This is a genomic window from Pseudoalteromonas sp. A757 (assembly GCF_004103285.1).
In the GTDB taxonomy this organism is placed as follows: Bacteria; Pseudomonadota; Gammaproteobacteria; order Enterobacterales; family Alteromonadaceae; genus Pseudoalteromonas; species Pseudoalteromonas galatheae.
The window spans coordinates 230,686-288,054 of the sequence record NZ_QNQN01000071.1; the positions used below are offsets into that span (position 1 = coordinate 230,686).

Genomic DNA, 57,369 nt, shown 5'->3' on the forward strand with positions numbered 1-57,369 from the left:
GGCGATAATTTAAACACTGATCTTCAATAAATTGAAAAGTATTTTTAAATTCGTCTTCTAGCCTATCTTCAGCAACGCCATGTTGCCATACCGCAAGCTTTTTCAAGGCATCGAATTCAGCTTGGCCGCGATAGTGTTCAAGTAACTGCGCTGTGTTTATTTGTGGGTTATCACTACATAACATTTGTAAGCTCAGCAGTAGTTGAATACCTGGGATTGCCATTTCACCTAGCTCTGGCATGTACTCAACCGTTTGCGCAAGCTGTGGATGTTGGAGCAGTAAGCCAATCGCTCGACGCATCGGAGTCACTTTAAATTGGCGCTCAATTTTATTCTGCTGTTTGTTACTTGCTAATTTAGCACTAAGCTGCTCACGAGTACGACCAATTAACCTCGCTAAGGTAGTTAACAAACTCTCTTGGTAGTAGTCACTGGGTATTTTGCTGATCAGTGGAATGGCATCGGTAAGCAGCTTGGATTTGCCTGCATCATTTGTAAGGTCGCATTGCTCACGTAATTTGGTAAACAATACTTGCGTATAATCGCTTGCCGTTTCCAGTCGTGCTTCAAAGGCGTCTTTGCCTTCTTGCTGCACTAATGAGTCCGGGTCTTCACCATCAGGCAAAAATACAAACTGTAGTGACTTACCGTCTTTCAAGTTAGGTAGGGCATGGTCAAGCGCACGCCAAGCAGCATCGCGGCCAGCTCTGTCACCGTCGTAGCAGCAGATCACTCTGTCGGTATTACGAAACAAAGTTTGCATGTGTTCAGCGGTGGTTGCAGTGCCTAATGCGGCAACGGCGTAATCAATGCCTTTTTCTGCTAGGGCAACGACGTCCATATAGCCTTCCACAATCAACACCTTATCTAATTGCTTGTGTGCTTGCTTGGCTTCATAAAAACCATAAAGCTCGAAACTTTTATGGAAAATGCGTGTTTCAGGCGAGTTTAGATATTTAGGGCCTTGATCTGCACCCATTATCCTTCCGCCAAATGCGATGACACGACCACGTTTGTCACGAATAGGGAACATCAAGCGATCGCGGAAGAAGTCAAATTGGCGGCCAGCTGACTTTTCTGATGCTAATTTCAAATCAAGCAGCTGTTGCTTGTGTTCTGGCTTGCGGGCTAGTTGATTGCACAATGCTTCCCACTCAGGTGGTGCATAACCAATCATAAACTTTTGTACAGTTTCGCCACTCAAGCCGCGCCCTTTTACGTAGTCAATTACTTGAGTGGCATTGCTATGGTGCTTTAACTGATGCTGATAAAACTTAGCCGCTTGGAGCATTAAGTCATAGTCAGACTTTTTTTCTTCCATTGAACGCTGCGGCCCTTGCGGGGCATTTTCGCGTGGTACTTCTAAGTTTAATAGGGCAGCTAATTCTTCAATAGCATCAACAAACTCAAGCTTGTCGTATTCCATTAAGAAGGAAATTGCGTTGCCATTGGCACCACAGCCGAAGCAATGGTAAAACTGTTTATCACGTGACACGGTAAATGAAGGTGTTTTCTCATTGTGAAATGGACAGCAGGCTTGATAGTCTTTTCCTGCCTTTTTTAATCCCACACGACCGTCTATGAGCTCGACAATATCCGCTCTTGCGAGCAAGTCATCAATAAACTGTCTAGGAATTTTGCCTTTCATTTATGTTCCGAAGTTGTATTAGCAAGTGAGCGCATTATATCAAGTAGCGACGAGAAAAAATCAACTTAATTCAATTGAGGTATCTTATCAGCGCTGCATTGATACGCATGACGCCTAAAACGAAGAAACCGAGCGCGAGGCTCGGTTCACTTATCAATCATACAATTGTATGTGGGCTTAAGCGGTAAGTCTTTGCTTAATTAAACCAGAGACTTTACCCATATCAGCACGACCTTCAGCTTCAGCTTTAATCGCACCCATTACTTTACCCATGTCTTGCATGCCTGATGCACCAGTTTGTGCAATCACGGCATCAATTAGCTCGACAATTTCATCTTCACTAAGTGGCTTAGGAAGGAATGTCTCAAGTACGCTAATTTCGTTAGCTTCGATCTCAGCTAAGTCTTCACGCCCTGCATCTTTATACTGGGTATAAGAATCGCGACGTTGCTTAACCAACTTAACTAAAACCGCAGTAATGCCTGCGTCGTCTAGTGTAGTTTGGTTGTCGATTTCTCGCTGTTTAATTTCAGCAAGTACCGCACGAATCGCGCCAAGACGAAGTTTATCTTTGGCTTTCATCGCTTCTTTTTGTGCGTCTTTTAGCGTAACTAATAAGCTCATTGATACAAGACCAATACTGATTAGTATAATTTAACGCGACGTGCGTTTTCGCGAGAAAGCTTCTTCATGTGACGCTTAACCGCTGCAGCTTTTTTGCGCTTACGCTCAGCAGTTGGCTTCTCGTAGTGCTCGCGACGACGAACTTCAGAAAGGATACCTGCTTTTTCACATGAACGTTTGAAACGACGTAGTGCAACGTCAAACGGCTCGTTTTCTCTTACTTTAATTACTGGCATTAAAAATTCACCTACCTAATTAATGAGCTTAGCTCTATCTGGCTAAAAACTAGCCAATTGGTTCAAAAATGGTGCGGTATTGTAATCTGAAGCAAGACCGCATGTAAAGCTTAAATTATAGCTAAAAACACCAGCCCTGTCATGTCATACGCTAGCGGCTGTTTTTTCATTCTTTATGGGGGAATTTCAGCGCTGATAAAGGCGGCAGATCACTTGTCCTGCATGCTTTTCTTTAATCAAGTGCCAATTTTCTGGTGTTTCAGGTTGTGCCTCTTGTTCAAATTCAACATAGATGAGCGCGTCTTCGCTGAGCCAAGACTGCGATTCAAGTAAGGCGCAGCAAGGAGTGACAAGCCCTTTGCGAAAGGGGGGGTCAATAAAAACCAAGTTATATTGCTGTTGCTTAGGGTTATTTGCCAGCATGGTTAATGCGTTGGTATTAATGATTTCAACGTTATCCAGCTTAAGTAAGGTTGCATTATTGCTAAGCTGCGTCGCTGCGGTTTTATCCAGTTCGATAAAGGTTCCGCTTGCTGCAAAGCGTGAAATAGCCTCAAATCCTAGACTGCCAGCACCGGCAAAGCAATCGAGTACTTTTGCGTCTCTTACATCCTGCATGAGCCAATTAAAAACGGTTTCTTTCATTCTATCCGTTGTTGGTCTTAATCCCACAACATCATGAACTGGTAACTTGCGACCTTTATGCTTGCCACTGATCAGGCGAATGAATCCAGACTGCTTGGTATTTGACTTAGGCTTAGATTTTCTCATAGCGACGTAATTTGCTTCTTTATTAAAGGTTCTTGGTGTCAGGATTTTTCATCCTTACGGAACATGGTACACTTGCACGCAATTTTGTCTAAGCACTAAGGTTGCCATCCTCGGCTTGCCTTTCGAGCCCAAAATTAAGTGTGATATCAATCCAAGTAAAAGCGATAAGCTGATGCGGATTGGCGTTTTCGAGTATGGTAGCAAGATCATCAACATTTTGCTTTGGGTTTATGCAATTTATCTAACACGGTCATAAGTGAATATGGGAAAGAAAAACAAATTTTTATCTTGGTTGGGCTTTGGTAAATCCGATAAAGAGCAACAAGAAGCTGAGCGCCAAGAACAGTTAGCAAAAGAACAAGCAGAGCGTGAAGAGGCGGAACGTCAGGCGCAACTAGCGAAAGAGCAAGCAGAGCGTGAAGAGGCAGAGCGTCAGGCACAATTAGCAAAAGAACAAGCTGAGCGTGAAGAGGCTGAACGTCAGGCACAATTAGCGAAAGAACAAGCTGAGCGTGAAGAGGCAGAACGTCAGGCACAATTAGCGAAAGAACAAGCTGAGCGCGAGGAAGTTGAACGTCAGGCACAATTAGCGAAAGAACAAGCTGAGCGTGAAGAGGCAGAACGTCAGGCGCAACTAGCTAAAGAGCAAGCTGAACGTCAGGCACAATTAGCGAAAGAACAAGCCGAGCGTGAAGAGGTTGAGCGTCAGGCGCAACAAGCAAAAGAACAAGCTGAGCGTGAGGAAGCAGAACGTCAGGCGCAACTAGCTAAAGAGCAAGCCGAGCGTGAGGAAGCTGAACGTCAGGCACAACTTGCGAGAGAACAAGCAGAGCGTCAGGCGCAATTAGCGAAAGAGCAAGCCGAGCGTGAAGAGGCAGAACGTCAGGCACAATTAGCGAAAGAACAAGCTGAGCGTGAGGAAGCAGAGCGTCAAGCGCAAGAAGCGAAAGAACAAGCAGAGCGTGAAGAAGCAGAGCGTCAGGCGCAACTAGCTAAAGAACAAGCTGAGCGTGAAGAAGCAGAGCGTCAGGCGCAACTAGCGAAAGAACAAGCTGAGCGTGAGGAAGTAGAGCGTCAAGCGCAAGAAGCGAAAGAGCAAGCTGAGCGTGAAGAAGCAGAACGTCAGGCGCAATTAGCGAAAGAACAAGCCGAGCGCGAGGAAGCAGAACGTCAAGCGCAAGAAGCGAAAGAACAAGCTGAACGTGAAGAGGCAGAGCGTCAGGCACAATTAGCTAAAGAACAAGAGAAGCCGAAAAAAGAAGGTTTCTTTTCTCGCCTTAAAAAAGGCCTTTTGAAAACCAAAGCCAATATCGGCTCGGGCTTTGCTTCGGTATTCAAAGGCAAGAAAATCGATGATGAATTGTTCGAAGATCTAGAAACACAATTGCTAACGGCTGATATTGGTGTTGAAACCACGATGAAGCTGATAGATAACCTGACTGATGCTGCTGATAGAAAGCAGTTAAAAGACGGTGAAGCTTTATATGATCTAATGAAAAAAGAAATGTCAGAGATCTTAAAAACGGCAGAGCAGCCGCTTGAGATCCCTGCCGATAAAAAACCTTTTGTTATCTTAATGGTTGGCGTAAATGGTGTTGGTAAAACGACGACAATCGGTAAGCTTGCCAAACAGTTTCAAAGTGAAGGTAAATCCGTCATGTTGGCGGCTGGCGATACTTTCCGCGCGGCTGCGGTAGAGCAGTTGCAGGTATGGGGTGAAAGAAACAGTATCCCTGTTGTGGCCCAGCACACAGGTGCTGATTCTGCGTCGGTGGTATTTGATGCTTTCCAAGCCGCTAAAGCGAGAAATATTGATGTATTAATAGCGGATACAGCGGGTCGATTACAAAATAAAGATAACCTAATGCAAGAGCTTGAGAAGATAGCTCGAGTAATGAAAAAATTAGACCCAGACGCGCCACATGAAGTGATGTTGACGATTGATGCCGGAACTGGTCAGAATGCGATTAGTCAGGTAAAACTGTTTAATCAAGCGGTTGGCTTAACTGGTATCACGTTAACTAAGCTTGATGGTACAGCCAAAGGTGGGGTTATCTTTGCTGTGGCGGATCAGTTTAAGGTGCCAATTCGATATATAGGTGTAGGTGAAGGCATTGACGACTTACGCACCTTTAAGAGTGATGATTTTATCGAGGCTTTGTTCAGTCAAGAATAAATAGAGACATCAGTTGCAATAAAGCGGGCAAATTTGCCCGCTTTATTCGATTGCTGAATTGCTACAATGCCACGGGCTGAGCGTCATGGTTAAAAATAAGTATAAGAGGCCAACATGATTAAATTTGAGCAAGTGAGCAAAACTTATCCTGGTGGGCACAAAGCGCTGGAAAAAGTTAGCTTTGAACTTGCAAATGGAGAACTCGCATTTTTAACCGGCCACAGTGGCGCAGGTAAAAGTACATTATTAAAGTTGGTTAGCGTGATGGAAAGGCCATCAGCAGGCCGTGTCTACATTAATGGTGTTGACCTCAATACGGTATCCAACCGGCAAGTTCCTTTTGTTCGCCGAGATATTGGGATTATTTTTCAAAACCACCGCCTACTTGAACGTTACAGTGTATTTGATAACGTCGCACTACCTTTAGTTATTGAAGGTACTCACCATAAACAGATCACCAAAAGAGTACATGCTGCTTTGGACAAGGTGGGTTTGCTTGATAAAGCAAAGTGTCACCCGAGTGTGTTATCTGGAGGTGAACAGCAACGTGTTGGCATAGCAAGAGCGATTGTTAACTCGCCGCCTTTGCTGCTTGCAGACGAACCTACAGGAAACTTAGACCCTGAACTATCGATGGAAATTCTGAACCTATTTGAAGAATTTAATCGCCGTGGTACATCTGTTCTTATCGCTACCCATGATTTAGGGTTAATAGCACGTATGAAATACCGTAGCTTCACACTGAATCAAGGACGTATGCTACAAGATCCGCTAGCGGAGGACACGCTATGAGTTTGTTGTTTAAAGGAAGAGGAAATCAGGCTGAACAGAGTAAAAAGTCGATGTTTCATCATTTTTACTTTTTTTGTTTGATGATTATTCGTCAAGGTGTACAGAGCCTTGGGGAAATGTGGCGGACGCCAATGGCCTCTTTAATGACTATTCTAGTTTTGGGGCTCAGCCTGACATTGCCAGCGACGCTTTATGTGGTAGTGAAAAATGTCCAGCAGGTAAGTAGCGGGTTTAAAGAAGCATCTGAAATATCATTATTTGTTAAAGATGAAATGACAGAGTCACAGACACAAACTTTGGTGAAGCGACTTGCACTCTATCCAGAAATAGAAAAAGTAGTACTGATAAGTAAAAGTCAAGCTCTGGATGAATTTAAGTCAATGTCTGGCTTTGGTCAGGCGCTTAACTATTTAGAAGAAAACCCCTTGCCTAATGTTGTGTTGGTAACACCTGTTAGTCGTTTTAGAAAACCACAAGCCGCAACTGAGCTTCTTACTAAACTTGAAAAAGAGCGTGAGGTTGAGTTTGGTAAGCTGGATATTGAATGGCTAGAGCGCCTTAATGCACTACTGGGGTTACTAAAAGAAAGTGTGATCACCGTGGGGTTTCTATTGCTTAGCGCTGTTATCTTGATTATTGGAAATACCATACGCTTATCCATCATGGACAAGAAAGAAGAAATTCAAGTGCTAAAACTGGTGGGAGCGACCAATGCTTTTATTCAGGCTCCGTTTCTTTGGACTGGTGTATGGTATGGCATAGTTGGTGGTTTGGTTGCCTTTATCTGCGTTGCCCTTATGTTGTGGTGGTTGGAATCAGCTGTCTCTACGGTTGTTGGGGTATATCAAAGCAACTTTGTGCTTCAAGGGATGGCAGGGAATGAACTTTTAGTGCTACTTGGCACCGCGATTACTTTAGGGTTTGTAGGCTCTTTTCTTTCTGTACACCGTTATATAAAAGAGATTGAACCTGAAAAGGTGTGATTTAACGTTACAACTACCAATCGACTGCTAAAGTTTAGCAGTCGATTGCCAATTGCTATCAGATTTTAGCACTCAAGCAATCAGAACTAATTAAATTTAGCACTGTCATAAAAAAATAATATCGTAAAAAGAAGCCAAGTTAATTCAATATTTTTATTGTTATTCAATAGGTTATATTTTGTTTTTGAAGTTCTTCTAAAAAGGTTGATTTTAAAAATCAGATAAAGTAGATTGCATTTAGCACTCTAGATGTTAGAGTGCTAAATATACACGAAACGGTTTATCACTGAGGTGAAACATGACTAAAGATTTATACGCATTAGCACTAACTGGGCAGCAAAGCGCAAGTGTTGAAGGTTACCTTCAATCTGTAAGCACAATACCTATGCTTGGCGCTGAGGAAGAGAAAAAACTTGCGACACGTCTTCAGGAAGAAGGGGATCTTAACGCGGCTAAGCAACTCATTATGTCTCATTTGAGATTTGTTGCTCACATCGCAAAAAGTTATTCGGGCTATGGCCTACCTCAGGCTGATTTAATCCAAGAAGGTAACATTGGGTTGATGAAAGCAGTAAAGCGTTTTGACCCAAGTGTGGGTGTGCGTCTTGTTTCTTTTGCAGTACATTGGATTAAAGCGGAAATCCATGAATATGTGTTAAAGAACTGGCGTATTGTGAAAGTTGCGACGACAAAAGCGCAGCGTAAATTATTCTTCAATCTGCGCAAAAATAAAAAGCGCTTAGGTTGGTTTAACCAAGACGAAGTGACAACAGTTGCAAACGAGCTTGGTGTAAGTGAGAAAGAAGTTCGCGAGATGGAATCTCGTATGGCAGGCCAAGATATGGGCTTTGACCTATCTGCTGATGATGACGAAAGTCAAGCAGGTAACTTCTCTCCAGTACAGTATTTAACAGACACAAGTAGCGACCTTGCCGAAGAAGTTGAGCAAGAGCAGTGGCAAGAGCAGTCACATAATCGCCTATTTGCAGCACTGAAAACGCTTGATGAGCGCTCTCAAGATATCGTAAGTGCACGCTGGCTTGCTGACGAAAAGGCAACGCTACAAGATCTAGCTGAGAAATATAGCGTGTCGGCAGAGCGTGTACGCCAGCTAGAAAAGTCAGCAATGAAAAAGCTGCAAAACGCAATGAGCTAAATTTTGCAAAAATGATAAATCGTGTGTCAAATGCCGCTACTCAGCGGCATTTTTATTTTCTATAAACAGATCAGTATCTTAACTATCATACTCTGAGATTCCTCTGGCAGCCTCTAAACTATCATCATTTTGAGCTTACAAGTGTTCGCTTATTTTACTATAATGCGCAAGATTTTAATTCTGGAGTGGTTAAATTGATTGCCATTATACGAATTCTCTTATTAGCAGTGTTTATCATTGTTAGTGGTATTTGCGGATTGTTATTGTGCATTGTGCGCCCTTTTCACGCCAACAACGTGCACACGATAGCCAAATGGTATGGCTATATGTCAAAGTTGATAGGCGTTGAGTTGGTGATCACGCAGCATGAAAATGCCAAGCATGTTGTTCCTGCGATGTATGTTGCAAATCATCAAAATAATTACGATCTCTTTACGCTGCCGGCCGTGGTGCCAAAAAACACCGTCAGCATGGGGAAAAAAAGCTTAAAGTGGATCCCGTTCTTTGGGCAAATGTATTGGCTATCTGGCAACATTTTGATTGATAGAGCTAATCGTTCTAAAGCCTTAGGAACACTGACCAAATCAGCAAAAAAAATCACTGAGTCAAAACTATCGGTTTGGATGTTCCCTGAAGGAACCAGAAGCTATGGTCGCGGTCTGTTACCCTTTAAAACCGGGGCATTTCACACTGCAATGAGCGCCAATGTGCCTATCATCCCAGTGTGTATGAGTTCAACGCATGAGCAGATAAAGCTCAATCGTTGGAATAATGGAAAGGTCTATATCGATATACTAGAGCCAGAATATTTAGACCCAGAAGTGCCAGCAAGGGATCACGCTGCTCAGATCCATGCTAAAATGGCTCAAAGAATAGCTGAACTAGATGCAAAAGCGAGATTAAAATAATGGAAAACTGGCGTGAGATAAGTGAAGACATCGTTTCTTCATTGCTAGAAGACGGTTCAAACCCTGAAACGCTTTATGAAGTAGAACATCACTTTGTAAGTGAGGACTTTGACAAGCTGGAAGCAGCAGCATTAGCAGCATTTAAATTGGGCTATGATGTTGAAGAACCAGCAGAGCTTGAGCTCGAAGACGGCGGCAAAATTTGGGGCTTTGATGTTGTTGTAGAAGCCGAACTGGATACCGACGTCATCATGGAAGACGTAGACAAGTTAGAAAAGGTTGCATTAGACGCTGACGTTGAATACGACGGCTGGGGAACTTATTTCCAAGAATAGCAACTATATAAAACCCAGCATGTATACGGTGTTGGGTTTCCCTCCGGCAATGCTTCACAAATACCTCAAAATAGATCACTTAATTAAGCAAATTGATATCTCCTGAGGTTTTTGAAAGGTTGTAATTTCACCATACCTTTGTGTGAATTTAATCTGAATAGATGGTGTTTCACCTCATTCAATGGTATTAATATTCATTGGCTAATTACGTAGTGTAAGCGATTCATGCAGATTGTCCTTCCCATTGAAGATCTTAGACCTGGAATGTTTGTGGATAATGTTCACAAACATAAGTCTGACGCGGGTATTAAGATTAAATCTCGGGGAATGGTTAGAGATGAAGCTATCATTCAAAGGCTGATTGATAAAGGGGTGTTAGAGCTCACCATAGACTTTACGCAGAGTGATATTCCTGTACCACAGAAATATCAGCAACCAGCAGAGCCTGTCACTGAAGCGCCACAAGCCCCTGAAGAACCTGCCGCGAAAAATGGCATGGATGGTAGTCTCTCCACCGCTCGCAGCAAGCCAAAACCCAAAGCTAAAACGGTGAGTAAAGAACAAACTTTGCAGCAAGAATTCGCGGTTGCGATGCAAAAGTTTGAAAAAAATAATCGGCAGATCCAAAGCCTCTATGGAGATGTAACATCGGGTTTGAAGGTCGATATGAGCCTCATCAATGAGGTAAGTAAAGACATCGTCGATTCGGTATTGCGTAATTCAAATGCGATGGCGATTTTAACTCGGATCAAAGACAAAGATGCCTACAATTGGCGTCATATGACTAACTGCGCAATTCTGATCACTGTATTTGCTAAGCACCTCGGTTTGCAACAACACATTATTGAACAGTTAGCCACGGGGGCGATGTTGCATGACATTGGTCACGCTAAGCTACCGCAGGGGCTGATCAATAAGCCGGGTAATTTTACCGATCTTGAGTATCGTGCGGTCAAAAAACATGTGGCGCAGTCGTTGGGGTTGAGCAAAGGTGAGTCTGGGATCACGCCTATTATGCTGGACATGATCATCAACCATCATGAACGCTTAGATGGTACAGGCTATCCCAGAGGAATTAAAGACGACGCACTCAGCACCGCGGCAAGAATGATGGCGATTGTAGATGTATACGACGCCATAACTTCAGATCAGCACCACAAAGAGGCTGATGAACCAATCAATGCTTTACGTTTTTTATTGTCGAGTAAAAAGCAATTTGACCCTATTTTAGTGCAACGATTTATTAAGTGCATGGGGGTTCACCCCGTAGGAACTATTGTTAAACTGACCAACGAGCGATTAGGGTTGGTACTCGAAGGCAATAAACATGCACCCACCGCGCCTCTTGTACGTGTGTTTTACAATACCAAACATCTCCACCATGTTACGGCAAAAGATTTGGATTTAAGCGAGTCAGATATAAAAGTGATCGCAAGTGTCAGGCCGCTTGATTATCAAATTAACCTCTCACGACTGCTAAGAGATCAATTATTGATTTAAGGTTTGGATTGCGCGACAGGGAAGAAAGCGTTTTTACAGCGCCTTTTGAGGTTTTGCCACCTAGCAGAGAGCATCGCGCCAGTCATACAGCTTGCCATCATTAATATCCACAGCAATGTTCCCTTTTCCGAATGTAACGCCGCACAGCTTAACAGCAGTGATAGCAGCGCTGCGACAATAGCACCTAACCAGTATTGACTGACTGGGTTATCACACTCTCCTGCGTGGCGACAGGCACAGTAGTTTGCTTTACACAGGCAATATACGCTGAGACCGCAAAATACCAATGCGCAAACGATTAATGCTATCGACATGTTGTTCTCCTTGGCACGATTAGCACACAGAATGATTCATACTCAGATTGAAGAGTGTATATAAGGGGTGAAGGTACGTCAATGATATTGGTAATTATTATCATTTGATAATTTATCTCATCCGATGAGTTTATAAAGTGCGTAATTTGTTCGTTATATGTTCACTTAATCAACGAAAAGTCGCAAAAAAGGAGATTTCTACTCCACTTTTAGGTAGGGTGTCATGAATTTATTATTCTGCCAATTTGGTGGGTGTGTGGCATAGCTGGATATTGGCTAGGTGAGCAAGGTCAAAGTGAGGCTACGCAGTGTTACTCGAATTGGTTTTTTTAACCATTACTCAGGAAATGGTTAGTTCACAGGGGATTAGAGTATGAACAAAGTATTATTAGGTCTTATCGCATCAGGTGCGATTTTATCGTCATCACAAGCACTAGCTGCCGCCTTCCAACTTGCGGAACAAAACGTATCTGGCCTTGGTCGTGCTTATGCGGGTGAAGCATCTGCAGCCGACGATGCGTCAGTGGTTGCACGTAACCCAGCATTGATGGGTAAGCTATCAGGCACGCAATTATCAGTAGCAGCTATGTATGTTCAACCGGACGTAAGCCTGACGGGAACAGGTACTAGTAATGGGATCCCTGCAGCAGCGTTAAATGACAACAGCATCGCACCAAGTGCTATTATTCCTGCTATTTATGCGACACACAAATATAATGACCAATGGTCGATTGGTGCTGGTATCTATTCACAGTTTGGTCTAGCTACAGAGTTCGATGAGGATTATGTGGCAGGCCAAATCGCGGGTGAAACTGAAATCGTCACAGTCAATGCTGGTATCTCCGCATCATACCAAGTGGATGAGCAGTGGAGTGTTGCTCTAGGTATTAACCATGTTTATGCCGATGCAAAAATCATCCGTAACTTGGGTGCTAACAACTTAGGTCAGCTGGCTAGCCTTGAAGCTGTTCACCTTGAAGGTGATGATACTGGCTTTGGTTGGAATGTGGGTGTAGCTTATCAAATTGATGAAAACAATCGCCTTGGTTTCCATTATCGCAGCGAAACGGACATTACTTTTGATGGCCACTTCCGTAGTGCTTTGCCTCCGGAAATAGGTGGTACTGGCAACGAATCTGTTCCTGGATATGTAGATATAACACTACCCGCAATAGCTGAAATTTCCGGTTCACATAAGTTAAACTCAGCAACCTCTGTTCACTACAGCGTATTATGGACAGGCTGGAGCAGCTTTGATGAGCTTGAGGCGATTATCGGTACTTCGCAGTCGGCATTCACTAAAGAAGAAAACTTTTCAAACTCTTTGCGTTTCTCCGTAGGTGCTGACTATCAGTTAAATGAGTCTGTTAAGTTGCGTGCTGGCATGGCGTATGATGAATCGCCAGCGGATGAAAACCACCTGTCTATTTCAATCCCAGACACAGACCGTACATGGTACTCTTTTGGTGCTGAGTACACTTTACCAAATCAAGCAACACTTGATTTTGGTATCAGCTTGTTAAGAGGTAAGACTCAAAACTTTGTTGAGACTGACAAAGCGCAAAGCAAGTGGGGTTTCCGTTCTAAAGGCCATGCGATGATCTTTGGTCTTCAGTATAACCACAAGTTCTAATTGTGAGAGAACATTAAAAAAGCGGCTTTTAGCCGCTTTTTACTTTCCATAGCATAACTTTCTAAAGCATAGATTTAAGTTGATATAGCAAAGCATGAGCTTGCTTTGGTGTCATATCATCGGGATCCATATCTGCAAGTAGTGCTTCAACCTCAGAAGGCTCATTGGCAAGCATTAAGCTCTGTTGTAGAGGCGCAGCTACATGAGTAGGCTTATCGCCAATAACACTCTGATGTTGCTCTAACAAAGCGAGTTTCTGTTTCGCCAACTTAATCACGGCTTTTGGCACGCCAGCAAGACTTGCTACCTGTAAACCAAAACTCTTACTTGCAGCCCCTTCCATCACGGTATGTTTGAAGGCAATGGTATCGTTATGTTCAACGGCATCCAAATGCACATTAACAAGGCCTGCTTGTTGCTCAGCCAATTCGGTTAACTCAAAATAATGAGTAGCAAATAGTGTTTTTGCTGCAATTTTGCTGGCGAGATAATCCGCTGTTGCATAAGCAAGTGATAAACCGTCATAGGTGCTTGTACCACGGCCAATTTCGTCCATCAGCACCAATGATTGGGCGGTTGCATTGTTTAAAATGGTTGCAGTTTCGGTCATTTCAACCATAAAGGTTGAGCGCCCAGAGGCAAGGTCGTCACTGGCACCAATACGAGTAAAAATACGATCGACAATTCCGATGGTGGCTGCGCTTGCCGGCACATAGCTGCCAATATGCGCCATCAACACAATTAACGCGGTTTGGCGCATATAAGTCGATTTACCACCCATATTTGGCCCTGTAATAATGAGCATTTTCCGTTCATCGTTGAGTTTAACTGGGTTGGCAATGAATGGCTCTTTACTTACTTGTTCTACGACTGGATGGCGACCATCCACTAAATCAATTTCGGTGCCCTCGGTAAGCGTGGGCTTGCAATAGTCTAGTGTCTGAGCACGTTCGGCTAAGGTGTTTAATACGTCTAAATCCGCAAGCGCCGCTGCCATGACTTGCAATTGTTCAATATAAGGAGCGATGAGTTCAAAGAGCTCTTCATACAGGCGCTTTTCAAGTGCTAGCGCCTTCGATTGGCTACCAAGCACTTTATCCTCATGCTCTTTTAGCTCAGGAATAATATAGCGCTCGTTATTTTTCAGTGTTTGTCTGCGAATGTATTCTGCAGGCACTAAGTGCGAATTGGCGCGGCTGATCTCAATATAAAATCCGTGAACGCGATTATACCCAATTTTTAATGTTGAGATCCCTGTGCGCTCGCGCTCTCTTTCTTCAAGTTTTTCTAATACGTCTGTGGCACCTGCGCTTAATGCACGCAGCTCGTCAAGCTCTGCATTGTAGCCCTGTGCTATTACTCCACCATCACGAATGAGAACAGGGGGATTGTCGATAACCGCTCGTTCTAACAAATCTTGTAACTTAGGTAATGCCGGTGAGTGGCTAATGATAGACTGAAGTCTCGCATCCGTCGCGTCTTGTAAAATATCATGCAATGGCGGTAACGCTTGTAATGCACTTCTTAAACGCGTTAGATCACGCGGACGAGCGGTAAACAAGGCTAACCGTGCTACGACTCGTTCAATATCGCCAATGTGTTTTAGTGCATCGTAAATTTCCATGCATAGTTGTTGTTCGATAAGGCTTGCAATCGCATTGAGGCGAGCATTGAGCTCTTTGCGTTCGCGCACGGGCGTATGAATACGGCGTTTTAGTAAGCGCGAACCCATGGCCGTTGAAGACTTATCTAAAATCTGCGCTAAGGTGTTTTCAACACCACCAGAGAGATTCAGTGTTAGCTCTAAGTTTTTGCGCGTCGCGGCATCTAAGATCACCGCGTGCTCATTCTTTTCGAGCGTGATCGCACGAATATGAGGTAATGCCGTGCGCTGCGTGTCTTTTACGTATTGCATGACACAACCTGCAGCGATTAAACCCATATTGGCATTGTCGACACCAAAACCGACTAAATCGCGGGTTTCAAACTGTTGACAGAGTAAATGCTTTGCTGTGTCTAAATCGAACTCCCAATCCGGGCGGCGGCGACTGCCTTTAATACTTTCTAGCACTAAAAGGTTCTGAAATGACTCTGGATATAACAATTCAGCGGGCTGCAAGCGCTGTAGCGTAGAATTAAGTGCTTCGTCAGTCTGTAGCTCGACGATATTAAATCGGCCCGAGTTAATATCAAGATAGGCAACACCATAACCTAAGTTTTTTGGATGTTGGTAGACCGCCGCAAGTAAATTATCTTGGCGTTCTTGCAATAGTGCTTCGTCGGTGACGGTACCTGGAGTAACAATACGCACAACTTTACGTTCTACAGGCCCTTTACTGGTCGCAGGGTCGCCAACTTGCTCACAAATAGCAACAGATTCACCTAGTTGTACCAAGCGAGCTAAGTAGTTTTCAACTGCATGATAGGGAACACCCGCCATTGGAATTGGATTGCCACCGGCTTTGCCGCGATAGGTTTGAGAAATATCGAGAAGCTGCGCCGCTCTGATGGCATCGTCAAAGAAGAGTTCATAAAAGTCGCCCATGCGATAGAACAGCAAGATTTCTTGATGCTGCGCTTTAATTCGCAGGTATTGCTGCATCATTGGGGTTTGTTGGTTTATAGTGTGTTCTGAATATAGATCTGACGACATTATTGATACCTAAAAGGTTTTCCTATGGAGCACTACAAAGAGATAGCCGAATATGCGGCACAATTGGGCGCTATTCTAACGAATAACGGCGTAACAATCACTACCGCAGAGTCATGTACGGGCGGTGGGGTGAGTTATGCGTTAACAGATACGCCGGGGAGCTCTGCTTATATCGAACGTTGTTTTGTAACATATAGTAATCAAGCTAAGCACGAATTATTGGGGGTATCACAACAAACCCTAACACAATTTGGTGCAGTGAGTGAACAAACGGTTGTGGAGATGGCAAAAGGCGCTCAGCAGGCAGCCAAGGCTGAAGTTGCCATTGCTGTGTCCGGTATCGCAGGACCAACAGGGGGCAGTGTTGATAAGCCCGTAGGTACTGTATGGTTTGCTATTGCAAATAGTGAAAAAGTTCAGGCATTTCACCAAGTATTTTCTGGAAATAGGGCCGAAGTAAGAGTTCAAGCTATTGAATTTGCATTAAAAAATACTATAGCAATGGTAAAATCATAAAATTCCACTTGATACTGTGATTTCATACAGTATACTAGGTGTCATTACGCTGAATTGGAGAAGCAAATGAACGATAACAAGCAAAAGGCATTAGACGCAGCACTATCACAAATTGAGCGTCAGTTTGGTAAAGGCTCAATCATGAAACTGGGTGAGAACAAGGCGCTAGATATTGAAGCCATCTCAACGGGTTCATTAGGTCTGGATATTGCACTTGGTATCGGCGGCTTACCAACTGGTCGTATTGTTGAAATCTATGGCCCAGAATCATCAGGTAAAACAACGCTAACATTACAAGCGATTGCAGAAGCGCAAAAGATGGGAAAAACATGTGCGTTCGTTGATGCTGAGCACGCGCTCGACCCAATCTATGCTGAGAAGCTAGGGGTTAATGTTGATGAACTACTGGTGTCTCAGCCTGACACCGGTGAACAAGCGCTTGAAATTTGTGACATGTTAGTTCGTTCTGGTGCGGTTGATTTGGTTGTTATTGACTCGGTAGCTGCACTTACCCCTAAAGCTGAAATCGAAGGCGATATGGGTGATTCACACGTTGGCTTGCAGGCTCGACTCATGTCACAAGCATTGCGTAAGCTTACAGCTAATATCAAACGCTCGAACACATTATGTATTTTCATCAACCAAATTCGTATGAAGATTGGCGTGATGTTTGGCAACCCTGAAACCACAACTGGTGGTAACGCACTTAAATTCTATGCATCCGTACGTCTTGATATTCGTCGTATCGGCTCAGTGAAAGAAGGTGATGAGGTTGTTGGTAACGAAACTCGTGTTAAGGTTGTGAAAAACAAAGTTGCACCACCATTTAAACAAGCTGAGTTCATCATCATGTATGGCGAGGGTACGTCGAAACAAGGTGAGTTGATAGACTTAGGTGTGAAACACAAACTAGTTGATAAAGCGGGTGCTTGGTTTAGCTACAACGGCAGTAAGATTGGTCAAGGTAAAGCAAACTCAATTAAGTTCTTAAAAGAAAATGTTGAGATTGCCAACGAAATTGAAGGCAAGTTGAGAGAAATGCTCCTAGCGCAAGCGGTTATTATGCCTGAAGAGGGAGAAGATAAAGGCCTTGCTGAAGTTGAAAATGATTTAGAGCTATAGGCTAGCTACCCAAAGCTTAACTGCTAGCCAGCAAGCTAGAGCTATATTTTTAAAAACCCAAAGGTTAACCTTTGGGTTTTTTACGTTTTATAAAAGTTTACTTTTGATAACAAAGAGATAGTTATCGATTAATCCGAACAATCCAGCTATTTTGATATAAAAATAAAATACGTTGTTTGATTTTCAGCTATTAATCTACCTTTTCAACAAGTTATGTAACTTGCCTTGATGCTTTACATCATCAATCTTATTGAAAGCAGAAAAATTAGGCAAATTGGGGTGATTTCAGCTATGGTTTTCTGGTAAAATCTGCGCCTAATTTTTTCTAAGTGAATTTGCAATGGGTAAAAACGTCGTTGTATTAGGCACCCAATGGGGTGACGAAGGTAAAGGTAAAGTAGTTGACCTACTTACAGATAAGGCTTCTTTAGTTGTTCGCTACCAAGGCGGACATAATGCTGGCCATACACTAGTAATTAACGGTGAGAAAACGGTACTACACTTGATCCCATCAGGTGTACTACGCGAAGACGTTAAATGTGTAATTGGTAATGGTGTAGTACTTGCACCAGATGCACTAATGAAAGAAATCCACATGCTTGAAGCTCGTGGCGTTCCTGTACGTGAGCGTCTATTGATCAGCGAAGCATGTCCTTTGATCTTGCCTTACCACGTTGCACTAGACCAAGCGCGTGAATTAGCGCGTGGTGAAAAAGCCATTGGTACAACTGGCCGTGGTATTGGTCCTGCGTACGAAGATAAGGTTGCACGTCGTGGTTTACGTGTTGGTGATCTTTTCAACCCAGAGCAATTTGCTGCGAAGCTTAAAGAAGTACTAGAGTTCCACAACTTCGCTTTGGTTAACTACTACAAAGTAGACCCAGTAGACTTCCAGAAGACATACGATGATGCAATGGAAGTAGCAAAAGTACTTAAGTCAATGATTGTTGACGTTACTGAACTACTTGATCAAGCGCGTAATGCTGGCGACCATATTCTATTTGAAGGTGCGCAAGGTACATTACTTGATATTGACCACGGTACTTACCCGTACGTAACCTCATCAAACACGACGGCAGGTGGTGTTGCGACTGGTGCAGGTTTTGGTCCTCTACACTTAGATTACGTTTTAGGTATTGTTAAAGCTTACACAACTCGTGTTGGTTCAGGTCCTTTCCCTACAGAGCTTTACGACGGTCAAGACAAGCAAGACCCAGTTGGCAAGCATTTAGGTGAGAAAGGCAATGAGTTTGGTGCAACAACTGGTCGTTTACGTCGTACAGGTTGGTTTGATGCTGTGGCAATGCGCCGTGCAGTTCAAATCAACAGCATCAGTGGTTTCTGCTTAACTAAACTAGACGTACTTGATGGTCTAGAAAAAGTAAAAATCTGTACTGGTTACCAGTTAGAAGACGGCACAGTGACCAATGTGACTCCACTTGCTGCTGAAGGCTACGAGAAAGTAACTCCGGTATACGAAGAAATGCCTGGCTGGAGCGAAAACACCTTTGGTGCAACTTCAGTTGAGCAGCTTCCAGAAGCCGCTATCAACTATATCAAGCGCCTAGAAGAAATCACTGGCGTGCCAATTGATATCATCTCAACAGGCCCAGACCGCGTTGAGACAATGATTGTTCGCAACCCTTTTGCTGAATAATCCAGCTGTCGATTCATAAAGAAAGAAGCTGCTACGGCAGCTTTTTTTGTGTCTATTACCCTACAAGTTTTTGTCTTCCTGCCGATAAATAAGCGAATGTTTGCTCATATGATAAAATTAGACTGCGCTTTGGCGTAAATAATGCTTAATCATATTTGAGTGTCGATGTTGCTGCAGAGCAAGTAAGTTGCTTTTGTAGCCTGCTATAGTTAAATAATCAGCTTTACTTTGATGGGTCTTCGATGAATTACTTACTTCGTTATTTTGCAGCTACAGCATTGAGTGTTTCCTTAAGTCTCAGTATACAGAGCAAAGTATCTGCCGAAGAGGCAATCGAAGCTGTGCCTTTATACACGCAGCAAGAGCTATTAGCGCTGATTGAAAAAAATCAACACCTCGCTCGGGTTAAGGCGGATGAGTGTCAGTTAGTTAAAGATATTGAAGCGCGTGCTGAAATTATGGCGCTGCCTTCGTATCAATTTCTCTATGGTGACATGCTAGCTTATGCCGTGTGTGTAGACAGAAATGTTGAACTCGGTCTTTATTATATGAAAAGGGCGGCAGAGCAGGGCCTTGCGGCGGCGCTTGAGCAATTAGGTCGTTACTATGATGTTGGCCAGTTGGTGCAAGAAGATAAAGCAATGGCGGTAACCTATCTTAGAGAGGCCGCAGCACTTGGTAACTTAAATGCTCAATTAAGGCTTGTAGATGTGTTTAATCAAGGTCATGGCAGTCCTAGAGACTATGAAGATGCCTATCGATGGCTGTTCCATTCCGCAGTTGCTGATAAAAAGCTACATAAGCGAATTCAGGTAGCACTAGGGGAGTTGGCAAATAAAATGCCAGATAGCGTGGTGAAGCGCGCTAGGTTGCCTATATAGCCTGAGCTTAGGTTAACTCCGTCGGGTCAATAGATATTACTTTCAGCAGGTTGTGAGTGGAAAGTAAAAGCGGCGTGATTTACGCCGCTTAGCTTGCTTCTAAATAAGGCTCGTACGCTTGTTTATTGCTGATCCAAATCTCAGGTTAAGTGATTTGCTGGCTGCTAAGCTTTGCACCAATTTGGCCTTCTTTATTGGCGTTTGGATCTTTAAGCACCGTTAACTTAGGCGGTTGTAACGCTAATACGCGATCGCCTTCTTCTGGTAGCCTTTTCATGTCAGAGGTAAATGGGCGGATCAACAAAGGCTCTTCATCTTTGTTCTGCTCTGTGAGTACAAACAGTGGGATTGCTTCACTGTTAACCTCTTTATACTGTTCCCATTTAAACTCTTCTGAGATCCGAGTTACGCTTACTTTGCCGCCCTTTGCCATCATGCTGCTTAGCTTGGCGTAATTACCTTCGTCACCAAACAAGATTTGGCGAGAAAGAAAAGTAGCACTATCTTTGTTCGCCTTAGCATGGTTAGTGGATGATTTGAGCGAATAAACACACTGATCACCAAGTAAGTGAGAAAAGTATTGTACACCTAATGCGTTGTGGTGGCGGTTAGGTGAAAGCGCTAAGACCGATTTTAGGCTGGTCAACGGCAGGTAACGTTCTGCATGTTCCGACTGTGGATTACCATAGTAACAAGGCAGCCCGTCCATTCTTGCCATTTTGCAGTTTTCCCATGCGGGATCGGATAGGTAAACATCAACATTTTGATCTTTTAAGCCCTTAGCAACCGCTCTTGCTACATGATTTGCACCAATAATGAGTAAGGTATTGGGTTTTGGTTGACGAACTCCTAAAAGACGCGCGAAAGGCGTTGCCGTTAGGCTTTGTAATACTACCGTAATGATGATAACGGTGAAAATGAGTGGCACCATTTTATCCGCATCTGCGATTTGTGATTTTGTCATACTCAACGCAAAAACTGAGCCAACGGCTGCAGCAACAATGCCTCGAGGAGCTATCCAGCTTAACAGAATACGAGACTTTATCGGTAAGTCAGTGTTGAACGTCGATAAGAATATCGACAGTGGTCGAGCAATAAACAATACTATCGCGAGAAAGATAAAGACGTCGGTGTCTAGTAGCATTAAATCTTCTAGCTTGAGTCGTGCCGCGAGTAAGATAAATAAGCTCGAAATCAGGATCATTGAAAGATCTTCTTTAAACTCCAACACTGAATCGATTTCCAAGTCGTCTTGGTTCGCGAGCCAAATACCAAAGATGGTCACGGCTAGTAAACCCGACTCATGGCTCAGATGATTCGATAGCGTAAAGCTAAACAACACTAGCGCTAAAATGGCGAATTTGTGAAGCTCGAAAGGAAGCCACTCTTTTCTTATTAGGTATGTGGTTAGGTAACCTGATGCGACACCAATACTGATCCCAACACCAAGGGTTGATACTAGCGCCCACAAGGTGTGACTAAAGATACCTTCGCCACCGACTAAAGAGACTGCTTCAAATACAAGTACGGCAAAGAGTGCACCAATTGGGTCTATGACTATACCTTCCCAACGTAAAATACGATCTATGTCTTTGTCTGGGCGCATTGCGTTCAGCATTGGAGCAATAACCGTTGGACCGGTCACCACAAGTACGGCTCCCAAAACAGCGGCAACTTGCCAGTTAAGCTCCAGCACGAAAATAGCGGTCGTTGCTATCACCGCAAAGGTTGCCAGCATCCCGATAGAACAGAGATTACGTACGACCTTGCCAATCCCTTTGAGTTCTTTAAAGTGTAGGGTTAGCGAGCCTTCAAAGAGGATAACTGCGACAGAAAGCGAGACGACGGGAAAGAGTAAATCCCCGAGTAAGGCATCTGGGTCCAGCGTGCCGCTAAACGGTCCCAAAGCAAGGCCAATAAGAAGTAAAAACAAAATTGCTGGAACCTTAAAGGCCCAAGCAAGCCATTGTGCTATTACAGAACATACTGCAATACCTGCAATGTAGATTGCTGACATAGATTCTCCCCGGTTGGATTATCCCAACATTTTTATCAGTATAGCTAGCATCCTGTTATAACACAGCGCGAATGAGGGTAAAGTGAATAAATTACTGAAAATAAGCTATTATAAAATTGATTTATGGTGGTCATAAATAATTAACATGGGATAGGGTTGCAATCTTACCCGAGCTTAAGTTAAGGTAATAAGCGTTCAAGGCGTGGAGTAAGTCGCGCCGTCATTCACAATCTACTCATTACGCAATTATTCATTGCGGTACAGCCTTTCCGGCCGCACCAAACCATGGTGGCCCTGTTGGAAACGGCTCGACGTCAAGGGTTAAGTACTTGATGTCACAATCAATCTTCTATTAGTGAAATGTCAGCCAGTTAACGATCGTTACTGTGTCTGGGTTTAGCATGTGTGGCGACATGATGGGACTAAGGTCTTCGCCGTCGCACGTCTGTTTGTTTTATCTATTTGCCGACTTTTTGGTCGATGCATTGCGCTTTCTGTTGTCTTCTAATAGGAGATATTTGGAGTACCAACTCGTGAGTGGGTGGTTAATTTAATGCAGGAATTTATGTCGATGAAACAGTCAAAACGTATTGTAATCAAGATCGGGAGTGCGCTAATCGCGCCAGAGCAAGATGGGTGTCGATCCCGCTATTTACTCAGCATTGCGCAATTCATCGTGCGTTGTCGAGCCCGTGGTATCGAAGTGATCCTCGTCTCTTCTGGTTCAGTCGCAGCAGGGTCGCACTTATTTCCAAACGCAGAGCAGCCTAGCATTGCGGTGAAAAAAGCGATGGCGGCAGCTGGCCAAACCGAGATGATGGCTACGTGGGACCGTTTCTTCGACTTCCCGTCGGCGCAGATATTGCTGACTCACGGCGACCTACGTGATAGAGAGCGATACACCAGTATTCGTGAAACAATATTCACTTTACTCGATCATGGAATACTGCCTATTATCAATGAAAATGACACCGTGACCACAGACGACCTGAAGGTGGGTGATAACGATAATTTATCAGCCATGGTCGCTGGGGCAGCTGATGCTGATGGGCTAATTATTTGTTCTGATGTTAGCGGTTTATATAACAAAAATCCTAATTTACACGCTGACGCAGAGCTGATTTCAGAGGTAACTGAGATCACCGAAGAAATCTACGATATGGCAGGTTGTCCAACGAGTAAGGTTGGCACCGGTGGTATGAAGACCAAAATCGAAGCCGCTGAAAAGGCGACCTCTCACGGTATAGATACCTATATTGTTAACGGCTTCGAGGAAACGACCTTTGAATTGTTGTTGGCGGGGAAAAACCCTGGGACTGTATTTACTGCTTATGATAAACCGATGCAAGAAGCGGTGCATTGGATGACTCACACAGCCTCTGAGCAGGGAGAGCTAGTTGTAGACAGCGATTACGGTTCTAGTGAAAACCAAGTCGTGGGTCAGTTAAGTGGTGATGAAATCACTGAAGTAAAAGGTGAATTTTCTGTTGGTGATACCATACTCGTAAGAAGTAAAGATGGGAAGCGATTAGCAAAAGCGACCACCAATTACAGTAGCTGCCTGCTGAACTTTTTAACTGAACATGAAGAGAGTCCGATCAGCGAAAAAATTCAAGATAGTATCGGACCCGTTATTTCAGAACAAGATATAGCTTTATTGGAGAAGTCATAAGACATGAGTTTAATTACAGATATTTCATCACAGGCTGCAAAAGCGGCGAAACAGTTAGCACTATTAACTACAGAGCAAAAAAACGCTGTTCTAGCAGATATGGCGAAAGGGATCCGCGAAAGCAGCGAAGCGATTATTAGAGCCAATGAAGCTGATTTAGCTGCTGCTCGTGATAACCAGCTTAGCGACGCTATGATTGATAGGTTAACGCTTAACCAAGCGCGAATTGAAAGCATGGCAGAAGGTATTGAAACTATCATTCAACTGGACGACCCAGTAGGGGCACGCAGAGACATGGGCGTAAGACCAAATGGCATTAAAATCAGCAAAATGCGAGTGCCACTTGGTGTTGTTTGCATGATTTATGAGGCGCGCCCCAATGTCACCGCCGACGCCGGTGCGCTGTGTTTTAAATCTGGTAATGGCGTTATTTTACGTGGTGGTAAAGAAGCACTAGCGAGTTCTTTAGAAATCGCAAAAGCGATGCATAGAGCGCTTGAAAAACATAACTTACCTGCCGCGTTGGTTTCTGTTATTCCAGATCCAGATCGTGCATTGCTAATGGAGCTGATGCAGCAAAAAGAGTATATCGACCTTATCATCCCACGTGGCGGTGAGGGTCTAATCAATTTTGTTACTGAGAATAGTACGGTGCCAGTGATCCAGCATTTTAAAGGCGTGTGTCACTTATATATAGATAAAGCGGCCGATCTCGATAAAGCAATGGCGCTTCTATTAAATGGTAAAACGCAGCGCACTGGTGTATGTAATGCGCTTGAAGGGTTAATTGTTCATCAAGATATTGCTTCGACTTTTTTACCGAAAGTTGCTGCCGCGTTGGCTGAACGAGGTGTAAAAATCAATGCATGTAAGCAAACCGTGGCTTACTTCGATAATGCTGTTGAGTTAAGCGATGATGAGTTTGGCGAGGAATACTTGAGCCTTGAAATTGCGGTTCGTCAGGTTGCTGATTTTAATGCAGCGCTTGCACATATAGATCGCTTTGGTAGTCACCACACCGAAGTTATCTGTACAGAAGACGAGGCTGCTGCGGACTTGTTCCAACGCGGTGTAGATGCTTCTGTCGTGATGGTTAACGCCTCTTCACGCTTTAGTGATGGTTCAGCGTTAGGCCTAGGTGCCGAAATTGGTATTGCGACAACCAAATTACACGCTTACGGGCCAATGGGCTTGGAGTCGCTAACAACAGAAAAGTTTTTAGTGAATGGTGAAGGCCAAATAAGAGAGTAATGAAGTTATCCAGCTTGGGTATGTGGGGTCTTACTCAGTAGTAGACACAGAATGACATAAGTAACTGCAAAGCTCGGGTCGAAAGATTTGGGCTTTTTTCTTTTCTATTTAGGGGGCATTTTGTAAGAAGTAAGAAGAGCAGAAAGTGGTGGAGCTAAGCAGGATCGAACTGCTGACCTCCTGCGTGCAAGGCAGGCGCTCTCCCAGCTGAGCTATAGCCCCACATTCCGTCTCTAGACGATGCAAAATCTAATCACTTTTTATATTCTCGTCAACCCCTGACAAAAAATTTCGCTATTTTTTTATAGTCTTTGTTACACTGAACTGAAAATAAAACGACTTAAGAGAATTATGGTTCTGCGTTATCTTTTTGTTATTGCCATTGTTGGGCTACTTGCGAGCTGTGCATCACAGCCTGATGAGCCTGAACTCATTATCGAAAAACAATCTTTTCATAAGCGTCTTTCGCCAACTGGCGATAAAGAATTTGCTTTCATTGTAACGGTACAAGCAACACCTCGAATGGAGTTAGATTCAAGTAAGCCAATATCAAGAGGAGAGCTAAAACGTTTTGCGGAGTTTGAACGTATTGAGGACTCCCCCTCTCTAAAACTCAAGCTAGAAGAGCAAGCCGTCGCTTTATTAAAACCGGCGTTGCTTGAGGCGAACTACTGTAAGGCAGGTCATAAAATTACCGATGTATACTGGCGACAGCGTAGCGTTCAGTTACGAGGCAGGTGTTTGTGATCAGAAATAATCCGAGTGCACTTGCAGAGCTGCTCGCTCAGCTAGATATCAGTTATCTCAATTATGAGCATCCACCTTTACATACTTGTCTAGAAGCTGACAATTTAAAGTTAGAGAGAAAAGGGACGCGGCTGAAAAACCTCTTCCTCCGAGATAACTATGGAAAGCGACACTTTCTTTTTATTATTCCTGCAGATAAGCAAGTCGATCTAAAAGCGCTGTCTAAATCTCAAGGGGTGTCGCGTTTAGGTTTTGCATCGACGGACAGGTTAGCAAAGTATTTAGGAGTGGAACAAGGCTGTGTATCAGCACTCACACTGCATAACGACAGTGAGCAACGAGTCGAATTATGGCTTGATAGTGAACTGCAATCTGCGCACTTATGGCAGTGTCATCCCCTAGTGAATACTAAAACTTGGGTGTTAACGCTCGAAGATTTAAAGCGCTTTTGGCAAGTCACTGGACACTCACCTCACTGGGTTGACTGTATTTCTCAAACTCAGAACTAAGCCGACTGTACAAACGATAAAAAGTGACGCACAAAACCAAGCGATACCAGCTTGCTCATAAATCAAACCCGGAAGGTAAGAACCCAGCACGCCTCCAGAATAATAAAATGAAACATAAGCGCCATTGGTGACGGTTGCTGGAGCCTGACTAATACTGTTGGCTAATGGTGCTGCGGTTGAATGGATCACAAACATACAGGCGCAGAATAGCGTAAATAAGGCCACAAAAAAGAATACAGACGCCACGGGTAATAGCGCAATGGTTGTAGCATAGATGAAGAACATCACAGCTAAAAATCGCCAGGTAGAATGAAATTTACTTTGTAGCCAAGGTGTAACGATGGACCCTAAAGCACCAACTAAGTAGCCTGTATAGACCCAGCCCACTTTACTGGGATCAGTTAAATTAAAGTCGTACTTGAGTATAAAAGGTAAAAAGTTGAGTAGTCCCGCGAAGCAGAAAAACATACAAAATACAGAGCTGTATAATCTCACTAGGCGTGATTGCTTGAGTGGTGTTAGGTAGTCCCTGATCCTTGTCGCGTGAATTATTGGTGGTTTGTTCTTGCTGGCTCGAATGCTAAATGCCAGCATAATTAATAACAATGCGTTTAGGTAATAGAAACTTTGCCACTCAAACCAGACCGTAAAGTTGGCCGCAAGTGTACGGCCAAAATAACCTCCGGCTATGCTACTTCCGATGTACAAGCTCATGTTTCTTTTCAACTGCGAGCCACTGAATTGTTGGCCGATATAACCTGTCATTGCAGTGAGTGCTGCAGGTAATAATAGCCCTTGAATTAACCGGATAAACAATAGCCCTGAAAATGAAGTCATTGAAGCAAATGCTAAACTGCTGAGTGCCAAAAGCAGCATGGTCCACTTTAAAATGCGTAGTGGATTGGACCTTGCTAGCAATAATCCGTAGCAGATTGGTGCGATAGCCAGAGGTAGCATAGTTGCTGACATCAGCATGCCTGCATCTGACGCTGACACACTAAATTGCTCCGCAAACTCAGCCAGCAGCGGCTGCGGTGCGTAAAGCACAAAGAAAATGGTAACGGAGCAGAGCAATAGGTGTATGACAGGCATTAAGCAATAAGGCTTTTAATTTCGATGAGTTAGCTTAAATTAAAGCAAACTAGATGACAATTTTTTGCGCTAAATCACGATGCGCAGCAATAATTTTGGTAGTTTTATATTAGATTGGCTGATTCCTCTCTGGTCAATCGAAATTGCTGAGTTAAAATAGTGAAAAGTCTATTTTACGGAGTTGCATGATGGGTTCACTGCAAGATCAGTTACTAAAAGCAGGTCTAACAACTGAGCACAAAGCGAAAGTTGCAAAAACACAAAAGCGTAAACAGCAGAAGAAAAAGAAAAAGGGCGCAACGAGCGACCAAACGGACCTTCAAAAACATATTGAGCAAACAAAGCTCGAGCAGCAAAAGCGTGCCGAAGAGCTAAATAAGGCGAAGCAAGAAACGCTAAAAGACAAAGAGCAAATTGCTCGCGTGAAGCAGATCTTAGAGCATCATAACCAAGATGAGATCCGCGGCAATGTGACCTTTAACTTCACATACCAAAATAAGGTGAAGGAGTTAGAAGTTAATTCCGAAACACAAAAAGCGCTATCAAAGGGGCGTTTAGCGATTTGTGTGTTAGAAGAGCAGTTCTACGTACTACAAGATGAACCTGCTAGAAAGATTGCAGAGGTAGACGAAAAATATATCGTTTTCCATGTCGAGGACAATCAGCAAGGTGATGAGGATGACCCTTACGCTGACTTTGAAGTCCCAGATGATTTGATGTGGTAGTGATTAGGCTTTAGGTCACACTTTAGTCTACACTGACTTACAACGTTAACCGTCAATAAAAAGAGTAATGATATGAGCAAGATGAAAAAACTACTAGTAGGGACTACGGTGGCAATTTGCGCACTAGGTTCAGCAAGTTCAATAGCTGCAGATGGTAAAGCATTATATACAGCAAAGCTGTGTCAAACCTGCCATGGTGCAGAAGGTAAAGCACCAATCATGCCTCTGTATCCAAAGCTAAATGGTCAAAATAAAGAGTATTTAGCGGCGCAGATGAAAGACATCAAATCAGGTAAACGTAATAACGGTATGTCAGCAGCGATGAAAGCGATGGTCGCTAATGTCACTGACGCTGAAATCGATGCGATTGCAGAGTATTTATCTAAAGTTGAATAACGTCAAAATTAGATATCAAAGATAATAAAAACCACCGTTCGCGGTGGTTTTTAGTTGAAGATATAATCAAGCTATTTTAGACTTCTATACATCTAAATGTGGAGTCAATAAGGGATCCCCATGTTCGAATTACCTCAGTTAAATTTAAAAGACAAAGTAAGCGCAGAAGAATGGCAACTGCGTGTTGACCTTGCCGCTTGCTATCGATTGGTTGAGCACTTTCGTTGGGGAGATCTAATTTATACGCATATGTCAGCGCGTTTACCGGGTACGGATCATTATTTAGTCAACGCCTTTGGTCTGACCTTTGATGAAGTCACCGCTTCTAATTTAGTGAAGGTCGATCTTGAAGGGAATATTCTTGATGATACGCCATTTCAGATAAATCCGGCGGGCTTTACCATTCACAGTGCAATCCACGAGGTGCGAGAAGATGCGCATTGCGTTATTCACCTCCATACTAAAGAAACGATTGCAGTCGCGAGTGTAGAATGTGGTTTATTGCCTTTGAGTCAGCATAGCATGTTCTCTTTACCCTCACTTTCATATCACGGCTATGAAGGTTTAGCGGTGAATATGGATGAGAAAAAGCGGCTGCAGGATGATTTAGGTACAACTAATCACATGCTGCTGGTGAACCATGGTGGTTTAACTGTTGGACCAACGGTCGGCGATGCCTTTATGCGTTTTTATGACTTACAGCGTGCATGTGAAATTCAAGTTGCGATTCAAGCAACGGGGCAACAAGCCGTACCTGTACCACAACCTATCATTGATAACATTTATAACCAAGCGAATGTCGTGCATAGCGGTAGCACCGGTGGTCAATTAGCATGGCCTGCAATGCTTCGTAAAGCTTACCGCCTAGATCCAAGCTTTGCTCAATAGGAGTCAACATGAAAGTTAATCGCGTCGAAGTCTTCGATATTCATTGTCCAGATAGACCTGCTTGGACACCTGTTTTTGTGCGTATTCACACCGATGAAGGTATTTCAGGAGTAGGTGAAGCAGGGCTTGCATACGACCTCGCCACAGCGCTGCGGCCAGTATGATTAAAGAAATGGCTGAAGCCTTTTTGATTGGTCATGACCCTTTTCAAACTGAGTTGCTCTGGTCCCGTATGCTCAGAGAAAGCTTCTGGGGTTTAGGTGGCGGGCCTGTGGTATATGCGGCGATGTCGGCAATAGATACTGCGCTTTGGGATATTAAAGGTAAAGCCTTAAACCTACCTGTTTATCAATTGCTTGGTGGTAAAGTGAACCCTGAGCTTCGCACCTATGCCTCGCAATTACAGTTTGACTGGGACAGCGAGTTTAAAGCATTAGTTCAGCCACATGAATATGCTGAAGCGGCTCACAAAGCCATTGCAGAAGGGTATGATGCGGTTAAAGTTGACCCAATTCAGTACGATAAAGATGGCAACACCTATTACGACAGAACTAAGCTTATCTCGCGCGCGGAAATGAAATTATACCGTGCAAGAATGAAGGCTATTCGTGAAGCGGTAGGTGATGAAGTCGACATTATCTTTGAATGCCACAGCTTACCAGGCGCGACATCAGCCATTCAAATTGCAGACATCGCTGAAGAATTTGATTGTATGTATTATGAAGAGCCGGTGAATTATCTAAACCACTCTTTACATGCAAAGGTAGCCAACAAGACCTCAGTGCCAATCGCTGGTGGTGAACGTTTGTATAACCGCTGGGGTGTTCGCCCTTATTTTGAAGATCAAAGTATTGATGTGCTGCAGCCAGATATTGGCCTGTGTGGTGGCTTTACGGAAACCAAGAAGGTATGTGATTACGCCGATATCTTTGATATCCGTATTCAGGCACACGTTTGTGGTGGCCCGGTAGCAACCGCTGCTTCGTTGCACTTGGAAACCGCCATCCCAAACTTCCTGATCCATGAGCACCATACTTACGCAATCAAAAAGTGGAACAGAGAGCTATGCTTGCAAGATCCACAGCCTAAGAACGGTATCTTTAGAGTGTCAGAAGAGCCGGGACTTGGTATTGAGCTAAACGATGAAATCGTAATGCGCTCAGCCCGTGTGGAAATTAAGTAGGTATCCGTCGCTCAACTTAAATAGCTGAGTTTGGAATAACAGCTAGCTCTTACTATTGTTATTCCTAGATTGAATCAGACATAAAAAAACCCAAGCAGTGCTTGGGTTTTTTCATCTAAGCCAGCGCTATTATTTTAGCAATGACTCAGTTAATACCGGGCGAATTTCTTTTACAATCGCTTGGCAAAGCTTAGGTGCGCCACAGATGATGTTGCCGCTACGGTTAAAGTTAGCACCACCTGCAAAGTCTGTAACCATACCACCAGCTTCTTTTACTAGCAGCTCACCAGCTGCTGTATCCCAAGGCTTAAGGCCAATTTCAAAGAAACCATCCATACGACCTGCTGCAACATATGCCATGTCTAAAGCTGCAGAGCCCGCACGGCGGATATCAGCTGTATGAATGAATAATGCTTTGAATGCTTCTAGGTAGGCATCCATGTGGTGCTTTTGCTTGAAAGGGAAACCCGTGGCAAGCACAGTGCCTTGTAATTCAATAGACTTAGACACACGAATACGTTTGTTGTTTAGCTGTGCGCCTTGACCACGAGAAGCGGTAAATAATTCGTCGCGGATTGGATCGTATACAACTGCTTGCTCTACGCGGCCTTTAACTCTTAACGCGATAGAAACAGCATAGTGAGGAATACCTTTAACGAAGTTAGTGGTACCGTCTAGAGGATCGATAACCCAAAGGTAGTCTGCATCTTTGCCTTCGTGGTGACCAAATTCTTCACCAACAATAGCGTGATCAGGGTAAGATTTTAAAATAGTGTCACGAATGATTGATTCCGCATCTTTATCGATGTTTGTAACTAAATCATTAGTGCCTTTTTGAGTGGCTTCAACGCGCGATAAATCTTCACTTGCACGTAAGATAACCTTACCCGCGTTACGCGCAGCGCGTACCGCAATGTTCAACATTGGATGCATAGCATTACCTTTAGGTTGTAAAAGAACAGGATCATTTTGAGCCGGCGTATTCTAGCGGTTTTTTGTCTAAAGTAAATAACCAATTGTAAATTTGTTTGGTTGTTTTTTGTACTTCCTTGCTGCGCAAAGATTTTTAATTTCTGGTTGTGGAGCTTGGAAAAACGCAAATTAGATATGCTACACTGCGCCATTATTTTTGTTTGAGACTCGTGTAAATGGCTTTAGAAGATATTCGAATTGTATTAGTGAACACCTCACACTCTGGCAATATTGGCTCAGTTGCGAGAGCGATGAAGACGATGGGGTTATCTAAGCTTTATTTAGTTGACCCTGCATGTGAAGTGGACAGCCATGCAAGTGCATTGGCGGCTGGCGCAACCGACGTGTTGGGTGCAGCGACTAAAGTCGATACGCTTCAAGAGGCGATTGCTGATTGTGCTTTAACTATTGGCACGAGTGCGCGCTCACGCACTTTGTCGTGGCCAATGGTAGACCCGCGTGAGTGTGCGCAAAAATTGGTTGCTGAGTCGGTGAATGGTCCTGTCGCCCTTGTATTCGGTCGTGAGAATAGCGGCCTAACAAATGAAGAGTTGCAATTGTGCAACTATCACGTATGTATTCCGGCTAATCCTGAGTATAGCTCGCTTAATCTTGCAATGGCAGTGCAAACATTGGCTTACGAAACGCGTATGACTTACTTAGACACGCAACAAAAGCAGCCAGAAGAAGTGGATGAAGCCGTTTACCCTTCATCAAAGCAGATGGAGTTATTTTACGAGCATCTTGAAAATACCTTGAATGACACTGGCTTTATCATTAAGCAGCATCCAGGCATGGTAATGACTAAGCTAAAGCGTTTGTTCAACCGTGCTAGACCGGAAGATCAAGAACTTAATATTCTACGTGGGATCCTAAGTTCAATAGATAAATCTACTAACAAGTAAACCAAACACGATGACAGTATTGGCCAACTCAGTGTGCCAATACTGTTATATTTCTACTGTCTAAATATTAAACATTCCTTTTGTGAAATCTTGCATAAATCTTCATCACCAATACTTGACTAAAATACTCAGGTAATTACAATGTCCATAATACCTGATTAAATTACTCGGGTATTTTGGGTAGGCATACGAGGGTTGCAGATTTAAAGCCGTTATTATGCTTGGTTAATACTTGACTATCTTAGTCAAGTAATTAAAATTTGCGGCTTGGTAAATTAGCGGGGGTTATGCATGAAACTGACATCAAAAGGCAGATACGCCGTGACAGCAATGTTAGATGTTGCGTTACACGCAAGTATTGGCCCTGTTCCACTGGCAGATATCTCTGAACGACAAGAGATTTCGCTATCTTACCTTGAACAATTATTTGCCCGTCTACGTAAACATGGCTTAGTAAGCTCTGTACGTGGTCCGGGTGGCGGCTATTTATTGGGCCGTGATGCACACACAATTTCCGTTGGCGATGTGATTAGTGCTGTTGACGAGTCCGTTGACGCAACACGTTGTCACGGCGAAGGCGGCGGTTGCCAAAGCGGTATGCGCTGTCTGACTCATTCATTGTGGTCTGACTTAAGTGTGCGAATTGAAGAGTTTTTAAATAATATTTCCCTAGCCGAGTTAGTCGCCGACGCGGATGTTCAATCCGTAGCAACGCGGCAAGATAAGCACGTTAAACGTGTTATCGAGCAATTAGACAATATTCAAGTGAGCTGTCAACTCTAGGTTGACGTCAAGCGGAGAGATAAATGAAATTACCGATATATCTAGATTATGCAGCAACCGCTCCGGTTGATCAGCGTGTTGCAGACGAGATGATGCAGTGCCTGACAATGGATGGTAACTTTGGTAATCCAGCTTCTCGTTCACACCGTTTCGGTTGGCAAGCAGAAGAACTGGTTGATCAGGCGCGTAATGATATCGCTGATTTAATCAACGCTGATCCGCGTGAAATCGTTTTCACATCTGGTGCAACTGAGTCAAACAACCTTGCAATCAAAGGTGCTGCACAGTTCTATAAAAAGAAAGGCAAGCACATCATCACCGTTCGTACAGAGCACAAAGCGGTACTAGACACCTGCCGTGAGCTTGAGCGTCAGGGTTTTGAAGTGACTTATATGGATGTTGAAGATAACGGCTTACTTGACTTGAAAAAGCTTGAAGCAACCATGCGTGAAGACACTGTTCTAGTGAGCGTAATGCACGTTAATAACGAGCTAGGTGTTATTCAAGATATCGCGACTATTGGTGAGATGTGTCGTGAGCGCAAGATCATGTTCCATGTTGATGCAGCGCAAAGTGCTGGCAAGGTACTAATCGACCTACAAACATTAAAAGTAGACTTTATGTCATTTTCTGGCCACAAAGTTTATGGCCCTAAAGGTATCGGTGCCTTGTACGTACGCCGTAAGCCACGTGCGCGTTTAGAAGCACAAATGCACGGTGGTGGTCATGAGCGCGGTATGCGTTCAGGTACTCTTGCTACTCACCAAATCGTGGGTATGGGCACAGCATTTAGAATTGCTAAGCAAGACTTTGAAAAAGACCATGCACACATCAGTGCGCTTCGTCAGCGTCTATTGGATGGCCTAATGGATATGGACGAAGTCTATTTTAATGGTGCTATCGACCAATCAGTACCTGGCATTGTAAACATCAGCTTCAATTTTGTTGAAGGTGAAAGTCTACTAATGGCGGTTAAAGACATTGCGGTTTCTTCTGGTTCTGCATGTACATCGGCGAGCTTAGAGCCATCTTATGTACTGCGTGCTCTAGGTCGTAATGACGAATTAGCACACAGCTCAATCCGTTTCAGTATTGGTCGTTTTACGACAGAAGAAGAGATCGATTACACAGTCAACCTTCTTAAGAATTCTATTGGTCGCTTACGTGAGATGTCACCGCTTTGGGAAATGCACCAAGATGGCATCGACTTAGATAGCGTTGAATGGGCACACCATTAAGCAAGTTTTAGCCGCTGGCTGGATACCATCCAGCCGCAAGCAGGTAGTGAGGAAATAGTTATGGCTTACAGTGATAAAGTTATCGACCACGTTGAGAACCCACGTAACGTAGGTTCTTTAGACAAGAACGATCCAAGCGTAGCAACGGGCATGGTGGGGGCACCTGCATGTGGCGACGTAATGAAACTACAAATTAAAGTTTCTGAAACAGGCATCATCGAAGATGCGAAATTCAAGACATATGGTTGTGGTAGCGCGATTGCATCATCATCCCTTGTAACTGAGTGGGTGAAAGGTAAATCGTTAGAAGAAGCCGCGACTATCAAAAACACTGATATCAGTGCTGAGCTTGAGTTGCCACCAGTGAAAATCCACTGTTCAATTTTGGCCGAAGATGCGATTCAAGCTGCGATTGCAGATTATAAGAGTAAACAAGCGAAGTAAGAGACTATTATGGCAGTGACGTTAACAGATGCAGCCGCTAATCGCGTATTAGCCTTTTTGAGTAACCGTGGAAAAGGCATAGGGCTGCGCGTTGGTATTAAAACCACGGGCTGTTCAGGTCTTGCTTATGTTCTCGAATTTGTCGACGATTTAGATGAAGGCGATGAAGTATTTGAAGACAAAGATGTCAAAATCATCGTTGATGCAAAAAGTTTAGTTTATATCGACGGCACAGAGCTTGATTACACAAAAGAAGGTCTGAATGAAGGGTTTAAGTTCAATAACCCAAATCAGAAAGACGAATGTGGCTGTGGCGAAAGCTTCACCGTATAGTTTGCAATAGTGAATAGCTTAAAGCCCTGCCTTGGTGGGGCTTTGCTGTATTAGGTGCGTATGCGTTATTTTGAATTATTTGATTTACCTGTTGATTATCACGTTGATTTAAACAAACTAAATCAAGGTTATTTAGAGCTACAGCGTGCAGTTCATCCAGATAGATTTGCTGGTAAAAGTGAGCGTGAGAAATTGCTCGCGGTACAGAAAACCGCAGAGATCAATGACGCGCTAGCGGTGCTCAAACACCCAGTTAAGCGTGCCGAGTATATGCTGAGCGAGAAGGGTGTAGACATACGTGCAGAGCAACAAACGTTGCAAGATCCTATGTTTTTAATGCAACAGATGGAGCTGCGTGAAGCATTAGAAGAATTACCTGATGCGGCGGATCCTGATGGCGCGATTGCAGAGTTCGAAACACAGATTAAAGCGTTAGATACAGAGTTTAGCGCCTCTCTTGCCGAGCAGCTTCAAAGCGATGACATGAGCAAGTTGGAAGCCGCAGCAGACAATATTCGTAAGCTAAAGTTTGTCTATAAGTTACGCGACGAATTAGCACGTATCGAAGATGAATTATTCGATTGATGATGTATAGCATCAACAAACGTTAAAGTGAAAAGAGCATTATGGCATTATTGCAAATTGCTGAGCCGGGGCAGAGCGCGGCACCTCATGAGCATAAATTAGCGATTGGTATTGACTTAGGTACCACGAACTCTCTTGTGGCAACAGTACAAAGTGGCGAAACGAAGACCCTTAGCGATTTAATGGGTAAACCTATGCTGCCGTCGGTAGTGAGGTACACCGACTCAGAGGTTATCGTTGGTGAACAAGCCCAAGCTGCTTCTGCTGAAGACCCCACTAATACGCTTATTTCTGTAAAACGTTTTTTAGGTAAAACACAATCTGAAATAGAACAAAGCTATGGTCAGTTGCCTTATAACTTTGTCGATAATAACGGTTCGCTAGCTATTGAAACCGTAGCAGGCGCTGTAAGCCCAGTGCAAGCCTCCGCTGAAATTTTAAAAACATTACACCAACGTGCTATTGATAGTTTTGCTGGTGAAGATGTGATGGGCGCAGTGATCACTGTACCTGCATATTTTGATGATGCACAAAGGCAAAGTACAAAAGACGCAGCCGAGCTTGCTGGTCTAAAAGTATTAAGACTTCTCAACGAGCCGACTGCGGCTGCGGTAGCTTACGGCCTAGACTCTGGTCAAGAAGGTGTGATAGCGGTATATGATCTTGGTGGTGGTACGTTTGATATTTCAATCTTGCGCTTAAACCAAGGAGTGTTTGAGGTATTATCAACAGGTGGTGATTCTAGTCTTGGTGGTGATGACTTTGATTCATTGTTGGTCGATTTCTTTAAACAGCAAACGCAGCTATTTGATTTAAACCCAAAAGAGCTACGCTTGTTTATCAACAAGGCAAGAGCCTGTAAAGAAGCGCTTTCAAGCTATGAAACGGTAAATGTAGAGCTACCAGTTCGCGAGCAAAAGTTGGTTGTTACGATCACGCGTCAAGCATTTGCTGAAATGGCAATGCCACTGGTTAAAAAGACTTTGCGCTCTTGTCGCCGCGCGTTAAAAGACGCCGATGTCACATCAGAAGAAGTCTTGCAGGTTGTGATGGTGGGTGGTTCGACTCGTATGCCAGTGGTGCGTGAAGAAGTTGGGAGTTTCTTTGCCAAAGAGCCGCTAACATCAATCGATCCAGACCGTGTGGTGGCATTAGGTGCTGCTATCCAAGCTGATATTCTAGTGGGTAACAAACCTGACTCTGATATGTTACTGCTTGATGTATTGCCATTGTCTTTAGGGCTAGAAACTATGGGGGGGTTGGTTGAAAAAATCATTCCGCGTAATACCACTATTCCTGTTGCACGCGCACAAGAGTTTACCACCTTTAAAGATGGTCAAACCGCTATGTCATTACATGTGTTGCAAGGTGAGCGTGAGCTCGTTGATGATTGTCGTAGCTTAGCTAAATTTAGTCTAAAAGGCATCCCACCAATGGCGGCAGGCGCAGCGCACATTCGAGTCACTTTTAGAGTTGACGCTGATGGTCTATTGAGTGTTTCCGCTGAAGAAAAGTCGACAGGCGTGCAGGCTGAGATCCAAGTCAAACCGTCGTTTGGTTTGAGCGATGACCAAGTAGCACAAATGCTAAAAGATTCGATGAGCAATGCCAAAGAAGACATGAGCGCTCGTATGCTTAAAGAACAGCAGGTTGAAGCGCTGCGTGTATTAGAAGCGTTAGAGGCATCGCTTGCAACGGATGGTCATCTGTTGGCAGAAGATGAGCTCAATACACTGCGCGGTGCAATGACTGAACTTGCACAAATTCGCGAAAGTGCAGACAATCCAGAGCAGATTAAAAAGGCGATCGAAGAAGTCGATCAGGCGAGTAGCGATTTTGCTTCACGCCGTATGGATGAATCAATTAAAAAGGCACTGCAAGGGCAGTCGGTAGACGAGGTGTAATATGCCACAAATTATCTTTTTACCCCATGAAGAGTTATGTCCGGAAGGTGCTGCAATCGAAGCGAAAACGGGTGAAACTGTACTCGATGTGGCGTTGAAAAACGGTATTAGTATTCCACATGCCTGTGAAAAATCATGCGCATGTACCACATGCCATATCGTTGTTCGTGAAGGGTTTGACTCACTTGAAGAGAGTGATGAGTTAGAAGATGACATGCTAGATAAAGCATGGGGTCTTGAAGCTGAGTCTCGTTTAGGTTGCCAAGCGATAATTAGTGATGAAGACTTAGTAGTTGAAATTCCGAAGTACAATCTCAATATCGTTAATGAAGACCATTAAGTGCTGCTAACAACCTAGGTTGTTACTGACAAATTTAATAAAAGCCGTAGTCTTATACTACGGCTTTTTGCTTTTCTAGGAGGAACGCTATGTCACTCATCAGTAATCCCGAATTTTCGCTTATCAATGGCCAAGCACATCATAGTAAAACGCAAGTCGATGTGGTTAATCCTGCAACTGGAGAGCAGCTTGCACAGGTTTCTGAGGCGGATAATCAGGCAGCAGATAAAGCGCTGCAAGCAGCGGTTGAAACCTTTGAAAAACTTGCTAGCACGACGGCACACGCCCGTAGCCAAGTACTTAGAAAATGGCACGAGCTAGTAATAGAACATCGTCAGGCCTTGGCTGAAATCGTCACTAAGGAACAAGGCAAACCGCTTAAAGAGGCACTTGCCGAGGCGGATTATGCTGCAGGATTTATTGAATGGTATAGCGAAGAAGCTAAGCGCGCCTATGGGCAGGTTATTCCCAGCCATTCTCAGTCACATGAGCTAACTACAATCAGACAAGGGGTTGGTGTTGTACTTGGGATCACTCCATGGAATTTTCCACTGGCGATGATCACCAGAAAAGTAGCACCAGCCTATGCAGCAGGCTGTAGTTTTATTTTAAAGCCCTCTGAGAAAACTCCTCTTGCGGCCATTGCCCTTGCAAAGCTGGCTATTCAGGCAGGGATGGAAGTTGGCGCTTTTCAGGTGTTAGTGACTAACGATTCTAAAGGGTTAGTCGCATATCTTACTGAGTCACCACAAGTTCGAAAACTCACGTTTACGGGGTCAACACAAGTGGGGAGTGCGTTGTTGAAGCAATGTGCCGACACAGTGAAAAGAACGTCAATGGAGCTTGGTGGTAATGCACCATTTATTGTTTTCGACAGCGCTGATGTTGAGCAAGCGGTAAGTGGTTTGATGGCAGCGAAGTTTAGAAATGCAGGGCAAACTTGTGTGGCCGCAAATCGCGTGTTTGTCACAAAAGATATCGCGGCAGAACTACTCACTACGCTTACTCAGCAGGTTAGCACGCTCACCTTGGGAAATGGTTTAGAGCAAGGTGTTGATATTGGTCCACTCATTTCACTCGAAGCCAAACAAAAAGCACAGCAGCTGTTGGAAGATGCGTTAACTAAAGGCGCGAGCATCGCTTATCAAGGTGACAAACAAAACGGCCAATTTATGGCACCGGTAGTTATCACGGGTGTAAATAGCACCATGCGGATCTTCCACGAAGAAATTTTTGCACCGATTGTCAGCATTATTGATTTTGAGAGTGAAGATGAAGTGGTAAGAATGGCAAACTCTGTGCCAGAAGGGCTTGCTGCCTATTTTTACTCAAATGATAGCAATCAAATAAGGCGAGTAAGTCAAGCACTTGAGTATGGCATGATTGGGATTAATGAAGGGGCAATATCCAATCCTGTAGCGCCTTTTGGCGGAGTGAAGTTTTCAGGTCTTGGCCGAGAAGGGGCGCAGGAAGGACTGCTTGAATACCAAGAAATAAAGTACTTATGCCAAAAGTTTAGCTAGTTCACACTAATTGCGAGGGTGCCTTTTCTCGCAATTGCTTTTATTCTGCGCAAAAGCTCAGTACACTTATCCGCTTATTTGAGTTTTGATATATTTTCAATGATACGAATCGAACAACCCCCTAAGCTGATCATTTTGGCAGGTGGATTAGGAAGCCGCTTTGGTGGTAATAAGCAGGTTGCAGCGCTACCAAATATCGATAAAAGCATTATGGAATTGAGCATAATTGACGCGCATCATGCTGGTGTGCGCGATGTTATTTTGATCATTAATGACAAAGTGCGAAGCCTAATCGAAAATGTGATATTGCCACGATTGCCGGAGGCGCTGAACATCACTTTAGTGCAGCAGAGGCTTAGCGATATTCCGAATGAATTTATCGACTGTTTGGCAGGGCGAGAAAAACCATGGGGCACAGGGCATGCGTTGTTGTGTGCAAAACCATACGTTGATAAGCCAGCGATAGTTATTACGGCGGATGATTATTACGGGCCTGATGCATTTGAGCAGCTTGTTGAACATTTTCAACATCATAGAAATATGGCGATGGTCGCATATCCAATTATAAATACCTTATCAGATCAAGGTGGCGTAAACCGTGGTGTTTGTCAGGTACAGGCGCAACAACTACACTCGGTTGAAGAGGCATTAGATATTCGCTTTGAAAACGGCGAGTTGTCAGGCGATATTGCAGGTAAGCGGTGTGAAATCGCGAAGTCTGCGCTGGCTTCGATGACCTGCTGGGGGGTGATGCCGTCACTTTTTGATTCATTAGAAGCCGGGTTTAACGCGTTTTTAAGGAATTATGACAACGGTGTCAAAAAAGAGTATTATCTGCCGGATTGTATCCAACACAGTATCAATAAGGGCCTACAAACCGTGTCGGTCTACCAAGCTAAATCACATTGGTACGGTATAACTTATAAGAGCGAACTAGACATTGTCGCGAGAAAGATTTATGAAGCACGTCAGGGAAGATAATCATCTCCACACAACTATATCCGACTTAACTCCTTTTGAGGTGAATATGGAGTATCAAGCCGTTGCGCAACAACTCGCTGATGAATATGGTCTCATTAGTGAAGAAGCTAAAATGAAGCCGATTGGTAGTGGTCATATCAACACGACTATGCTGTTGCAGGACAACCACAAAACCATGGTAGTACAAAAGCTAAATACCACGGTATTTCCAAACCCTTTACACCTTGTTGAAAATGCGCGAGCGATTGAACAGCACTTAACAGCAAAAGCCTTAAATGGTGAATATAGTCTCGCTATCATCAAGCATCTAGCGACGAGTTCAGGCCAATATTTAGTCGATATTAATGACGAAGTTTGGCGTGCGCTTGCATTTATTGGCCGCAGTTATAGCGAAGACGTAGTGGCAAACGAACAACAAGCATTAACGGCTGCAAACGCCTTCGGGCAGTTTGCGCATGCGCTAAATGATTTTGATGCCGCGCAGTTACATCATGTCATTCCAAACTTTCATAACTTGGCGATGCGTATTGACGCATTTAACCAAGTACTAGCGAAAGATGAGCATGGTCGCGCGGAAAAGTGCAGTGATGTTATCGCCGCTTTTCAGCAGCAATTTGCACTTGCAGAAGAATTGCAGCAGGCACAAAAACAAGTGCCACTTAGAGCTTGCCACAACGATACCAAAATCAACAACATGCTGTTTTCAACACAGAGTGATGCAGCACGAGCCGTTATCGACTTAGATACGTGTATGCCGGGTAACTGGTTGTTTGATTTTGGCGATATGGTGCGCACCTTCTGTTCACCAGAAGCTGAAGACTCTACGAATTTGAGTAATGTGCAGGTAAGAGAAAATATCTTTGCTGCGCTGGCGCAAGGGTATATTGAACCGTTACAAGACAGTGTGACTGCAGCAGAAAAAGACAGTTTTATTCTTGGGGCAAAAGTGATGCCATTCATGATAGGTCTGAGATTTTTAACAGATCACCTAGATGGAGATAATTATTTTGCAACCCACAGAGCCAATCATAATCTTGACCGTGCGAAGAACCAGTTTGCGTTATATTCCAGTGTGCTAGAAAAAGAGGATTGTCTGAATAATATTATCAGGGCAATTTAACGGTTTAATATATTTTAAGAAAAAGCGCTTCAAGCGCTTTTTTTGCGGCTTTATCGCAATGTTTTGAACCTAAGATTGGGATAGGTTAGCTTGATAGCGAGCAGTATTAGTGCTGTTAAGAAGTATCGTTTAGGAGTAAGAATGAAAAATATAAACCGCCGCGACTTTTTAAAAGCCGCAGGAGCGGCTGCGGCTGCGAGTGTAGTAGCTGGGTGCGCAAGTTCTAATCAAAATAACAGCGTTGTACCTAAGCAACAAGGGCGCTCTGTCATTGGACTCGTAGCACCAAAAATGGACGTGGTTCGGGTTGGTTTTATTGGGGTTGGCCAACGTGGCTATGGTCATGTAAAGCGCATGAGTCACATCGATGGCGCACGCATTGTCGCGATTTGTGATACTCATGATGAAGTGCTTGAAAAATCGGCTGATTATCTTGTGCGCGAGCGAGGTTTGCCGAAGCCTGCGCTGTATCGTGGTGGTGACTTAGCGTACCAAGAAATGCTTAATCGGGATGATATTGACATCGTTATCATTTCAACACCTTGGAAATGGCACGCGCCGATGGCAATAGATACCATGAACAGTGGTAAGCACGCGTTTGTTGAAGTACCTTTAGCGCTGACCGTTGAAGAAATGTGGCAGATAGTCGACACCGCAGAGCGCACGCAAAAGAACTGTATGATGATGGAAAATGTCAACTACGGTCGTGATGAGTTAATGGTACTGAACATGGTTCGCCAAGGTGTATTCGGTGAGTTGTTGCATGGTGAAGCTGCATATATTCATGAGCTACGTTGGCAAATGAAAGAAATTGAGCACAAGACCGGCTCATGGCGTACGCACTGGCATACTAAGCGAGATGGTAACCTATATCCAACGCATGGTTTAGGACCTGTATCTCAGTACATGAATATTAACCGCGGTGACCGTTTTGATTACTTAACTTCTATGAGTTCTCCCGCCCTAGGTCGTGCAGCCTATGCAAAACGCGAATTTCCGGCAGATCATGAACGCAATCAACTACATTATATTGCGGGTGATATGAATACCACGATGATTAAGACCATCAAAGGACGCAGTATCATGGTACAACATGATACGACCACGCCTAGGCCTTATTCTCGTCACAATCTTATTCAAGGAACTAATGGGGTCTTTGCTGGTTTCCCTAATCGTATCGCGTTAGAGCAAGGTGGTACGAAGAGCTTCCATGAATGGGATTACGAAATGGATTCATGGTATAAACAATACGACCATCCGCTTTGGACTAAAATGGGTGAAGAAGCACAGCGCAACGGCGGTCATGGTGGTATGGACTTTTTAATGTTCTGGCGGATGATCTATTGCCTGCGCAATGGTGAGGCGCTAGATCAAGACGTATACGACGGTGCCGCTTGGTCGGTAATTTCTCCATTATCGGCTCAATCAGTCGCTAATCGCAGTGAATCATTGAGTATTCCAGACTTTACCCGTGGAGCGTGGAAAACCGCTAAACCATTGGGTATAGTAACAGTATAAAAATACACACTTTATCATCGTCGAATTAAGCGCTACAGGCGCTTTTTTTATACTCGATTAATACGGCTTTTGGAGTGACTATGATGCGCTATCGGTTCTTGTTATTTTTTATATTAATACTGAGTGGTTGTAGTAACTCCGTTAATATCAGTAAGAAGAATACATTCATCAGCCATGCCGATGCTTACTTTAATACCTATGCTCAGCGGAAGAACTTTAGGCAGTTTATCGAGTTCTATGCCGAAGATGCCGTGTTGGAAGATATGGTTTTTGGCCATAAAGCACAAGGTAAAGAGCAAATTACGGCTTTTTTTAATTGGTCTGCAGGGAATTTTGCTGTGCTGGATGAACAACCTGCCTTGGTGGTAGAAGATAAGATAGTCGATACCACGACTCGAACTGTGGTTGCTAGAGGCGTTTTTAATCGCTTTAATCATGCGTCACGCGAGTTAGGGCCTTGGCGATTTCTGATAGTGCTAAAGTTTGACGAAAAAGGTAAAATTATCTATCAGCAAGATTGGATTAACTATACCCCGAAATCGGATTTTACCGGTGGGGAAAATCTAAATCTGCAATATCAATAATCGGCTGCCATTTGTAAGGAGCGCCCATGCAAGTTTCTGTTGAAATAAGCAAGTACCCACTGCACCAAGACTATATCCCTTTTATTAAAGGTTTTATTGATAGGCTGAATGAGCATGAAGGGATCAAGGTGATCACAAACACGATGTCAACTCAGGTCTTTGGTGAATTTGATTTAGTGACCTCAGTATTGAATCAAGAAATGAAACACTCATTTGAAGCTTACGGAAAATCTATTTTTGTTTGTAAGTTTATCTCAGGCGACTTATCTCCAGCTGATAGTGCCTGCGATTAATGGACTGGCTTACTGAAACCTTTGCTGGATTCACAGCGATGTCGAGCTGGGAGTATATCGCTGTGGTGCTGGCAGTCGCCTATTTATTGCTAGCAATTCGAGAAAATATTTGGTGTTGGCCTGTGGCTTTTATAAACACCTTTATTTATACCGTACTGTATTGGAACGGAGCACTAGTGATGGAATCACTGCTGCACTTTTACTACATGGTCATGGCTGTTGTTGGTTGGTGGATGTGGCGTCAGGGTGACAAAAATAAGCCCAGTGATATCGTTTCTTGGTCGTTATCAAAACACCTTTCAATCATTGTTATTACTTCTGTGGCCTCTGTTGTGCTTGGTTATTTAACCAAGCATTATATGGCAGCGGATCTCGCTTATTTAGATAGCTTTACCACGTGTTTTGCAGTAGTGACAACCTATTTGGTGGCTAAGAAAATTCTTGAAAACTGGTTATATTGGGTCGTGATTGATGCAGCCTCCATCTACCTTTATTACCTTAAAGGTTTCTATCCTACGCTGGTACTATTTATTTTCTACACCTTGATGGCGTGTTGGGGCTACAAGCGTTGGTACGAAGAATATGAAGCTAAGCAAGGAAAGACGCTTGCAGCACTCTGAGCTTGAAGAATTAAAAGTAAAGGTGGATACCGTATTCAAGGTTTCACCTGAGCGATTAGAAAAGCTAACTAAAGGTGTGAGTAACAATAATTACCTGATGGTGAGTAAAGGTGAAAGCTATCTATTAAAGTGCTATAGCCATGGTATTCCTACTGAAGCCTTAAAGGCACAAAATAAATTAGCACAGCAAGGCATTACTTCTAAAGTACTGCAGTACGACCTACGCACTCGTATGGCATTGTTCACCTTTATGCCACAAGTGTGTGCTGAGCCAAGGCTCACCCCTGAATTGTTAGCACAAGTTATTCAGGTGCATAGCTTAGAGCTTGAAGTATATGAGGTACTGGATTTAGTTGGTTATGTTCAGGCTATTGATGAGGAACTACGTCACTTAGTTGATATCGAACGGCTTATAGAAAGCTTAGCTTCTTTACCCATGGATCTGGCATTTTGCCATAATGACCTAGTCATGAGCAATATTATTCAAAGTCCGGAAGGAGTTCGGTTAATCGACTTTGAGTATGCTTGCCATAGTGACATCTTTTTTGATTTAGCAGCGCTGGTGTGTAGTTTTAGCTGTGGCGTTGAAGAATCGCTTATAGTAGTTGAGTCTTACTTTTCTCTAAAGCACCAAGTTATGCCCTCATACGCTCAAGCTAAACTGACGGTATTTTGCCAAATTTATTTGATTGTTAGCATTCAATGGTACGAGCAGCGTAGCGTAATAACAGAAGCTGAAAAACTGAGACAGTTACTGAAGCAGTGGTTATCGTGACAACTAGCTAAGCCAGTAGCGTGTGATATTCCTTGATCACATTACTGGCTATCACTATTGGGTAGTTTAGATCCCACCCAGTCGCTGTGCGAGTTCTTTGTATTTTTCAACATCGGCTTTGTCAAAGATAGGTTCGCCATTGGCATCTGTGTCTTTGGCGACTAGCAAGTTTTCTCGTGCGAGGCGTCTTACGCGCTCAACCTTTACGTCAAGAAACTCTGCAACTTGCTCTGTTGTCATCGGTGTCATATTTGGGATCCTCAATGATGTATCGCGATATTTCTGAACTGGCAGCAATATCATTCTATTTTATTATTTTCAAAGCATAGTTGAATAACTGGTTTTTTGCCCAAAGTACAGCTTTTTTTAAAAAATAGGTTACTAATTAGTCATATAGCAAACATTGTCTGGCAATTGCTTGCACTAAGCATTATTATGTTGCCGACGCTCTCGTGGTGAAATGGATATCACGTAGCCCTCCGGAGGCTGAGTTCTAGGTTCGATCCCTAGCGAGAGCGCCAACTTTTATACCTACTTACAACCAGCCTTTACGTTTAAAGTACACGCCAATACCACCTGTTAGCACTATCAACATAATAACAAAAAAGGCAAATGCGCCGCCCCATTCTGTGCCAGGAATACCGCCAATATTCACTCCTAACAAGCCTGTTAAAAATCCAAGTGGTAAGAATAAGGCCGCAACGACGGACATCACGTACATTCTTTGGTTTAACTGCTCATTTTGATGGTTGGTGATAGCATTTTGGATCACTTGTGCACGCTCAATCGCGGCTTCTAACTCCTCGATATATCGACTTAAGGCATTGCTCGCTTCTTCGAGCATATGATGATGATCTTCGTCCAGCCAAGCAGGCTTTGCTAAGAGCAGTTCGTTAATAGCAAGCTTTTGAGGCTTAAGATAACGTTTTAAACCAATGGTTTGTCTTCTTAATGTTGACAGTTGCTGATAGTTGGGCAATTGCTCAGTGCCTTCCATTGCGTCTTCAAACTCGTCAAGCTGTTCTTCAATTTGCCAGATGATATCTTGCATTCGCACAGAAAGTCGCATCACCAATGTGGACAGTAGCTCACCGATACTTTTTGCGCCTTGACCTTTTTTGAGCAGTGCCAACATATCTTGGGCGGACATAATATGGCGCTTACGGCAGGTGATAAATAATTTATCATTTGCAAAACAGCGAATAGAAACCATGTCTTCGGGGCTCTGCTTAGGGTTAAGGTTCACACCTCGCAAGAATACCAGTAAACCTTCATCGCCATTAGCTATCCTCGGGCGAGTTTCGTCTGCGGTTAGTGCTTCTCTTTCCCAGTCATCCAAAAACGTTTGTTGCTTCAGCCATTCGGTCGTTTCGTCGAAGCTGTAGTCGAAATGGAGCCAAAGAGGCTCTTTGTGAATTACGGATTTTACTTCACTCAGATCGCAAAGTAGTCTACCGCCACCTTGACCGTCGAGCACAAACGCATGGAGTAATCCAGTCATAGCTAATTCCTATTAAAAAGTACGTTCCAAGACTGACATAGATAATTTAATTTTCAAATTTATTTAGGACCTGTTGTTCTTTGCTGTTTAATTTTTGTTCTCCTGAGTGTGTTTTGGTCGCGACGCTCGACTTGCCGCCTAGTAATCTAGGCAAAAGTTGAGCAACAATGAACAAAGCACACTCAGGTGAACCCAAAGGGCAGCGCTTGATTGGCATTTCTACTGTGTTATCGCCTGATTTACATAGAATAACTATGCTACGCAGGCTCTGCCTAGTATAAATGGCAATCAAACTGCTGCAAAAACAAACTTGAAAGGTCAACAGGTCCTAAAATCTTGGCGATGAAATAAATTGTTTGAATGCTCTATTTTACTTTAGCTCAGTATAGGGCTTTACCTTGAAAAATGTGTAAGTGGTGTTACTGTAAGTTAAGGTGCTTGGCTTAACAGAGCCTTTTTATCTTTAGGATAAATTTATTTTGTTTTTCAAGTGACTTGAATCAGCGTATAAGTCCAAACTCATTTTGTACGAGAGCATAATATGATCACAGTTGGTTGGAGAGAGTGGCTTTCCTTACCCGATTTAGGTATCGAAAAAATCAAAGCGAAAGTAGATACTGGAGCAAGAACATCATGTCTGCATGCCTTTAAGGTTGAGCCTTTCAAAACAGAACAAGATGAACTTTGGGTAAGGTTTTGGATCCATCCCAAACAAGACAATACCGACTATGAAGTCTGTAGTGAAGCAAAAGTAGTGGATGAGCGCGTTGTTACCGATTCGGGCGGTCATAAAGAACTACGTTATGTAATAGAAACAAATTTAACTATCGGCAATCAGGCTTGGCCAATTGAAATCACGCTAAGCGATAGAGAAACCATGAAATTTAGAATGTTACTGGGCCGTACAGCGATGCGAGGCCGCATCCTTGTTGATCCAGAGCAGTCATACTTAAGTAATAAAACGGATAAATCATGAAAATTGGCATTCTTTCAAGGAATCAATCTTTATATTCAACACGTCGTTTAATTGAGGCAGCTGAGCAACGTGGGCATGAAGTAGAGGTTATTGACGCACTACGTTGTTATATGAATATCAACAGTAGTGAGCCTGAAATTCACTTTAAGGGCCAGCAGTTGAGCGGCTTTGATGCGATTGTTCCGCGAATTGGTGCATCTGTGACGTTTTATGGGTGTGCGGTACTCAGACAATTTGAGATGATGGGTGTGTATCCATTGAATGAGTCTGTTGCAATCACTCGCTCAAGAGATAAGTTGCGTTCATTACAGTTACTGTCAAGAAAAGGCGTGGGCATGCCAATCACAGGTTTCGCCAGCAAGCCAGATGACGTCAAAGACTTACTAGAAATGGTTGGCGGCACACCAGTTGTGATCAAGCTGCTTGAGGGCACTCAAGGAATTGGTGTGGTGTTGGCTGAGACGCGCAAAGCTGCAGAAAGCGTTATTGAAGCATTTATGGGCTTAAAAGCCAACATTATGGTGCAAGAGTATATTAAAGAAGCTGGTGGTGCGGACATTCGCTGTTTCGTTATCGGCGACCGTGTTATTGCCGCGATGAAACGTCAAGCGCAAGAAGGTGAGTTCCGCTCAAATCTACATCGTGGTGGTTCTGCAACATTGGTAAAAATCACTCCAGAAGAGCGTCGCACTGCGATTGCTGCTGCAAAGGCCATGGGCCTAAATGTTGCTGGTGTTGACTTGTTACGTTCAGAGCGTGGGCCTTTGGTGATGGAAGTGAACTCTTCTCCAGGCCTTGAGGGTATCGAAAAGGCTACAGGTAAAGATATTGCAAGCCTGATTATCTCCTTTATCGAGAAGAATGCGGCGGCGAAAAGGACTGCTACACGTGGTAAAGGTTAAAATCAATCAACCCTTTACGTTATTAGATGCACGAGTAGGGGTTGCTGAAAGGCAGACTGTTCAGTTGGAAGTGGCAAAGCTTTATACACATACGCCAATGACTATTCCGATTGAAGTCGTTAATGGCGCGGAGGCTGGGCCAGTACTTTTGGTCTGTGCCGCAATTCATGGTGATGAACTGAATGGCGTTGAGGTCGTGCGTCAGCTATTGAGTAAAGTTGACGCGACGACGCTGCGAGGTACTTTGATAGCGGTGCCTATTGTGAATATCTTTGGCTTTATTCATAAGTCTCGATATTTACCTGATAGACGAGACCTAAACCGCTGCTTTCCTGGTTCTGAGCAAGGCTCTCTAGGGGCTCGAATGGCTTATATGTTTTTCGACTTAGTGGTAAAAAAATGCACCCATATTATCGATTTGCATACAGGGGCTATTCATCGCTCGAACTTACCGCAGATCCGAGGTGATTTGTCCTGTGAAATGACTAAAGAAATGGCCATGGCGTTTGGTACTCCGGTTGCAATAGATGCACGACTGCGTAATGGCTCTTTGCGAAGTGAAGCCGCGGGGTTAGACATTCCTGTTATCACTTATGAAGCAGGAGAAGCATTGCGGTTTGACTCATTGGCTATTGCAGCTGGGTTGCAAGGAGTCGAGAATGTCATGCGTAAACTAAGGATGCTGCGTGGACGTCGCAGGAAGCAACGTCATGACGCAGTTATTGCCGCAGCAACAAGTTGGGTACGTGCAGACGTTGATGGTATTGTTCGAGCTCAAGTTAACTTGGGAGAACGCGTATCAAAAGGTCAAATCTTGGCTTATATAGACAGCCCACTAGGTCAAAGTGAAGAAGCCGTTATCGCGCCTCGTAGTGGGATAGTGATTGGTCAACAAATGTTGCCTTTGGTGAATGAAGGTGATGCAGTTTTTCACTTAGCCTATTTTGCACATGCAAATAGCATTGTTGAACAACAGCTAGAAACCTTTATTGACGACATAGGCCCTATTTCTTAGGGCCTAAAGTTCTTCTTGGTGCTGGAACTTGTTTAGGTTTAGTTGGTTCCTGACTAAGCACCATAACGGGTCGAGTAACAAACAAGTTGTTAGGATATACGACTTTATGACCGTCAACATGACGCAGCACCACACTCATTAGCCCCATCTCTACAATACAGCCTTCAACAAAGTTTGCACCGTCAACAATTCTTACCCAATTTCCAACGCGGTAATCGTTTTGAATAAACATAAGTAAGAACGAAGTCAGATTGGAAAGTAATGACCAACCGGCAAACATAGCAACACCTAGCATCGCAAATAACGATGAGCCGAGCACCAGTAAACCACGAAGTTCTATACCCCAGAACACGAGCATGAAACAGACGAATACAAATGCAACGAGTACACGAATGAGTAGATCGGCACGTTGCTTACGATGAGAGTCTATTTTTCCGCGTGTTACTTTCTCTAATAGTTTGCAACATGCTTTCATCAATAGTGGGAAGGATAATAGTGCCACCAAAGTTACAATTAGCTTGTATTGACTGAGTGCGAAATCTAACAAATGCAAAATCGTATCCTAAGAAATTTTTTCTGCTTTATATCATGTTTATTGGAGCGCGACACCGTTAAAAGCGATTTTTCACCGTTAATAACCACTGCACGCTATCGACGTTATCCGGGCCATGAATTGGCGCGGCTAAATCAATATGAACCATGATATCTGAATTGGCTCGGCTAGGTGCTAACCGTAAGCCAATACCGACATTTTTTAGGACTGATTCATCTGCTTCAATCGGCAGGTGAGAGTGGTATGCGCGACCCACGTCAAAAAACGCGGCACCACCAACTTTAAATAAGCGTAGTAAGTCATACTCCCAATAATAGCGTTTTTCGATGTTGAGTAGCATACTGCGACTGCCTTGCTGATACTTTATTGGGTATCCGCGCAGCCCTGTTTCCCCGCCTAAGGTGATCTGATTATCAAAGGTCAGGTTATTTCCATAGGTATAGCTTGCATTGATAAACCAAGACTCATACAAGCTGGTATTTAAATAATATTGAAAGGTCGTTTTCGCTATCAGGTTCTCGGTTTTATCTGTGTCTTTGTTCCAGTTGCCACTAACATCAAAATAAAACCGCCATAAGCTATGATCTGAGGTATAGTGCGCTGTATTGGCTGAAAATGAATAGACAAGGCGTTCGCTATCGTCACTCCATGAGTCAGCTGAATAGCCAAATAAGGCGTTAATATTCCAGCCTAAGTTTAGGTCCTCTGTACGATAAATAGAGTCGAAATTGCGTACCTTTACATAAGAGTCTTCAAACCACTGAGCTTGGACATAAGGGTAGGTGAGTGTTCTGTCCTGTGCAATAGGTAAAGTGGTGTCAGCTATCTTACGGAAAGTATGCTGCTCGTGTCTAACACCCCCAATGAGGCGTCGGGTCCAACTGCCTGATAGCGCTTTTGAGTGTCCGAAGTAGACTTGCGTGACATCCGTGGACTGACTGAACTCTGAGATTGTTTCACCTTCAGAATATAAGGGCTCTTCGCGTTTGTCGGAATAACTCGTAAAACCGTAACTGTATGGTGTATCGGTTGCAAAAAATGGATAGCTCACATCGATATAGTGACGTTCACCATCGTCATTATCTGAGTATTCGATGCGACCACGATATCTTGAATTTAAAATATTAGGATCATCATATACAAATTGGTAGCCGGAGCGGTCAACCTCTTGTATATGCGTAAAGGAAAGGCGCTTTCCCCAACCAAATAGGTTGCTTTCTCTAAACCCAATTCTTGAAGTATTTTCCCCCCCGCTTCTACTAAAGCTCAAATCGGGCAATAGAGTCCAAAGGTCCCTTGTGACAACCGTAACTAAAATATCACCGTCACAGTTCTCAGTAGCATAGATACGAGCATCATATAGGTATGACTGATTGCGAAGGAGCCGCTCAGATTCACTGAGTTTTCTTGGGTTGTAAGTATCGCCCTCCTTGAATAAGAGCACACTTTTTAATACTTCGGGTTTGGTTTGAATATGGTAACGGTTGGCAAATCGGAATAGAGCATTGTCTTCTTCAGGCTTGTCAGTGTCGAAAACATTAAGTTGTTTGAGTGTGATAGCGACGACTTTTTTGCCTTCAGTTGGCTCTGGATAGACTTGATTACTGTCTAACTGGCGAGAAAGATTTTGGTCGTTTTGTGCCTCAACTCGGTTATTACCGCAGCTATTAGTATAGTCAACAGCAGGCACATTTTCAGCTTGTGCAGCTGCATTTAGACTACACATTAGTACAATACTATTGCACGAAATCCTCTTTAAATTCATCACAGAGCCTTTAAGTCTAATATTCCTTTAGTATGGATGATATTGTTGCAGCTTGCTTTAGTTCTGCAACAAAAGTAATAATATTTATAGACTTAAAGAGCTTTATGTGGACTTAACGAGAAAGTTGTTGGCGCAGGAAAGGTAGGAGTTCTAAGGCATCAACGCCATCTGGAGCTATCCAAATACTCTCGCTGTAATGTTCAAAATTTAAATTGAAATTGCAATTCTCACATGAAAAACGCCACTGATGTCTGTCTGCACCAGCAGAGAACTCAATTAATTGAATCGCGTTATGGTGTAAGAATATTTTGCCCCAAAGTTCAAACTCGTCGTCTTGAGGTGTAACTTCACAGTTGATGATAATCACCTCGTGTGGATTATCTAAAGTGAGTGTGGTCATTATTCTCTTTCCAAATAATTGCGAATGAGTTGCATGAAAGGGGAACCGTACTTGCTGAGCTTAGTAAAACCGACACCAGATACTTGTAAAAACTCGCTGTCTGTTGTTGGTGTTCTTTGCGCCATTTCAGCTAACGTTCGATCGTTAAAGACAACATACGGCGGTACATCATCTTCATCTGCGAGCTGCTTTCTGAGTGCACGAAGCTTAGCAAATAGTTTCTTGTCATAATTAAACTGAGCCAGTTTATCTTGATAGACGTGCTTAGCTACGAGTCTTGGTTCTGCCAGTTGTAGCACATATTCACCGCGCAGCACGGCCCGGGCGGCTTCTGTTAATTTAAGTGTTGCACCTTGTGTAATATCTTGACTCAATAAACCATGATGGATCAGTTGACGTAATATACTCAACCAAAATTCATTACTGTGCTCTTTCCCAATACCATAGGTTGAAAGTGTATGGTGATTTTGCTCTCTGATCCTTGCGGTATTAGCTCCACGTAAGATATCGACAATATAACCAATACCAAAACGCTGCTCAGCTCGGTATACACACGATAAGGCTTGTTGAGCAACTAATGTGCCGTCAAATTGTTTTGGTGGGTTAAGGCAGATATCACAGTTACCGCATGCTTCTCGTTGATATTCGCTGAAGTAATTGAGCAAAATTTGACGACGACAGGTTTGTGCTTCAGCAAAGCTCGACATCGCCTGAAAGCGCTGTTCTTCGACTTTACGACGTTGCTCGTCTGGAATATCTTCAAAAAAGCGTCTAACGCGGGGAATATCCGCAGGATCAAAATACATAACGGCTTCAGCTGCCAAGCTATCTCGCCCTGCACGGCCAGTTTCTTGATAATATGCTTCTACACTTTTTGGAATATCATAGTGAACCACAAATCGCACGTTGGGTTTATTGATCCCCATACCAAAAGCAACTGTGGCAACTACGATTTGAATGTCATCTCGGGCGAAGCGGTTTTGTACAAACTGACGCTGATCATTATCTAGACCTGCGTGATAGCCTGCTGCATTGAACCCAGCATCAATCAGTTTTTCAGCAATATCATCAACACGTTTTCGGCTACCACAGTAGATTATGCCACTTTGCCCCTTTTGCTCTTTTAAATAGCGGATCAACTGCGACAGGGGTTTGAACTTTTCTTCGATGGTGTAACGAATATTGGGTCTGTCAAAGCTACCGGTATAGATAAAGGGGGTTTGCATACCTAATTGCTGGACAATATCTTTCCGTGTCGCTAAATCAGCCGTTGCGGTTAATGCCATCATCGGAACAGACGGAAAATGTTGACGTAACTCTTTTAAACGAAAGTAATGTGGTCTAAAGTCATGCCCCCAATGGGATACGCAGTGGGCTTCGTCGATGGCAAATAAACTGATGTTACAGTTAGATATGCGTTCGATAAAATCTCTTTGTAAGGCCTTTTCCGGCGCTACATACAATAGCTTTAAACGACCCTGGAAAAGCGCGTCATAAGTATCTCTTTGCTGCTCCCAAGCGACACTGTTGTTAATATATTCAGCGGCAATGCCTTGTGCTTTTAACTGCGCGACCTGATCTTGCATTAATGAGATAAGAGGGGATATTACAATTGTCACGCCTGCAAATAATACTGCTGGAACTTGGTAACAGAGTGATTTACCACCGCCGGTAGGCAGTAGTACAAGCGTATCCTGACCAGCTAAGCTAGACTGAATAATGTCAAGCTGACCATCTCTAAACGTACTGTAGCCAAACACATCTTTCAGTACAGAGTGAGGGTCGTTAATTGGGGGGCTTACGAGGGTATCCATCGGCGTCATTTTAGAGCTTTTTTTGAACCTTGTCTTTGCTTTTTATCTAATCTTAAGAGACTTGACTAAGTTTTAAGCACTTGTGGCTTTAGATTTTGCGATTGTGAATTCATCTAACTTTCATCGCCGTGATTAATAAAAATGAGTATAATGATTGACCTCTTAGTTGATCCCTCCAAAGGTTAAAAGCCCGTGATTGAAGAGTAAACGAAAGGACACTTACTCGCTGTACTCGCCGTTTTTATGTAGGGAATTGCGTTTATCTATTTTAAGTAACGTGTCCATATTGATGCGATTGAATTTTAATTGGGGACTGTTAATAACATACTTTATGTTAGATGCGAGCTCAGGCTATTACATCAACCCGTCACTTAACGTATTATTAGAGGTGTTATTCTTATCGGAAAGATTAAGAACAGCGCAAAAGTTTGCTGTGTTATTGGCGATAGTGGGTGTAGTGTTGCAGTTAATCAGTTTGATTCATTCCTGTCATTGCGTTTTTACTGGCGTATGTTTAGTTTTGATTCTTATAGAGATATGAGAAAGCGCTCAGTAAACTAAGCGGTTTCTTCCAGTATCTTTCGCCTGATATAAACGCTCATCAGCTTGTTTTATCAGGCTTTCTATATTTGTGGTCACCTGAGCAGCAAGCCCCATTGAAACAGTAAACGGGATCTGCTGAGCGGTCAGTTCGTTACTGCTTTGCTCTAGATATTCCCGAAAGCGCTCCAGCCTTTCTTTACAATGATCAGTCACCGTATCTTTAAAATATATCGCAAACTCTTCGCCGCCTAATCGAGCGACTAAATCATTGGGAAAATATTGAGCAAACGCTTGGCCAATAGACTCAAGCACTGCATCGCCTCCCTCATGGCCATAATTGTCATTTACTTGCTTAAAATGGTCAATATCTATCATCGCTATCAGTCCATGGAGCTCTTTTTTATGTCTCGCTTTTAGACTTTTCTTTACGGTATCGAAAAAGTAGCGTCGATTTGGTAAGTTGGTTAGATAGTCTGTATTCGCTTGTCGGCGTATCGTTTGAATATGCTCTAACATATCGACGTTTTGGCTAAGACGACAGTAAAACTCTTCTGCGTTAAAAGGTTTTCTGAGGTAGTCATTAGCACCATTTTTTAAGAAGCGTGTGGATAGATTAGCAGTTTCAACACCTGAGATACCGATTATAGCTTTATCATCGTCAGTGTAGAGTCGCCTGATTTCGATGCATAACTCTTCGCCTCGCATATTTGGCATTTCATTGTCGGTAATGATCACGGAGATATCGGGATTGTCTTTTAATACCGCGAGCGCTTCTAAGCCATCGCAGGCCTCTAGTACCTGGTATTTATGGCGAGCGAGGAGCGCTGACACATAATGCCTCGACGAAATAGAATCGTCCACAACTAGTACTCTGACATTTTCATTTCTTGGTAGACGCTCTAATTGGCGCCGTAAATAATGATAGGCTTGCTTATTTTCCTTAGTTATATAGTCAATAATAGGGTACTGCTCTACGATTGAGCGAGTTTGACTCTCGAGGTTACCTGTCATAACAATAGTAGGAACGTCAGCCTTAACCGTATAGGGAATGGCTTCGCCAAGCGGCGCATCAGGTAACACAAAGTCTACCACGGCACAAAAATAATCATGCTGTGATAATAAAACTTTGGCTTCAGCCAAAGACTCTGCAATATCTACATGGTATCCCACCGTGGTAGCAATGTGCTTTTGCACCTTTGCAATTGTGGGGGTGTCTTCAATGATTAAGATTTTCCGTAACACAACTTTTGCCAATCATTTCCTGTTTTACTAATTCTTAACCCAACTGCGCTTAATTGCAATGCTTGTGAGAATAAACAGGTGATGACTAAGAACAAAATGTTAGAAAGATAGCGCGCGATGTGTGATTTGAGATTGAGATGTTTTTATATGAGGAAACAATGTAGACGCCAATAAGAGAAAATAATACAACTCTTTTGACGCCTAAGCTTGATAGTTTATGGGCTATTTTGCTTATAGCTCGTCGTCAATATCTGCTGGGATAACCACGCTCCCATCATTTTGAACTTTAGAGCGTCCAAATAGCGTGTGAAACTTTGTTTTACACGTAGTATGCTTCAAATATTTAGCCCAAGCTTTTTCGACAGCGTTAGTTGGGGGGATTAACCCTTCCATTACCTGAACAAATTGGGATTGGAAACTGTTTTGAGGTTCTGCTGCTTTGCTGTATAAGCTTCTTAACGTGGCACCACAGCGTTCAAGAATTTCGGCTTCTTGTAGTGTGAAGTGACCACTGCGTCCGAATCCTCTAGGGAAGTTGGCGTCATCATAAAAGGCTCTGGGGCTTGCAAATGCATTTTTCAAAGTCGCTAAATTATGATCCATAACTGAGTCCTCTAAGTTTATCTGGCTGGAGTATGGACCAAGTTTTATAATTTTTTAAACGAGTAATTTTTATCGTCAGGAAGAAAAATGGACATAGATCTATTAAAAACTTTTGTCGAAGTTGTCAAAACCCGTCATTTTGGCCGGGCGGCAGAAAATTTATACATCACTCAGTCAGCTGTAAGCTTTAGGATCCGCCAACTTGAACAAAGCTTAGGAGTGAACCTTTTTATCCGCCAGCGTAACAATATTCAGTTAACGGCGCCTGGTGAAAGGTTGTTACCACACGCCAAAATGATTTTAACTGGGATGCAGCGGGCCAAGGTCGATGTTGCACTCGCAAATAATATGCATAAGCAATTGTCACTGAGTGGCACTGCTAATATTTGGGACGCATTTTTACAATTCGGGATTAACCATATTGTATCCGCTATGCCTGGGGTATCGCTTGTTGCTGAAGTGAAAGCTCAGCAAGAAAGCACGCGATTATTATTAGAGCGAACACTAGATCTTGCTGTACTGTTCGATCCGCCCAAAGTCGATGAACTGGTTGTTAAGCCGATCAGCGATCTTGCTATTATTCCTGTAAGCACTTTTGACAATGCAACAAAAGAAGACTTTTTTGACAACCAATACGTTTATGTTGACTGGGGAACCGCTTTTTCTCTTTGGCATGCAAAACAATTTACTGGCGCAACCCCTCCTTATTTTAGAACCAGCACTGGTCGAATAGCACTCGACCTTATTCTCCA

The 57,369-nt window shown here is 43.5% G+C and carries 56 protein-coding genes, 2 tRNA genes and 2 pseudogenes (2 of these 60 cut by a window edge); 42 read left to right on the top strand and 18 right to left on the bottom strand.

Annotated features, from left to right (window positions below):
- The 4 genes from dnaG to rsmD form a co-directional block, all read right to left on the bottom strand.
- Nucleotides 1–1,648: the 5' portion of a DNA primase gene (gene dnaG / locus DRB05_RS15300; RefSeq protein WP_128727705.1), read on the bottom strand. 92 nt of this gene lie to the left of the window's left edge; the window shows 1,648 of its 1,740 coding nt (coding positions 1–1,648); the start codon lies at nt 1,646–1,648; the stop codon falls past the left edge of the window.
- Between the two features lie 177 nt (nt 1,649–1,825).
- Nucleotides 1,826–2,272: a GatB/YqeY domain-containing protein gene (locus DRB05_RS15305; RefSeq protein ID WP_128727706.1), complete on the bottom strand. Its 447-nt coding sequence runs from the start codon at nt 2,270–2,272 to the stop codon at nt 1,826–1,828.
- A gap of 20 nt (nt 2,273–2,292) precedes the next feature.
- Complete coding sequence (gene rpsU / locus DRB05_RS15310; protein WP_010362466.1) at nt 2,293–2,508, bottom strand: 30S ribosomal protein S21; 216 nt, start codon at nt 2,506–2,508, stop codon at nt 2,293–2,295.
- A 186-nt stretch (nt 2,509–2,694) separates the two neighbouring features.
- Nucleotides 2,695–3,279: a 16S rRNA (guanine(966)-N(2))-methyltransferase RsmD gene (gene rsmD, locus DRB05_RS15315; protein ID WP_128727707.1), complete on the bottom strand. Its 585-nt coding sequence runs from the start codon at nt 3,277–3,279 to the stop codon at nt 2,695–2,697.
- A 262-nt stretch (nt 3,280–3,541) separates the two neighbouring features.
- On the opposite strand from rsmD, the gene ftsY reads away from it, so the two are divergent.
- The 7 genes from ftsY (at nt 3,542) to DRB05_RS15350 (ending at nt 11,129) form a co-directional block, all read left to right on the top strand.
- Complete coding sequence (ftsY, locus tag DRB05_RS15320; protein ID WP_128727708.1) at nt 3,542–5,455, top strand: signal recognition particle-docking protein FtsY; 1,914 nt, start codon at nt 3,542–3,544, stop codon at nt 5,453–5,455.
- A 114-nt stretch (nt 5,456–5,569) separates the two neighbouring features.
- A complete protein-coding gene (ftsE, locus tag DRB05_RS15325) occupies nt 5,570–6,247 on the top strand; it encodes a cell division ATP-binding protein FtsE (RefSeq protein WP_017218471.1) in 678 nt (225 codons plus the stop codon).
- On the top strand, nt 6,244–7,230 hold the full coding sequence (gene ftsX / locus DRB05_RS15330) for a permease-like cell division protein FtsX (RefSeq protein ID WP_128727709.1): 987 nt from the start codon (nt 6,244–6,246) through the stop codon (nt 7,228–7,230). Before ftsE ends, ftsX begins: the two co-directional genes overlap by 4 nt.
- Nucleotides 7,231–7,528: 298 nt before the next feature.
- Nucleotides 7,529–8,386 (top strand): RNA polymerase sigma factor RpoH, encoded by an 858-nt coding sequence (gene rpoH / locus DRB05_RS15335; protein WP_010374102.1) that lies wholly within the window; start codon nt 7,529–7,531, stop codon nt 8,384–8,386.
- Between the two features lie 194 nt (nt 8,387–8,580).
- Complete coding sequence (locus DRB05_RS15340; protein ID WP_010374100.1) at nt 8,581–9,294, top strand: 1-acylglycerol-3-phosphate O-acyltransferase; 714 nt, start codon at nt 8,581–8,583, stop codon at nt 9,292–9,294.
- Nucleotides 9,294–9,629, top strand: a complete 336-nt coding sequence (gene rraB, locus DRB05_RS15345; RefSeq protein WP_128727710.1) for a ribonuclease E inhibitor RraB — start codon at nt 9,294–9,296, stop codon at nt 9,627–9,629. The genes DRB05_RS15340 and rraB overlap by 1 nt, the downstream gene beginning before the upstream one ends.
- A 225-nt stretch (nt 9,630–9,854) precedes the next feature.
- Nucleotides 9,855–11,129, top strand: a complete 1,275-nt coding sequence (locus DRB05_RS15350; RefSeq protein WP_128727711.1) for an HD domain-containing phosphohydrolase — start codon at nt 9,855–9,857, stop codon at nt 11,127–11,129.
- Here the strand turns inward: DRB05_RS15350 and DRB05_RS15355 are convergent.
- On the bottom strand, nt 11,126–11,443 hold the full coding sequence (locus tag DRB05_RS15355; RefSeq protein ID WP_010374094.1) for a hypothetical protein: 318 nt from the start codon (nt 11,441–11,443) through the stop codon (nt 11,126–11,128). The two genes, DRB05_RS15350 and DRB05_RS15355, sit on opposite strands and share 4 nt — an antisense overlap.
- A 373-nt stretch (nt 11,444–11,816) precedes the next feature.
- Between DRB05_RS15355 and DRB05_RS15360 the strand changes: the two genes are divergently transcribed.
- Entirely contained in the window at nt 11,817–13,076 is a 1,260-nt protein-coding gene (locus tag DRB05_RS15360; RefSeq protein WP_128727712.1) for an outer membrane protein transport protein, read from the top strand.
- Between the two features lie 61 nt (nt 13,077–13,137).
- Here DRB05_RS15360 and mutS read toward each other — a convergent pair whose 3' ends face one another.
- On the bottom strand, nt 13,138–15,729 hold the full coding sequence (mutS, locus tag DRB05_RS15365; RefSeq protein WP_128727713.1) for a DNA mismatch repair protein MutS: 2,592 nt from the start codon (nt 15,727–15,729) through the stop codon (nt 13,138–13,140).
- A 24-nt stretch (nt 15,730–15,753) separates the two neighbouring features.
- On the opposite strand from mutS, the gene DRB05_RS15370 reads away from it, so the two are divergent.
- From DRB05_RS15370 to DRB05_RS15385, 4 genes are all read left to right on the top strand, one after another.
- Entirely contained in the window at nt 15,754–16,245 is a 492-nt protein-coding gene (locus tag DRB05_RS15370; RefSeq protein ID WP_128727714.1) for a nicotinamide-nucleotide amidohydrolase family protein, read from the top strand.
- A 66-nt stretch (nt 16,246–16,311) separates the two neighbouring features.
- Nucleotides 16,312–17,367, top strand: a complete 1,056-nt coding sequence (recA, locus tag DRB05_RS15375) for a recombinase RecA (protein ID WP_128727715.1) — start codon at nt 16,312–16,314, stop codon at nt 17,365–17,367.
- 340 nt (nt 17,368–17,707) lie between these two features.
- Nucleotides 17,708–19,024, top strand: coding sequence for an adenylosuccinate synthase (locus DRB05_RS15380; RefSeq protein WP_095729680.1), 1,317 nt, complete (start codon nt 17,708–17,710; stop codon nt 19,022–19,024).
- 242 nt (nt 19,025–19,266) lie between these two features.
- Entirely contained in the window at nt 19,267–19,905 is a 639-nt protein-coding gene (locus DRB05_RS15385) for an SEL1-like repeat protein (RefSeq protein ID WP_128727716.1), read from the top strand.
- Nucleotides 19,906–20,050: 145 nt separating this feature from the next.
- Here the strand turns inward: DRB05_RS15385 and DRB05_RS15390 are convergent, their stop codons facing one another.
- Complete coding sequence (locus DRB05_RS15390; protein WP_128727717.1) at nt 20,051–21,922, bottom strand: sodium:proton antiporter; 1,872 nt, start codon at nt 21,920–21,922, stop codon at nt 20,051–20,053.
- Nucleotides 21,923–22,493: 571 nt separating this feature from the next.
- Between DRB05_RS15390 and proB the strand changes: the two genes are divergently transcribed.
- Both proB and DRB05_RS15400 read left to right on the top strand, forming a co-directional pair.
- Complete coding sequence (gene proB, locus DRB05_RS15395; protein ID WP_128727718.1) at nt 22,494–23,594, top strand: glutamate 5-kinase; 1,101 nt, start codon at nt 22,494–22,496, stop codon at nt 23,592–23,594.
- A gap of 3 nt (nt 23,595–23,597) precedes the next feature.
- Entirely contained in the window at nt 23,598–24,845 is a 1,248-nt protein-coding gene (locus tag DRB05_RS15400) for a glutamate-5-semialdehyde dehydrogenase (protein WP_128727719.1), read from the top strand.
- Between the two features lie 146 nt (nt 24,846–24,991).
- Here the strand turns inward: DRB05_RS15400 and DRB05_RS15405 are convergent.
- Nucleotides 24,992–25,067: transfer RNA gene (locus DRB05_RS15405), tRNA-Ala, on the bottom strand.
- Nucleotides 25,068–25,196: 129 nt separating this feature from the next.
- Here DRB05_RS15405 and DRB05_RS15410 point away from each other — a divergent pair.
- Together DRB05_RS15410 and DRB05_RS15415 are read left to right on the top strand one after the other, a co-directional pair.
- Nucleotides 25,197–25,592: a hypothetical protein gene (locus tag DRB05_RS15410; RefSeq protein ID WP_128727720.1), complete on the top strand. Its 396-nt coding sequence runs from the start codon at nt 25,197–25,199 to the stop codon at nt 25,590–25,592.
- A complete protein-coding gene (locus DRB05_RS15415; protein WP_128727721.1) occupies nt 25,589–26,101 on the top strand; it encodes a prolyl-tRNA synthetase associated domain-containing protein in 513 nt (170 codons plus the stop codon). Before DRB05_RS15410 ends, DRB05_RS15415 begins: the two co-directional genes overlap by 4 nt.
- On the opposite strand, the gene DRB05_RS15420 is transcribed toward DRB05_RS15415, so the two are convergent.
- Nucleotides 26,060–27,193 carry an MFS transporter gene (locus tag DRB05_RS15420; protein WP_128727722.1) on the bottom strand — a complete coding sequence of 378 codons (1,134 nt, stop codon included), beginning with the start codon at nt 27,191–27,193 and terminating at the stop codon, nt 26,060–26,062. The genes DRB05_RS15415 and DRB05_RS15420 overlap by 42 nt on opposite strands.
- 188 nt (nt 27,194–27,381) lie before the next feature.
- On the opposite strand from DRB05_RS15420, the gene DRB05_RS15425 reads away from it, so the two are divergent.
- From DRB05_RS15425 to DRB05_RS15440, 4 genes and pseudogenes are all read left to right on the top strand, one after another.
- A complete protein-coding gene (locus DRB05_RS15425) occupies nt 27,382–27,918 on the top strand; it encodes a DUF2058 domain-containing protein (protein ID WP_010378951.1) in 537 nt (178 codons plus the stop codon).
- A 72-nt stretch (nt 27,919–27,990) separates the two neighbouring features.
- On the top strand, nt 27,991–28,314 hold the full coding sequence (locus DRB05_RS15430) for a c-type cytochrome (protein ID WP_128727723.1): 324 nt from the start codon (nt 27,991–27,993) through the stop codon (nt 28,312–28,314).
- Between the two features lie 120 nt (nt 28,315–28,434).
- The gene (locus tag DRB05_RS15435) at nt 28,435–29,202 is read left to right on the top strand and encodes a class II aldolase/adducin family protein (protein ID WP_128727724.1); all 768 of its coding nucleotides are present in this window, start codon (nt 28,435–28,437) and stop codon (nt 29,200–29,202) included.
- An 8-nt stretch (nt 29,203–29,210) separates the two neighbouring features.
- Nucleotides 29,211–30,385 (top strand): annotated as a pseudogene (locus DRB05_RS15440) (mandelate racemase/muconate lactonizing enzyme family protein).
- A gap of 129 nt (nt 30,386–30,514) precedes the next feature.
- Here the strand turns inward: DRB05_RS15440 and suhB are convergent.
- On the bottom strand, nt 30,515–31,318 hold the full coding sequence (suhB, locus tag DRB05_RS15445; RefSeq protein ID WP_099643970.1) for an inositol-1-monophosphatase: 804 nt from the start codon (nt 31,316–31,318) through the stop codon (nt 30,515–30,517).
- 215 nt (nt 31,319–31,533) lie between these two features.
- Here suhB and trmJ point away from each other — a divergent pair, with 215 nt between their 5' ends.
- The 16 genes from trmJ to DRB05_RS15525 all read left to right on the top strand — a co-directional run bounded on the left by trmJ (nt 31,534) and on the right by DRB05_RS15525 (nt 45,303).
- The gene (trmJ, locus tag DRB05_RS15450; RefSeq protein ID WP_128727725.1) at nt 31,534–32,262 is read left to right on the top strand and encodes a tRNA (cytosine(32)/uridine(32)-2'-O)-methyltransferase TrmJ; all 729 of its coding nucleotides are present in this window, start codon (nt 31,534–31,536) and stop codon (nt 32,260–32,262) included.
- A gap of 291 nt (nt 32,263–32,553) precedes the next feature.
- Complete coding sequence (iscR, locus tag DRB05_RS15455) at nt 32,554–33,045, top strand: Fe-S cluster assembly transcriptional regulator IscR (protein ID WP_128727726.1); 492 nt, start codon at nt 32,554–32,556, stop codon at nt 33,043–33,045.
- A gap of 23 nt (nt 33,046–33,068) precedes the next feature.
- The gene (locus tag DRB05_RS15460) at nt 33,069–34,283 is read left to right on the top strand and encodes an IscS subfamily cysteine desulfurase (RefSeq protein ID WP_010378962.1); all 1,215 of its coding nucleotides are present in this window, start codon (nt 33,069–33,071) and stop codon (nt 34,281–34,283) included.
- Nucleotides 34,284–34,343: 60 nt separating this feature from the next.
- Entirely contained in the window at nt 34,344–34,727 is a 384-nt protein-coding gene (iscU, locus tag DRB05_RS15465) for a Fe-S cluster assembly scaffold IscU (RefSeq protein WP_095729783.1), read from the top strand.
- A gap of 9 nt (nt 34,728–34,736) precedes the next feature.
- On the top strand, nt 34,737–35,060 hold the full coding sequence (gene iscA / locus DRB05_RS15470) for an iron-sulfur cluster assembly protein IscA (RefSeq protein ID WP_010378967.1): 324 nt from the start codon (nt 34,737–34,739) through the stop codon (nt 35,058–35,060).
- Nucleotides 35,061–35,120: 60 nt separating this feature from the next.
- Nucleotides 35,121–35,645 carry a co-chaperone HscB gene (gene hscB / locus DRB05_RS15475; RefSeq protein WP_128727727.1) on the top strand — a complete coding sequence of 175 codons (525 nt, stop codon included), beginning with the start codon at nt 35,121–35,123 and terminating at the stop codon, nt 35,643–35,645.
- 41 nt (nt 35,646–35,686) lie between these two features.
- Nucleotides 35,687–37,549 (top strand): Fe-S protein assembly chaperone HscA, encoded by a 1,863-nt coding sequence (hscA, locus tag DRB05_RS15480; protein WP_128727728.1) that lies wholly within the window; start codon nt 35,687–35,689, stop codon nt 37,547–37,549.
- A gap of 1 nt (nt 37,550) precedes the next feature.
- On the top strand, nt 37,551–37,889 hold the full coding sequence (gene fdx, locus DRB05_RS15485; protein WP_010607222.1) for an ISC system 2Fe-2S type ferredoxin: 339 nt from the start codon (nt 37,551–37,553) through the stop codon (nt 37,887–37,889).
- 89 nt (nt 37,890–37,978) lie between these two features.
- Nucleotides 37,979–39,412 carry an NAD-dependent succinate-semialdehyde dehydrogenase gene (locus tag DRB05_RS15490; RefSeq protein ID WP_128727729.1) on the top strand — a complete coding sequence of 478 codons (1,434 nt, stop codon included), beginning with the start codon at nt 37,979–37,981 and terminating at the stop codon, nt 39,410–39,412.
- A gap of 99 nt (nt 39,413–39,511) precedes the next feature.
- On the top strand, nt 39,512–40,393 hold the full coding sequence (locus tag DRB05_RS15495; protein ID WP_162847795.1) for an NTP transferase domain-containing protein: 882 nt from the start codon (nt 39,512–39,514) through the stop codon (nt 40,391–40,393).
- A gap of 46 nt (nt 40,394–40,439) precedes the next feature.
- Nucleotides 40,440–41,513 (top strand): aminoglycoside phosphotransferase family protein, encoded by a 1,074-nt coding sequence (locus DRB05_RS15500; protein WP_128727752.1) that lies wholly within the window; start codon nt 40,440–40,442, stop codon nt 41,511–41,513.
- Nucleotides 41,514–41,654: 141 nt separating this feature from the next.
- Nucleotides 41,655–43,031 carry a Gfo/Idh/MocA family oxidoreductase gene (locus DRB05_RS15505; RefSeq protein WP_102057530.1) on the top strand — a complete coding sequence of 459 codons (1,377 nt, stop codon included), beginning with the start codon at nt 41,655–41,657 and terminating at the stop codon, nt 43,029–43,031.
- Nucleotides 43,032–43,111: 80 nt separating this feature from the next.
- Nucleotides 43,112–43,615 carry a nuclear transport factor 2 family protein gene (locus DRB05_RS15510; protein WP_128727730.1) on the top strand — a complete coding sequence of 168 codons (504 nt, stop codon included), beginning with the start codon at nt 43,112–43,114 and terminating at the stop codon, nt 43,613–43,615.
- A gap of 26 nt (nt 43,616–43,641) precedes the next feature.
- A complete protein-coding gene (locus tag DRB05_RS15515) occupies nt 43,642–43,908 on the top strand; it encodes a YkoF family thiamine/hydroxymethylpyrimidine-binding protein (protein ID WP_128727731.1) in 267 nt (88 codons plus the stop codon).
- A complete protein-coding gene (gene pnuC / locus DRB05_RS15520; RefSeq protein ID WP_128727732.1) occupies nt 43,908–44,528 on the top strand; it encodes a nicotinamide riboside transporter PnuC in 621 nt (206 codons plus the stop codon). Before DRB05_RS15515 ends, pnuC begins: the two co-directional genes overlap by 1 nt.
- Nucleotides 44,491–45,303, top strand: a complete 813-nt coding sequence (locus tag DRB05_RS15525; protein ID WP_235956576.1) for a phosphotransferase — start codon at nt 44,491–44,493, stop codon at nt 45,301–45,303. Before pnuC ends, DRB05_RS15525 begins: the two co-directional genes overlap by 38 nt.
- A 66-nt stretch (nt 45,304–45,369) precedes the next feature.
- Here DRB05_RS15525 and DRB05_RS15530 read toward each other — a convergent pair whose 3' ends face one another.
- Nucleotides 45,370–45,552 carry a helix-turn-helix domain-containing protein gene (locus tag DRB05_RS15530; RefSeq protein WP_010607231.1) on the bottom strand — a complete coding sequence of 61 codons (183 nt, stop codon included), beginning with the start codon at nt 45,550–45,552 and terminating at the stop codon, nt 45,370–45,372.
- 197 nt (nt 45,553–45,749) lie between these two features.
- On the opposite strand from DRB05_RS15530, the gene DRB05_RS15535 reads away from it, so the two are divergent.
- Nucleotides 45,750–45,824: transfer RNA gene (locus DRB05_RS15535), tRNA-Arg, on the top strand.
- Nucleotides 45,825–45,838: 14 nt separating this feature from the next.
- Here DRB05_RS15535 and DRB05_RS15540 read toward each other — a convergent pair.
- A complete protein-coding gene (locus DRB05_RS15540) occupies nt 45,839–46,804 on the bottom strand; it encodes a zinc transporter ZntB (RefSeq protein WP_128727733.1) in 966 nt (321 codons plus the stop codon).
- Nucleotides 46,805–47,345: 541 nt separating this feature from the next.
- On the opposite strand from DRB05_RS15540, the gene DRB05_RS15545 reads away from it, so the two are divergent.
- Genes DRB05_RS15545 through DRB05_RS15555 form a run of 3 tightly spaced genes read left to right on the top strand, consistent with a single transcriptional unit; the run spans nt 47,346 to nt 49,697 of the window.
- Nucleotides 47,346–47,780, top strand: a complete 435-nt coding sequence (locus DRB05_RS15545; protein ID WP_088531788.1) for an ATP-dependent zinc protease — start codon at nt 47,346–47,348, stop codon at nt 47,778–47,780.
- Nucleotides 47,777–48,682, top strand: a complete 906-nt coding sequence (gene rimK, locus DRB05_RS15550; RefSeq protein WP_010378991.1) for a 30S ribosomal protein S6--L-glutamate ligase — start codon at nt 47,777–47,779, stop codon at nt 48,680–48,682. The genes DRB05_RS15545 and rimK overlap by 4 nt, the downstream gene beginning before the upstream one ends.
- Entirely contained in the window at nt 48,669–49,697 is a 1,029-nt protein-coding gene (locus DRB05_RS15555) for a succinylglutamate desuccinylase/aspartoacylase family protein (RefSeq protein WP_128727734.1), read from the top strand. Before rimK ends, DRB05_RS15555 begins: the two co-directional genes overlap by 14 nt.
- On the opposite strand, the gene DRB05_RS15560 is transcribed toward DRB05_RS15555, so the two are convergent.
- The 4 genes from DRB05_RS15560 to recQ form a co-directional block, all read right to left on the bottom strand.
- On the bottom strand, nt 49,687–50,250 hold the full coding sequence (locus DRB05_RS15560) for a mechanosensitive ion channel domain-containing protein (protein ID WP_128727735.1): 564 nt from the start codon (nt 50,248–50,250) through the stop codon (nt 49,687–49,689). The genes DRB05_RS15555 and DRB05_RS15560 overlap by 11 nt on opposite strands.
- Before the next feature lie 58 nt (nt 50,251–50,308).
- Nucleotides 50,309–51,976 carry a POTRA domain-containing protein gene (locus tag DRB05_RS15565; protein WP_128727736.1) on the bottom strand — a complete coding sequence of 556 codons (1,668 nt, stop codon included), beginning with the start codon at nt 51,974–51,976 and terminating at the stop codon, nt 50,309–50,311.
- Nucleotides 51,977–52,127: 151 nt separating this feature from the next.
- The gene (locus DRB05_RS15570) at nt 52,128–52,415 is read right to left on the bottom strand and encodes a DUF3630 family protein (protein WP_128727737.1); all 288 of its coding nucleotides are present in this window, start codon (nt 52,413–52,415) and stop codon (nt 52,128–52,130) included.
- Nucleotides 52,415–54,229: a DNA helicase RecQ gene (recQ, locus tag DRB05_RS15575; RefSeq protein WP_162847796.1), complete on the bottom strand. Its 1,815-nt coding sequence runs from the start codon at nt 54,227–54,229 to the stop codon at nt 52,415–52,417. The genes DRB05_RS15570 and recQ overlap by 1 nt, the downstream gene beginning before the upstream one ends.
- 331 nt (nt 54,230–54,560) lie before the next feature.
- Here recQ and DRB05_RS23040 point away from each other — a divergent pair.
- Nucleotides 54,561–54,738: pseudogene (locus tag DRB05_RS23040) on the top strand (EamA family transporter); the annotation flags it as partial.
- 40 nt (nt 54,739–54,778) lie between these two features.
- Here the strand turns inward: DRB05_RS23040 and DRB05_RS15585 are convergent.
- Nucleotides 54,779–56,014: a response regulator gene (locus DRB05_RS15585; protein ID WP_193554576.1), complete on the bottom strand. Its 1,236-nt coding sequence runs from the start codon at nt 56,012–56,014 to the stop codon at nt 54,779–54,781.
- Between the two features lie 231 nt (nt 56,015–56,245).
- The gene (gene maoP, locus DRB05_RS15590) at nt 56,246–56,617 is read right to left on the bottom strand and encodes a DUF413 domain-containing protein (protein ID WP_128727740.1); all 372 of its coding nucleotides are present in this window, start codon (nt 56,615–56,617) and stop codon (nt 56,246–56,248) included.
- 87 nt (nt 56,618–56,704) lie between these two features.
- Here maoP and DRB05_RS15595 point away from each other — a divergent pair, with 87 nt between their 5' ends.
- Nucleotides 56,705–57,369 carry the 5' portion of a LysR family transcriptional regulator gene (locus DRB05_RS15595; protein WP_128727741.1) on the top strand. The gene runs 181 nt beyond the window's last position, so 665 of the gene's 846 nt are visible here — the first part of the coding sequence; it begins with the start codon at nt 56,705–56,707; its stop codon lies beyond the right edge, outside the window.

Bases quoted from the DNA above. Each gene is read 5' to 3' on its own strand.
- DRB05_RS15305 (WP_128727706.1), bottom strand. From the start codon at position 2,272: ATGAGCTTATTAGTTACGCTAAAAGACGCACAAAAAGAAGCGATGAAA.
- rpsU (WP_010362466.1), bottom strand. From the start codon at position 2,508: ATGCCAGTAATTAAAGTAAGAGAAAACGAGCCGTTTGACGTTGCACTA.
- rsmD (WP_128727707.1), bottom strand. From the start codon at position 3,279: ATGAGAAAATCTAAGCCTAAGTCAAATACCAAGCAGTCTGGATTCATT.
- ftsY (WP_128727708.1), top strand. From the start codon at position 3,542: ATGGGAAAGAAAAACAAATTTTTATCTTGGTTGGGCTTTGGTAAATCC.
- ftsE (WP_017218471.1), top strand. From the start codon at position 5,570: ATGATTAAATTTGAGCAAGTGAGCAAAACTTATCCTGGTGGGCACAAA.
- ftsX (WP_128727709.1), top strand. From the start codon at position 6,244: ATGAGTTTGTTGTTTAAAGGAAGAGGAAATCAGGCTGAACAGAGTAAA.
- rpoH (WP_010374102.1), top strand. From the start codon at position 7,529: ATGACTAAAGATTTATACGCATTAGCACTAACTGGGCAGCAAAGCGCA.
- rraB (WP_128727710.1), top strand. From the start codon at position 9,294: ATGGAAAACTGGCGTGAGATAAGTGAAGACATCGTTTCTTCATTGCTA.
- DRB05_RS15350 (WP_128727711.1), top strand. From the start codon at position 9,855: ATGCAGATTGTCCTTCCCATTGAAGATCTTAGACCTGGAATGTTTGTG.
- DRB05_RS15355 (WP_010374094.1), bottom strand. From the start codon at position 11,443: ATGTCGATAGCATTAATCGTTTGCGCATTGGTATTTTGCGGTCTCAGC.
- DRB05_RS15360 (WP_128727712.1), top strand. From the start codon at position 11,817: ATGAACAAAGTATTATTAGGTCTTATCGCATCAGGTGCGATTTTATCG.
- mutS (WP_128727713.1), bottom strand. From the start codon at position 15,729: ATGTCGTCAGATCTATATTCAGAACACACTATAAACCAACAAACCCCA.
- DRB05_RS15370 (WP_128727714.1), top strand. From the start codon at position 15,754: ATGGAGCACTACAAAGAGATAGCCGAATATGCGGCACAATTGGGCGCT.
- recA (WP_128727715.1), top strand. From the start codon at position 16,312: ATGAACGATAACAAGCAAAAGGCATTAGACGCAGCACTATCACAAATT.
- DRB05_RS15380 (WP_095729680.1), top strand. From the start codon at position 17,708: ATGGGTAAAAACGTCGTTGTATTAGGCACCCAATGGGGTGACGAAGGT.
- DRB05_RS15385 (WP_128727716.1), top strand. From the start codon at position 19,267: ATGAATTACTTACTTCGTTATTTTGCAGCTACAGCATTGAGTGTTTCC.
- DRB05_RS15390 (WP_128727717.1), bottom strand. From the start codon at position 21,922: ATGTCAGCAATCTACATTGCAGGTATTGCAGTATGTTCTGTAATAGCA.
- proB (WP_128727718.1), top strand. From the start codon at position 22,494: ATGAAACAGTCAAAACGTATTGTAATCAAGATCGGGAGTGCGCTAATC.
- DRB05_RS15400 (WP_128727719.1), top strand. From the start codon at position 23,598: ATGAGTTTAATTACAGATATTTCATCACAGGCTGCAAAAGCGGCGAAA.
- DRB05_RS15410 (WP_128727720.1), top strand. From the start codon at position 25,197: ATGGTTCTGCGTTATCTTTTTGTTATTGCCATTGTTGGGCTACTTGCG.
- DRB05_RS15420 (WP_128727722.1), bottom strand. From the start codon at position 27,193: ATGCCTGTCATACACCTATTGCTCTGCTCCGTTACCATTTTCTTTGTG.
- DRB05_RS15425 (WP_010378951.1), top strand. From the start codon at position 27,382: ATGGGTTCACTGCAAGATCAGTTACTAAAAGCAGGTCTAACAACTGAG.
- DRB05_RS15430 (WP_128727723.1), top strand. From the start codon at position 27,991: ATGAGCAAGATGAAAAAACTACTAGTAGGGACTACGGTGGCAATTTGC.
- DRB05_RS15435 (WP_128727724.1), top strand. From the start codon at position 28,435: ATGTTCGAATTACCTCAGTTAAATTTAAAAGACAAAGTAAGCGCAGAA.
- suhB (WP_099643970.1), bottom strand. From the start codon at position 31,318: ATGCATCCAATGTTGAACATTGCGGTACGCGCTGCGCGTAACGCGGGT.
- trmJ (WP_128727725.1), top strand. From the start codon at position 31,534: ATGGCTTTAGAAGATATTCGAATTGTATTAGTGAACACCTCACACTCT.
- iscR (WP_128727726.1), top strand. From the start codon at position 32,554: ATGAAACTGACATCAAAAGGCAGATACGCCGTGACAGCAATGTTAGAT.
- DRB05_RS15460 (WP_010378962.1), top strand. From the start codon at position 33,069: ATGAAATTACCGATATATCTAGATTATGCAGCAACCGCTCCGGTTGAT.
- iscU (WP_095729783.1), top strand. From the start codon at position 34,344: ATGGCTTACAGTGATAAAGTTATCGACCACGTTGAGAACCCACGTAAC.
- iscA (WP_010378967.1), top strand. From the start codon at position 34,737: ATGGCAGTGACGTTAACAGATGCAGCCGCTAATCGCGTATTAGCCTTT.
- hscB (WP_128727727.1), top strand. From the start codon at position 35,121: ATGCGTTATTTTGAATTATTTGATTTACCTGTTGATTATCACGTTGAT.
- hscA (WP_128727728.1), top strand. From the start codon at position 35,687: ATGGCATTATTGCAAATTGCTGAGCCGGGGCAGAGCGCGGCACCTCAT.
- fdx (WP_010607222.1), top strand. From the start codon at position 37,551: ATGCCACAAATTATCTTTTTACCCCATGAAGAGTTATGTCCGGAAGGT.
- DRB05_RS15490 (WP_128727729.1), top strand. From the start codon at position 37,979: ATGTCACTCATCAGTAATCCCGAATTTTCGCTTATCAATGGCCAAGCA.
- DRB05_RS15495 (WP_162847795.1), top strand. From the start codon at position 39,512: ATGATACGAATCGAACAACCCCCTAAGCTGATCATTTTGGCAGGTGGA.
- DRB05_RS15500 (WP_128727752.1), top strand. From the start codon at position 40,440: ATGGAGTATCAAGCCGTTGCGCAACAACTCGCTGATGAATATGGTCTC.
- DRB05_RS15505 (WP_102057530.1), top strand. From the start codon at position 41,655: ATGAAAAATATAAACCGCCGCGACTTTTTAAAAGCCGCAGGAGCGGCT.
- DRB05_RS15510 (WP_128727730.1), top strand. From the start codon at position 43,112: ATGATGCGCTATCGGTTCTTGTTATTTTTTATATTAATACTGAGTGGT.
- DRB05_RS15515 (WP_128727731.1), top strand. From the start codon at position 43,642: ATGCAAGTTTCTGTTGAAATAAGCAAGTACCCACTGCACCAAGACTAT.
- pnuC (WP_128727732.1), top strand. From the start codon at position 43,908: ATGGACTGGCTTACTGAAACCTTTGCTGGATTCACAGCGATGTCGAGC.
- DRB05_RS15525 (WP_235956576.1), top strand. From the start codon at position 44,491: ATGAAGCTAAGCAAGGAAAGACGCTTGCAGCACTCTGAGCTTGAAGAA.
- DRB05_RS15530 (WP_010607231.1), bottom strand. From the start codon at position 45,552: ATGACACCGATGACAACAGAGCAAGTTGCAGAGTTTCTTGACGTAAAG.
- DRB05_RS15540 (WP_128727733.1), bottom strand. From the start codon at position 46,804: ATGACTGGATTACTCCATGCGTTTGTGCTCGACGGTCAAGGTGGCGGT.
- DRB05_RS15545 (WP_088531788.1), top strand. From the start codon at position 47,346: ATGATCACAGTTGGTTGGAGAGAGTGGCTTTCCTTACCCGATTTAGGT.
- rimK (WP_010378991.1), top strand. From the start codon at position 47,777: ATGAAAATTGGCATTCTTTCAAGGAATCAATCTTTATATTCAACACGT.
- DRB05_RS15565 (WP_128727736.1), bottom strand. From the start codon at position 51,976: ATGTGTAGTCTAAATGCAGCTGCACAAGCTGAAAATGTGCCTGCTGTT.
- DRB05_RS15570 (WP_128727737.1), bottom strand. From the start codon at position 52,415: ATGACCACACTCACTTTAGATAATCCACACGAGGTGATTATCATCAAC.
- recQ (WP_162847796.1), bottom strand. From the start codon at position 54,229: ATGGATACCCTCGTAAGCCCCCCAATTAACGACCCTCACTCTGTACTG.
- maoP (WP_128727740.1), bottom strand. From the start codon at position 56,617: ATGGATCATAATTTAGCGACTTTGAAAAATGCATTTGCAAGCCCCAGA.